This is a genomic window from Qipengyuania sp. GPGPB31 (assembly GCF_038396345.1).
Taxonomy (GTDB): domain Bacteria; phylum Pseudomonadota; class Alphaproteobacteria; order Sphingomonadales; family Sphingomonadaceae; genus Qipengyuania; species Qipengyuania citrea.
Genome location: NZ_CP149572.1, coordinates 2760837 through 2805000, shown reverse-complemented (window position 1 = coordinate 2805000; position 44164 = coordinate 2760837). Strand labels below are relative to the sequence as shown.

The window sequence follows — 44164 nt, the reverse complement described above, 5'->3', positions numbered from 1 at the left end:
GGCCAGTACCCCTGCGCGCGGTCGCCAATCACCATGTCCACCGCGCGGGGGGTATGGCGGAGCGCCGCCTTGCCCCGCACATGCATCCCTCCCACATAGCCGGGCATGCCACCCGACTACGCTTCACCCGCCCGGCCCGACGATCCCGAAGGCTGGGTGACGATCCGGCGCTTCCTTCCCTATCTGTGGCCCGCCGACAATCCCTCGCTCAGGCGTCGGATCGCCGGTGCGATGGTGTTCGTGCTGCTGGCCAAGGGCACGATGCTGGCACTGCCCTTCGCCTACAAGGGTGCGGTCGATGCCATGACCACACCCGCGAACGAAACCGCGATGGTCGCGCTGGCCTTTGTCATCGCCTATGCCGCCGGGCGCCTCGCCGCCGTGGTGTTCGACAATCTGCGCAACATCACCTTCGAACGCGTCGGGCAGGATGCCACGCGCCAGCTCGCCGAGGACACCTTCCGGCGGCTGCACCAGCTGTCGCTGCGCTTCCACCTTGCGCGCCGCACGGGCGAAGTGACCAAGACGATCGATCGCGGGACCAAGAGCATCGACACGATGCTGTACTTCCTGTTGTTCAACATTGCGCCCACCGCCGTCGAGCTGGTGGCGGTCGGAGTGATCTTCTATCTCAATTTCGGGTGGGAACTGGTCGCCGCCACCGCGCTGACCGTGGCTGCCTATATCACGCTGACGCGCAAGGTCACCGAATGGCGCAACGAACTGCGCCGGCGGATGAACGAACTCGACGGCACCGCGCTCGCCCGCTCGGTCGACAGCCTGCTCAATTACGAAACGGTCAAATATTTCGGCGCCGAGACGCGCGAGCACGCGCGCTATGCCGAATCCGCGCGGTCCTATGCCGATGCAGCGGTGCGCAGCCAGAACTCGCTCGGCCTGCTCAACATCGGCCAGGCGGTCATCATGAACCTGCTGATGGGCGGCGCGATGGGGTTCACCGTGTGGCAATGGAGCAAGGGCGTGCTGACCACCGGCGATCTGGTGCTGGTGAACACCTATCTGATCCAGCTGTTCCGCCCGCTCGACATGCTCGGCATGGTGTACCGGACGGTCCGGCAGGGGCTGATCGACATGGCGGAGATGTTTCGCCTGATCGATACCGAGACCGAAGTGAAGGATGCACCCGCTGCGCCCGCGCTGGTGGTCCGCCAGCCGACAGTGGTCTTCGACGATGTCCATTTCGGATATGAACCGGACCGCGAGATCCTCCACGGGCTCAGTTTCGAAGTCCCCGCGGGCAAGCATATGGCGATCGTCGGCCCGTCGGGCGCGGGCAAGAGCACGATCGGGCGGCTGCTGTTCCGGTTCTACGATCCGTGGCAGGGGCGCATCCTGATCGACGGGCAGGACATCGCGCAAGTGACGCAGGCTAGCCTGCGCGAGAGCATCGGCATCGTTCCCCAGGACAGCGTGCTGTTCAACGACACCATCGGCTACAACATCGCCTATGGCCGCGGGGGTGCGTCGCGCGAAGCGGTGGTCGCGGCAGCGGCCGATGCGGCGATCATGCCCTTTATCGAACGCCTTCCCGACGGGCTCGATACCGAAGTGGGCGAACGCGGGCTGAAACTGTCGGGCGGTGAGAAACAACGGGTCGCGATCGCGCGCACGCTGGTCAAGAACCCCCCGATCCTGCTGCTGGACGAAGCGACGAGCGCGCTGGACAGCCGGACCGAGCAGGAGATCCTCGCCACGCTGCACCGCGTGTCCGAAGACCGCACCACGCTGGCCATTGCCCACCGCCTGTCGACGATCGCCGATGCCGACCGCATCCTGGTGCTCGACCAGGGCCGACTGGCCGAAAGTGGCACCCATCCCGAGCTGCTGCAGGCGCGCGGACTGTATGCCGAAATGTGGGCCCGCCAGCAGGCGGAACGCAGCGACTAGGCACTGTCCCGGGCCGCAACCGATCGGCACGGCGCAGGCCGCCAATGCGCGCACATCTTGTGCTGCAATGCAACATCGTTCATAGGGCGATGCGAATTCTGCGCGCCGGTCTGCGTGCGCCATTTTCCGAACCTGACAGGACATTCCCCATGCTCGACCGTGCCGCGATCCACCGCGACTGGTTCTCCAATATCCGCGCCGACGTGCTTGCCGGGCTCGTCGTCGCGCTGGCGCTGATACCCGAGGCGATCGGCTTCTCGATCATCGCCGGGGTCGATCCGCGCGTCGGGCTCTATGCCTCGGTCGCGATCGCCATGGTCATCGCCTTTACCGGCGGGCGCCCGGGTATGATCTCGGCGGCGACTGCGGCGGTGGCCGTGGTGGTGGTGCCGCTGGTGCGCGACCACGGGGTCGAATATCTCTTCGCCGCGACCATATTGATGGGCGTCTTCCAAGGCATTGCCGCGCTGCTGCGGCTCGACCTGCTGATGCAGTTCGTCAGCCGTTCGGTCATCACCGGCTTCGTCAACGCGCTGGCGATCCTCATCTTCATGGCGCAGTTGCCGCAGCTCGACCCGAGCAATGCAGGGATCGGCTGGGTGACCTACGCCATGGTCGCGGCCGCGCTGGCGATGATCTACCTGATCCCGAAGGTCACCACCGCCGTGCCCAGCCCCCTGATCGCGATCATCGTGCTCACCGCGCTGACGATATTCCTCGATGCGCCGGTCAATACGGTCACCGACATGGGCGAACTCCCCGAAGGCCTGCCCTATTTCGCGCTGCCCGATGTGCCGCTGAACTGGGAAACGCTGGCCATCATCGCCCCCTATTCGGCGACCATGGCCGCGGTCGGCCTGCTCGAATCGCTGCTCACCGCGCAGATCGTCGACGACATGACGCATACCGGCAGCAACAAGCGCCGCGAAAGCGGCGGCCAGGGGATCGCCAATATCGTCGCGGCCTTCTTCGGCGGGATGGGCGGCTGCGCGATGATCGGCCAGTCGGTCATCAACGTGACCAGCGGCGGCCGCGGTCGGCTGTCGACCTTTACCGCCGGCCTGTCGCTGCTGATCCTGCTCGCGCTGCTCGGCGACCTCGTCGGCCAGGTGCCGATGCCCGCGCTGGTGGCGATCATGATCATGGTGTCGATCGGCACCTTCTCGTGGAACTCGATCCCCAATATCGGCAAGCACCCGTGGCAGAGCTCGGTGGTCATGCTGACCACGGTCGCCGTCGTAGTGGCCACGCACAACCTCGCGCTGGGCGTGTTGGCAGGCGTGATCCTGTCGGGCGTGTTCTTCACCCACAAGGTGATGACGATGTTCGAAGTGGTCCGCGAACGCGACGGCGAAACCGCGACCTACCGCGCCAAGGGGCAGATCTTCTACGCCAGCGTCGAACGCTTCGAAGCCGCGCTCGGGCCCGAGAGCATCATGCCCGATCCGGCCGACCACGTGATCATCGACGTGTCGAAAGCGCATTTCTGGGACATCAGCGCGGTCGGCGCGCTCGACAAGGTGGTCGAACGCATGCGCCGCAATGGTCGCAGCGTGCAGGTCGTCGGGCTCAACCGCGCGAGCAGCGATTTGGTCGACAAGTTCGCGCTGACCGACAAGACCGGTGTCGAAATCGGGCTGGCCCCGCATCCGTAAGCCGCATGTCGGGGGCGGTGGCTGCCCCTGCGCGGGCCGCTGCTGATACGCAGCTGCGGGCATGAAAAAGGGCGGGCACGGTCAATCCGCGCCCGCCCTTTTTAGTGCATTCGCCGAAGCCTAGTCCGCTTTCAGCGCTTCCAGCAGCTTTTCGGCCGCAGGCTCGCTCGACGGCGGATTCTGGCCGGTGATGAGCAGGCCGTCCTGAACGACATAGGGTTCGAACACGCCCTGCTTGGAGAAGGTCCCGCCCTGCTCGATCAACACGTCTTCGAGCAGGAAGGGCACGACATCGGTCAGGCCGACCGCGCCTTCTTCCTGGTTGGTGAAGCCGGTGACCTTGCGTCCCTTGACGATCGGGTCGCCATTCGGCGCGGTGACGTTCTTCAGCACGGCAGGCGCATGGCAGACCAGCGCTACCGGCTTGCCGGCGGCCAGCGTGTCTTCGATCACGGCTTTCGAAACCGCGCTCTCGGCAAGGTCCCAGAGCGGCCCGTGACCGCCCGGGTAGAAGACGCCGTCGAACGATGCGACATCGACATCCGCGAGTTTCTCGGTCGAGGCCAGCTGCGCCTGCGCCTCGCTGTCCTTCTTGTACCGTTCGGTCGCCGCGGTCTGCGCATCGGGCTCGTCGGACTTGGGATCCAGCGGCGGCTTGCCGCCTGCGGGGCTGGCCAGCGTAATGTCATGCCCGGCATCCTTGAGGACGTAATAGGGGGCAGCGAATTCCTCGAGCCAGAAGCCCGTCTTGTCGCCTGTGTCGCCGAGCTCGTCGTGGCTCGTCAGAACCATAAGAATTTTCATAGCGTTCGTCCTTTCGGGGGTTTTGGGCGTGGCCGGAGTGTTCCGGCGCTTCACCAAAGGAACACACGTCGCGCGCTTCGGTTTCGCTCTATTCGAGTAGCCGGTCCCGGCCCGGAAGCTGGCGCCGATCGTCAGGCCCCGGCCGCCGCCAGGGCGCGCAGCACGTCGAGTGCCTCCGCAGCGCGGGTGCAAGGTACGAAGGCGTGATCATGGTGGAATGCCGCGATCATATTGCAGGCGATCCCGGCATCGGCCAGCGCGCCCGACACGGCGGAGGTCAGTCCGACACCTTCAAGGTCGGAATGCACCGTCAGCGTGATCCTCGCGAAGTCGGGGCCCTCGATGCCCAGTTCACCTGCGACATCGGCAGGAACGATCGCCGTTACGCCCTCGTCCTCGCGGAAGGTACCGATCGCCGCGCCGAGCAATTGCGGCGCCGTGTCCGGTTGCACGAGCACGAAGCGCCAGCGGCGCGAGTCGAGCCGGGGTGCCATGGCGGCGATCATCGCCCAGCCACCGCGCACCGGCCCGTCCATTACAGGATGTATTTGCTGAGGTCGGCGTCGCCCGCCAGCGTTTCGAGCCGTTCGCGTACATAGGCTGCATCGATCGTGATCGTCTCGCCGGTCCGGTCTTCGGCCTCGAAGCTGATATCCTCGAGCAGGCGCTCCATCATCGTCTGCAAGCGCCGCGCGCCGATGTTCTCGACCGTCTCGTTGACCCGCGCCGCCAGCTTGGCGACTTCGGCGATCGCGTCCTCGGTGAAGTCGAGCGTGACGTCCTCCGTGCCGATCAGCGCGCGGTACTGTTCGACCAGATTGGCGCGCGTTTCCTTCAGGATGCGGACGAAGTCCTCCTCGGTCAGCGCGCGCAGTTCGACGCGGATCGGCAGGCGGCCCTGCAGTTCGGGCAGCATGTCGCTGGGCTTTGAAACGTGGAACGCGCCCGACGCGATGAACAACACGTGGTCGGTCTTCATCGGGCCGTATTTGGTCGCCACCGTGGTGCCTTCGATCAGCGGCAGCAGGTCGCGCTGCACGCCTTCGCGGCTGACCGATCCACCGCGCACGTCGCTGACTGCGATCTTGTCGATCTCGTCGAGGAAGACGATGCCGTTGGTTTCCGCATTCTCCACCGCGACACGGTTGACGTCGTCCTGGTCCATGCGGTTTTCGGCCTCTTCATCGACCAGCCGGTCCCATGCATCGGGCACCTTCAGCTTGCGGCGCTTGAGCGGGCTCTTGCCCATGGCCTTGCCGAACATGTCGGACAGGTCGATCATCCCGACCCCGCCGGGCATGCCGGGGATATCCATCGGCGAGCTGGGAGCCTCGCGCACTTCGATCTCGACTTCGGTATCGTTCATCGAATTGTCGACGATCCGCTGGCGGAACGCCTCGCGCGTCGCTTCGCTGGCATTGTCGCCGACCAGCGCGGTCAGGAGCCGTTCCATCGCGGCCTTGCTCGCGGCCTCGCGCACCGCGTCGCGGCGGCGTTCCTTTTCCAGCCGGATGGCTTCCTCGACCAGGTCGCGCGCGATCTGGTCGACATCGCGGCCGACATAGCCGACCTCGGTGAACTTGGTCGCCTCGATCTTGATGAAGGGGGCCTCGGCCAGCTTGGCCAGCCGCCGGCTGATCTCGGTCTTGCCGCAGCCGGTGGGGCCGATCATCAGGATGTTCTTGGGGGTCACCTCGTCGCGCAGCTCGGGACCGAGCTGCTGGCGGCGCCAGCGATTGCGCAGCGCCACGGCGACCGCGCGCTTGGCATCCTTCTGGCCGATGATGTGTTCGTCCAGCGCGGCGACGATCGCCTTGGGGGTCAGTGCTTGTGTCATGTCTTCCTATCGTCATCCCGGCGCGAGCCGGGACCTGTCTCGATTTGGCGCTCGGCCGAAAGCGATCCCAGCTTTCGCCGGGATGCCGCAGATCAAACCGTTTCGACGGTCACATTGCCGTTGGTGAACACGCAGACATCGGCGGCAACCGCCATGGCCTTGCGCGCGATGGTTTCGGCGTCGTCCTCGTAATCGACCAGCGCCTTGGCCGCGCTCAGCGCGTAATTGCCGCCCGACCCGATGGCCGCGATACCGCCTTCGGGTTCCAGCACATCGCCATTGCCGGTGAGAACCAGCAGGTTTTCCTCGTCCGCCACGATCATCAACGCTTCGAGATTGCGCAGGTACTTGTCCATGCGCCAGTCCTTGGTCAGCTCGACCGCGGCGCGCAGGAGCTGGCCATTGTACTGCTCGAGCTTCTTCTCGAGCCGTTCGAACAGCGTGAAAGCATCGGCAGTCGCGCCGGCGAAACCGGCTACGACCTTCTCGCCTTCGCCGATCCGGCGCACCTTGCGCGCATTGGGCTTCATCACGGTGTTACCCATGGAAACCTGCCCGTCGCCGGCGATGACCGTGGCACCGCCGCGCTTCACGCCGATAATGGTGGTGGAATGCCACTGGGTCAGCCCGTGGCGATTGTCTCTATCATCCATGCGCGCGATATGGGGCGCGCGCGGCGGGGGTCAAGCCGGGGCAGGCCCGCAGGCTTACTGCCCCTGGCCCAGGCCCGGCTGGCCGACTGCACCGATATTGCCGAACAGGTCTTCGAGGAAGCTGCGTTCGCGGCCCAGCGTGGGCGTCTCGTCGCCATCGGGGCGCAGGTAGACCACCTGGTCCATGCCCGTACGCTCGGCCGAAACGACATTGCCCGCGGCATCGAATTTCACTGCCAGCACCGAATGCTCTCGGATCCGTGGGCGAACGAAGGGTTTGCGGCCCGTCGTGCTCGACACGTAGTACCAGGTCTTCTCGCCATACTGGCTTTCGAACGTCGGACGCCCCAGCGTACCGGTGACGCTGCGCTCATTGTCGATCCCGGGCTGGACCGATTGCACCAGCGTGGCATCGACGATGTAGCCACGCGGCTCGCGGATCGCGGTGCAGCCCGTCGCGGCGATGGCGGCAGCGCCGATTGCGGCAAGGCCCAGAATTTTCGACCTGTTCATGGGAACAGCAAATCTCCGTCTTTCGGCAGGCGCTTGGCCGCAGGCGGCCACCTCCCTATATGCTTGGCCCACGCCTTAATCCGAAAGCGCCAGCCCATGCAACTCGGCATTGGGGGGCGCTTGGGGATCGCGGCCTGTATTGCCGCTGAACGGAGTTGTTTGTGTCCTTCCTAGCCCGCCTTTTCGGCAACGTCTTTTCCCTTGGCCCCGACCCGCGCGAAGAGTGGCGCCCCCTGTGGCAGCGCACCGTTGCCGAAGCCCGCGATCCCGACTGGTATCGCATGTGCGGCGTCGCCGACAGCGTCGAGGGTCGCTACGACATGATCACGCTGGTGCTCACGCTGGTCATGCTGCGGCTGGAAGACGAAGGCGGGATGGCCGCCAGCACCGCGCGGCTGACCGAACTGTTCGTCGAGGACATGGAGGGGCAGCTGCGCGAAGCCGGGATCGGCGATCCCACCGTAGGCAAGAAGATCAACGCGCTGATGGAAAGCATGAACGGCCGCATCGGCGCCTATCGCGAAGGATTGCGCAGCGATCCGAAGGTGCTGGTCGAAGCCGTGCGCCGCAATGTCACCATGGCGCAGCCCGACGAGGCCGAGGCGCTGGTCCAGCGCATGGCCGCGCTGCATGCCCGGCTCGAGCGGACGAGCATGGATCAGCTGCGGGCGGGCGAGTTTGCCGCATGAGCGCGCCCGAACTCAGCCGTCCGATCAAACCGCGCGCCCTGCCTGCCGGGCCATTGACCGTGGACGCCGGCGAGACCGAACGCGCAGCGCTGGCTGCACGGTTCGGCGTCACCGCCATCCCGGCGCTTACCGCCACCGTGGATTTCGGCACCAAGGATGATGCCGTGCTGGCAGAAGGCACATTGGCCGCGACCATCACCCAGCCCTGCGCGGTCACGCGCGAGGAACTGAGCTATGACGTGAGCGAGCCGCTCATGCTGCGCTTCGTGCCCGCCGGATCGGTGCCCGACTATGCGCCCGACGAGGAAATCGAGCTCGACGCCGAGGATCTCGACCAGATCGAATACGAAGGCGATGCGTTCGATCTGGGCGAAGCGATCGCCCAGACTCTCGCGCTGGCGATCGATCCCTATCGCGAAGGTCCGGGCGCCGAGGAAGCGCGCCGCAAGGCCGGCATCGTAAGCGACGAGGAACAGGCCCCGAGCGGTCCGCTGGCCGAGGCGCTGGCGGCGTTGAAGAAGGACTAGGCATGACGGCGCTGACGATCACCCCCATGGCTTCGCTCGAGGAGCTCGTTCAGGCGCTCGCGGCAGAAGGGCTGCCGGTGGATGATATCGAAGACGACGGGCGCGCGTTTTTCGCCTTCCATCACGCGGGTCGCTGTATCGGTTTCGGGGGGATCGAGGGCGATGGCCCGGACCGTATTCTGCGCTCGGTCGTCATCCTCGGCGCCGCGCGCGGTCAGGGCACAGGGCGCGAGGCCGTCGCGCTACTGGAAAGCGAGGCGCGCCGTCAGGGTGTCGCCCGGCTGCATTTGCTGACCACCACCGCAGCGGACTTTTTCCGCAAGCTGGGTTACCGCGATCACGACCGCGAGGATGCGCCCGCAGCGGTCGCATCGTCGCGCGAATTCGCCGCGCTATGCCCTGCCAGCGCCGAATATCTGGTCAAGCCGCTGTAACCCATCAGAACGGAAGATCGTCGGCGAGGCCGTCGTAGTTCGAACCGCCGCCGGGCCCGATGCCGCGCCGCTCTGGCCGAGTGGGTCGTCAGTTCCGCTCGAACCAGTACAACGTTCGCGTTGGCAGCACATCCACTGCCTTCACGATCCGCGCGCGCTGCGACAGCAGGTTGGCGAAGGTTTCGTTGCGATAGTCCGGGAAGATATCTGGCCGCTGGGACAGCAACAGCTGCACCATCGGGTCTTCCTTGTGGGGGAATTCGATCACTCCGGCAGGCGCAAGGGACACGAGCCAGTCGACTGCCATGTCGAGCGGTACGTTGCGCCCGATGGCAATGTGGTGAATGAACGCGAGTGCCAGAAGCGCATCGGGCTGGGCGCGCCCGGCAAGGCCCATCCGCTCCGCCTCCCCCAGCCCTGCGAGGGACTTGGATTGGCTGCATCGAGCCACAGCGGCAGCAGATCGAGCTGTTCCAATTGCGCGCGCTTGAAGGCAATTTCCAGTGCGCCGTGGTCGAAATCGAAACCGATGACCTTCCCGGCCCCGGCCTCTAGCGCCGACTTCGAATAATCGCCCGTATTGCAGCCGAGATCGTAGAGCAGGCCCGGCTTGATGGCGGCGACCACCTCCTTGACCAGATCGTGCTTGGCCTCGGCTTCGGGAGCGGCGTAACTGGTGTTGTTCGCGTAGTCGCCCCACACCGTCTTGTGCGACGGGACTTCCATTTTCGCGATGGCCCCGCGCAGCCCGCGAAGCATGCCTTCGAAGCTCGAGCGCGGCAGGCGCGCCTCGCGGTACCGCGACGACCCCGTCGTCGTCTGCACCGACCGGTTCTGCAATGTCGCCTGGGCGATAACGTGGGTCAGCACGGTCCAGTTGAGCCGCTTCCTCAGCGGAACGAGTTTGGCCAGGTCTTCCGGCGCAATGCCTTCGAGCGATCCGCGGAACCAGTGGTTCGGCTGGAGATCGAGCATCGACCACATCAGCAGCGGATTGAGGAACTGCATGCAGAACTGGCGATGCGCGGCCCAGATCTCGCCGTCCTCGTACGGGCCGATCGACAGATGGTCGATATGGACCGGTCGAGTCCCGTCGAATTGCATGTTGTAAGCAGTCGCATCGCTGAGCGTGAAGTCCTGGGACAGAAGCTCGAGATGCAGGTCGAGATGCGCCAGCGCCGCCGCCTTGTGCAGGCTGAAGCTCCATTCATACGGATATGAGATGAACGGGATCTGCGGATGGGAAAGGAGCACATCGGCCTGTTCGATCCCTACTTGCGATGCCTGTTCGGTCACATCGGTGAAATCGACTAGCCGGCCCCTCTCGACCAGTTTTCGCATGACGCCGGATTCATCCGCTCGTGCAAAATTGCTCGCCGCGTTACCCGTTATCGAGCGGAACACCTTCTCGCCGACGCGGAATATTCGACCGCCCGGATCGCGAAACGAACCGGGGTCCAGGACTGCGCTGGCGCTCATTCTTCGCCGCTGGGTTTCTGGCGGCTAAACAGCGCTTTCACCTTGTACAGCGAAGTGCGGAAGAACAGCGTCGCACCGGCAACTGCACCGATCGCCGCCTGCAGGACAATGCTGCCCGTCGCGGGATCGATATACGCGTGGGCCGGCGCAGATAGACTGAGCATGGCGGCAAGGCCAACGAGCGAAACCATGGTTCTGTGATACATCGAGATTCCTTCGCAAGGGGTCTGGGCTGTGGTCAAACGTGAAGCGGTTTGGCTAAAATCTTATTAATTTACCGGGTAAAACCCGGCAGCGGCCGCCACTCGCGCGGGGTGCCCGCCGCATCTGTCACCGCTACCTGGTCCACCGCGGGCGCGGGCCGAGGGGCTGTCGCGAACTCGCGCGCGCGGAAATCGGCCATCAACCGGCCGAGAGAATGCGTTCCGGGCACCTCGCCCGGGCTTTCGCCGGGAACGCGGATCGCGAAAAAGGTCGAATAGGACATCAGCAACTCGCGCGACGAAAGCTGTGGCCCGTCAAAAAATGGCTGCGTAGGAGCAATCCGCGATCCGTGATCGCCGTGGATCAGGACGATCGCCTCGCGGCCTGCGGGAGTGCGATCGAGCGCATCGAGCAGCCGGTCGAGCCGCTGCTGGAGACAGCGCACCTGGTCGGCATAGCCTTGTTCGCGCGCATCGGCAGTGCCCGGCCCGTGTTCATCGAGCCACCGGGATTCGGGTTTCACCGTGCAATCGGCGGCTAGCATATAGGGATCATGCGGCAGCAGAATATGTGCGAACTTCACTTCCCCCTCGCGCAAACCGGCGACGTCAGCGATGAAACTGTCGAACTGCCCTAGCGAGGTCAGCGGAAACAGCTCGCTGCGATTATGCGCCAGCCGAGCCCCGGGGTCCGGGCGAATCCTGCCCGTGGCGGAGCGGATCGTCCTGGTCAGGTTAAGCATCGTGAAGCCGAACACTTTCGCACGGTCGGTCGCGCTCATTTCGGTGCCGAGCATGGAAGACAGCCCGGAACTTTCGAACGTCCTGCACTGTGTCAGTTTCTGTTTCACGCACAGATCGAAATACGCGGGGAGCAAGGCGTCGATGCGATAACCCATCGCATCGAGATCCGCGAAATATGGCAGTTGTTCGGGTATCGAATATTCCGAGGTGATCGAGTGGACCACGGGTTCGTCCTGCCCGTAGGAAAACAGTGCCGGAAGCGAGTTCAAGGTCTTCGCATACGGGCTGTAGGCGCGCGGATAGACCTGGAAATCATGGCTGGTGAAGAAGCGGACCTGCTCGGACCGCAAGTCCCGGTAGACGTCCGGACCCAGTGCCATGCCGTCCAGCCCGAGATAGGAATCGAGCACCAGGTGAACGATCGCCGGGCGGTCCGCGCGATCGCGATCGAGGGCCTGCAGGTTCTGCGCCTCATTCCCGGCTTCGCGCGGGCTGCCGTCATCGAGAACCAGTTCGGCCCCTTGAAAGAAGAGGACCGCTGCGGCCGCCGCGAAGAGGATCTTCACGAAGACCTCGCGGACATAGAAAGCGATCACTGCGAAAATGGCCCAGCAGCTCAGGAACCAGATAGCAGAGATCGATGCGTTCAAGTCGACCAGCACCGCTGCGAAGAGTGCCACGACGAGGAACCACAGGCGCGGTTTGGCTGCTTGCTGGATGAGAGCCATCACCCCCCGACCAGCGCAAGCGCCAGCATGGTTATCGCTACCTCGGGCCGGAAAAGCGGATAGCCGTTGAAGTTGAGCAGATTGAAGAAGCTGGCCCACAGCGCGACAATCCACACGCAATGCGAGAGCCAGCGATCGCTCGATGTCTCGTCCTGAATGCTCATCCTCACGTACCCCCTGAACCGGGTCGGGGTAGGTGCATCTTGGTTAAGATGCCCTAAAGGCGCGGGGGCGGGCTGATCCGGCAGGAACGGCTTCGGATCGCTGCGCGGCAGGGGTTACCTGCCTATGGGCGCTTGTGGTCGGCGCGAGCGGCGTTGGCTCATCGAGCGCAGCTGGCAAGAATGTCGCTCGCTCCGAAGAGGCAAGCTCCTCCGGTTCCCTGCCACCCCACCGCTGCATGCCTCGTGGCAATACACCAGCATCACAAGCACCTCGGCCCCCTACCCGCGAAGGAAGGAGGCCGTGGCTATCACGATTGCGATAGGCAGTTTGGCGCGCCCCGGGCGCAAGTCGATCAGAACGGAATATCGTCGTCGAGGTCGTCGTAGTTCGAGCCGCCGCCGGTTCCGCCCATGCCGCCGCCGGCAGCGCCGCCACCCGCAGCGCCGCCGCCCTGGTTCCAGCCGCCGCTCTGGCCGCCACCGCCCGAACCGCCACCCTGGTCCCACGACCCGCCGCCGCCGCCGCGATTGCCGCCGCCGCCCGCACCGCCCTGGGCGCCGTCGAGCATGGTCAGCGTGCCGTTGAGGCCGCGCAGCACGACTTCGGTCGAATAGCGGTCGTTGCCCGACTGGTCCTGCCATTTGCGGGTCTGCAGCTGGCCTTCGATATAGACCTTGCTGCCCTTGCGCAGGAAGCGTTCGACAACGCCGACCAGACCTTCGGAAAAGATCGCGACCGTGTGCCATTCGGTGCGTTCCTGGCGCTCGCCGGTGTTGCGGTCTTTCCAGGTTTCGCTGGTGGCGATCCGCAGATTGGCGACCTTGCCGCCATTCTGGAAGCTGCGGATTTCCGGATCGGCACCGAGATTGCCGATGAGCATGACTTTGTTGAGGCTTCCGGCCATCGAATCATTCCTTCGTAACTGTTGACCCACGGCCTAACCCAGCCCGCCACCGGGGGCTAGACGGGCGCGGCTGCGTTTCCACCGGACCGGACCCGGTTTCTACAGTCCCAGCGCGGTCGCGATCCAGAAGGTCAGCCCGGCAAAGACATAGGCCAGCACGAACAGGTAGACGACCATGAAGGTCGGCCATTTCCAGCCATTGGTCTCGCGCCGGGCGACGGCGATGGTCGAGATGCATTGCGGCGCAAAGACGAACCAGGCGAGGAAGGCCAGCGCGGTCGGCAGGCTCCACAGCGCGGCGATCCGGTCGGTCACGCCTTCGGCGGCGAGATCCTCATCCTCGGCATCGACGGCATAGGTCGTTGCCAGCGCCGACACTGCCACTTCGCGCGCCGCCATGGCGGGGATCAGCGCGAGGCTCATCTCGCGGTTGAAACCGATCGGTTCGAGCACCGGGTGCAGGCCGTCGGCCACCATGCCCGCAACGCTGGCATCGAGCTGGCTTTCGCCCGGCTCGGCCTTGGGGAAGCTGAGCAGCAGCCACAGCGCGATGGTGACCATGAAGATGATCGTGCCCGCGCGGCGCAGGAAGACATAGGCGCGTTGCCACAGGCCGATCGCAAGGTCCTTGATCCGCGGCAATTGATAGCGCGGCATTTCCATGATGAACCCGCTCGCCGCGCCCTTGGCCAGCGTGTTGCGCAACACCAGTGCAACCACCAGCGCGCCGACGATCCCGGCAAGATAGAGCGCGAACAGCACCAGCCCCTGCAGTCCGATACCCGGCCCGACGCTCGTCTCCGGGATGACCGCCGCGATGATGACGGCATAGACCGGCAGCCGCGCCGAACAGGTCATCAGCGGCGCGACGAGGATCGTGGTCAGCCGGTCCTTGGGATCGGGGATCGAGCGGGCGGCCATGATCCCGGGGATCGCACAGGCGAAACTGGACAGCAGCGGGATGAAGCTTTTGCCCGACAGGCCGACCCCGGCCATCAGACGGTCCATCAGGAAGGCCGCGCGCGCCATGTAGCCGCTTGCCTCCATCAGCAGGATGAAGAAGAACAGGATCACGATCTGCGGCAGGAAAACCACCACCGACCCCACGCCGGCAAGCACGCCTTCGGTGATGAAATCGCGGATGAAGCCTTCGGGCATGATGCCGCTCACCCAGCCGGAAATCGCCCCGACTGCGCCGTCCAGCGCATCGGCGAACGGGGTCGCCCAGGCGAACACTGCCTGGAAGATCACGAACAGCAGGCCGAACAGGATCACCGGGCCGACCCACGGATTGAGCAGGACGCGGTCGATGCCGTTCTCGATCGTGTGCCGTGCCGAGGCCGAGAGCGTGGCCCCGCGGGCCATGTGCTTGGCAACCAGCCGCCGCTCGGGCAGCGTGACATGGCCGCGCCACTGCGCATCTTCGGCGGCATGGGTTTCCGCCTCGGCGATGGCGGCGGTCAGTTCCTGCAGCCCCCTGCCCCGCACGGCGACGGTCGGGATCACCGGTACGCCGAGCGCGGCGGACAAGGCCGCCGGATCGAGCGTGAGCCCGTCGCGTTCGGCGAGGTCGATCATGTTCAGCGCAACCACCGTTGGCCGGCCGAGTTCGAGCACTTCCTGCGCGAAGACGAGATGCTGTTCGAGATTGGCGGCGTCGACGACGAGCACGATGACCTCGGGCGTGGCCTCGCCTTCGAATTCGCCGTGCACGACCTTGCGCGTCACCTCCTCGTCGGGGCTCGCGGCATCGAAGCTGTAGGAACCCGGCAGGTCGATCAGCTCGAGCGGTTCTCCGCTCGGCAGCGTCAGCCGGCCGGCCTTGCGCTCCACCGTGACGCCGGGATAATTGGCGATCTTCTGCCGCGCGCCGGTCAGCGCGTTGAACAGGGCCGACTTGCCCGCATTGGGGTTGCCGACCAGCGCGGCGATACGTTTGCGGGTCATACGGGTTCCACCTCGATCGCCAGCGCGTGGCTGCGGCGCAGCGCGATGGTCATCCGGCCGACGCGCACCGCCAGCGGGTCGCGGGTCCCGAAAACGCCGCGCCGCGTTACCGCGACCTCGACGCCTTCGTCGATGCCCAACGCCTTCAGGCGCTTGCCTTCGCTCTCGTCCAAGGAGGCCCAGTCAACCGCCACGATTCGCGCGGTCCTGCCGTTTTCAAACCCGTCCAGCGTCATGCGCGCCGCACTGTCAGAACTGCGCGCTTGTTGCAACCGGTTATCAATAGCGCGCTGTTTGCGCGGGCCTATCTGGCGGGGTAGCGCAACCGGCCGAGAAAGCGCGTTACGCTGAAGGTCTCGCGCTCGGGACCGAACCATTTGGCCTTGGCCTTCTCGAACTTCATCACCCCGTCGATCCGCCGCTCGAGAAATGCCGCGGTGTCGGCCTTGCCGTCGCTTTCGTCGGCGATGAACACCGTCAGCGTCGCGCCGTAGATCGAGGCAAGGATCGCGCGTTTGGTGTAGTGGTTGTAATCGGTCGCCGTATCGCCCGCGAGCCGCCACATCACATCGGCGCTGTTCCAGCCGGTCTTGAGCGCGCGCGGTGCGTTCTGCGGCATGGCCATGATCGCCAACGCGCGGCGCAGGGATTCTTCCTGCCCGGCCACCGCATCGAGCCGGTATTGCACCAGCGCGCGGATGCGTTCGCGGATCTTCATGCCCGCAAGTTTCTCGGGCGGCAGGTCGAGCACCATCTGCCGGTCGATCGTTTCGATCCAGGCGCAGATCATGCCCATCGCGCCTTCGTCCTTGAACGCGAGCCGCGCGACATCGCGGTCGGCGCCGAGCTGGTCGGCGGCCATTTCCAGCGCGGCATCGCTCCAGCCGTCGAACACCGCCGCATCGGCAATGCCGGGCGCCAGCGCGAGCCGCAATTCGTCGAGCGTGAGGTCGGCAACGTCCATGGTTCAGTTCGGTCCGTAGGTTTCGGTCTGTTCGCCGCGATCGGCTTCGGCGCGTTCGATTTCCTGGAGCAGGTCGGAGCGCGCGCCCATCAGCCGCGCATAGTCGCGCGCGGTGCGGCCCGAATTGTCGGCGCGGTCGGCATCGGCTCCCTCGGCGATCAACAGCCGCACCAGCGGTCCGTCGCGGCGGTGCACGGCGGCGATCAGCGGCGTTTCGCCGGTGCTGTTGGGGACATCGACCGCGGCCCCGCGTTCGGCGAGGATCTCGACGCCTTCGACAAAGCCGAGCTGCGCGGCAAGCTGCAGCGGCGTGGTGCCCTTGCGGTCGGCGATATTGGGATTGGCGCCCTTGGCCAGCAGGAACCGCAGCCAGACGGGATCGCGCCGTTGGGTGACGATGTGCAGCGCGGACTCGCCGCTGGTGATGTCGCGCGAATTGACCAGAACGTTGCCGGGTTCGGACAGGAGCTGCGTGGCCTCGGTCCCGTTGCGTTCCTTAACGGCATCGAGGAACTTGTACCCGTCGCGCTGCGCCTGGGCATGGACCGGCCCGGCGACCAGCGATCCCGCCAGCGCTGCCAGAAGAGTGTATTTCGCGAACCGTTTCACCGTCGGAGCCCCTATTTTTTCGCAGTTCATTGGCTGACTCGCCCTTGCCGAGCGCGGGTTAGCAGACCATGAACCGTGACACCATGCTACGCAACTCCGCCCCGCTTGTCGCCGCCCTGCTCGCCCTCGCCGCCTGTCAGGATGCCCCGCCCGAACAACCGCCGCTGGCCGGTGCCGCGATCGGCGCCGAATTCACGCTGACCGGCGAGGACGGCGATCCCGTCAGCTGGAGCGATTTCGACGGCCAGTACCGCACGCTCTACTTCGGCTACACCTATTGCCCCGACGTCTGCCCGGTCGACACGCAGCGCGCGATGGCCGGCCTCAAGGCCTTCGAACAGGCCAACCCCGAGCTGGGCGCGCAGATCCAGCCGCTGTTCGTCAGCGTCGATCCCGCCCGCGACACCCCCGCGGTGCTGGCCGAATTCACCGACAGCTTCCACCCCCGCCTGGTCGGCATGACCGGCACCAAGGAACAGATCGACGCGGTGACCGAAGCCTTCGCCGCGGTCTATTCGATCGAGGAACCCAACGAGGCGGGCGGCTATCTGGTCGGGCATACCAACATCACCTACCTGTTCGGCCCCGATGGCGAGCCGCTGGCCATGCTGCCGACCGACCAGGGCCCCGAAGCGGTTGCCGCGGAACTGGACAAATGGGTGCGCTGAGGGACCGGTTCTGGGAACGGCCGCTGGCCGATCTCACCACCGAGGAATGGGAAGCGCTGTGCGACGGCTGCGGGCGCTGCTGCCTGCATAAGGTCGAATATGAGGACACGGGCGAGATCGAGCACACCAATGTGGCGTGCACGCTGCTCGATCCGCAGACCGCGCAGTGTACCGATTACAAGCATCGCAAGTCCTTCGTCCCCGATTGCCTGCGGCTGACGCTGCGCATCGTCGAGGATGTCACCTGGCTGCCGGCGACCTGCGCCTATCGCCGCCGCGCGGACGGGCAGCCGCTACCGCGCTGGCACTACCTGCTGAGCGGCGACCGCAAGGGCGTGGTCCGGGCCGGCGTATCGGTGGCCGGGCGCGTCGTGCGCGAAGACGAGGCGGGTCCGCTGGAACACCATGTGGTCGACTGGGGCGACGGTGACGGGCCGGACGACGACGAAGGCGGTGCCACGTGATCGACTGGCTCCGCCGCGACGCGCTGGAGCCGGTGATCGAGCTCGGCGATCGCACGCTTCCGATCGAGATAACCCGCCACCGGCGGGCGCGGCGGCTGACGCTGCGCCTGGCGGCGGATGGCAGCGCGGTGCGGATCACCCTGCCGCACTGGGCGCGCAGCGCCGAAGCGACTGCCTTCGCCCATGCGCGGCGCGACTGGCTCGCCGCGCAGCTCGCCAAGATCCCGCCCAAGCGCGATCCGGCGGGTGAGGGGCGGCTGCTGTACCGCGGCAGCGAGCTTGCCGTCGACTGGCGCGGTGATGCACCGCGCAGCCCGCGGCTGGATAGCGGCAGGCTGACGCTGGGCGGACCGCACGACACGCTTGCCAGGCGGCTCCAGCGCTGGCTCGAACAGGAATCGCTGCGCCTGTTCGCCGAAGATGCGGCGGACTATTGCGCGCGCGGCCAGCTCGCTCCCGCGCCGGTCAGGCTGAGCCGGGCGCGCAAGCGTTGGGGCAGCTGCTCGTCCGAAGGCGTGCTGCGGCTCAACTGGCGGCTGGTGCAGGCGCCCGATGCGATCCGCCGTTCGGTGGTCGCGCACGAGGTCGCGCATCTGGTCCATTTCGACCATTCGCCCGCGTTCCACGCCCTGCTCGCCCGGCTGTACGAAGGCGATATCGCGCAGGCCAATCGCTGGCTCTCAGCGCATGGGCGCGAGCTCTACGCTGCCTTCGACTAGCCCCACTGGCGCGGGCCCGCGAAAGTGCCTATCTTGCGCCGCATGCGCTTCAAATCTCGCTTCGATGCCAAGGCCGGGTTCGCCGACCTGTGGGACTATATTCGCGAACCGCGGCCCTATCGCTGGCCGTTTCTCGCGCTGTCCCTCGCCATCCCGCTGACCGGGCTGGCCATGCTGACGAAGGAATCGCATTTTCGCCCGCCCGACGCGCCCAAGGTCACCTATATCTCGACCTTCGCCGAAGGGCGCACCGACGAGGAAATCCGCCAAACGAACATCGCCAACCAGCAGCGCAAGGAAGCGCGCGAGGCCGAGCTGGCCGAACTGGAGGCGCGCAGGATCGAAGCCTACAAGGCACTCGGCCGCGCCACCGGGCTCGACGTCGAGGCGATGGAACGCGAAGCGGCCATCGAACGCGCCCGCGAAGAAGCGGAAGCCGAAGCGCGGCGGCGCGAACTCTACCCAGCGGGCACGGCGGTTGACGACAGCGGCGAATGACGCGCGCTGGCTTGATGCGGCCGCGCGGCTGAGCACGCGCGCGCGCCCCGCCAGCTATCCCAATCCGGGCGTGGGATGCATCCTGCTGCAGGGCGACCGCGTGGTCGGGCGCGGCTGGACCGCTGCGGGCGGACGCCCCCATGCCGAAGCCGCCGCGCTGGCGCAGGCGGGCAAGGAAGCGCGCGGGGCCACCGCCTATGTCACGCTGGAACCCTGCGCCCACCGCTCGCCGCGCGGTCCGGCCTGCAGCGACCTGCTCGTCGAAGCAGGAGTGGCCCGCGTCGTCGCCGGGGTCGAGGATCCCGACCCGCGCACTGCGGGCGACGGGCTGGCGCGCCTGCGCCATGCCGGGATCGAGGCCGGGCTGCTGCGCTCCCCTGCGGCCGAGGCCAGCCTTGCGGGCTATCTCACCCGCGCCCGCCATGACCGGCCGCATGTCACGATGAAGATCGCCATGTCGCTCGACGGCTGCATCGCCATGGCCAGCGGCGAAAGCCAGTGGATCACGGGGCCGCAGGCGCGCGCGCATGTCCACGCGCGGCGCGCGATGGCCGATGCGATCCTGGTCGGCGGGGGCACCTGGCGCGCCGACCGGCCCAGCCTCGATGTGCGGCTGCCCGGACTGGGCGAGCGCAGCCCGCAGCGGGTGGTGCTGTCGCGAGGCGTCGCGCCCGACGGCGTCACGATCATCAACCGGCCGGAGCAGGTCGCCCAGCTCGAAGCGCTGTATCTCTATGTCGAAGCAGGGGCGAATGTCGCGGCCAGCTTCCTGGCCGCCGATCTCGTCGACCGGCTGGAAATCTACCGCGCGCCGATCATCGTCGGGGCCGGGCGCGGCGCGGTCGCCGATATCGGCCTCGAACGGCTGGACGACGCACACGGGCGCTGGGCGCTGGCCGAACGACGCCAGCTTGGCAGCGACAGCTTCGCCGCCTACAGCCGCCTGCGGTAATCAGGGAGTACGCATGTTCACCGGGATCGTCACCGCCATCGGCACCATCACCACGGTAGAGGACAAGGGCGACCTGCGGGTCACCGTGGCCTGTCCGTGGGACCCGGCGGGCATCGATATCGGCGCCTCGATCGCCTGTTCGGGCGTCTGCCTGACCGTGGTCGAAAAGGGCGGCGAGGAAGGCGATGCCTGGTTCGCGGTCGACGTCTCGGGCGAGACCGTCAGTCGCACGGCGCAGGACCAGTGGCATGCGGACCGCCGGCTCAATCTCGAACCGGCGCTGCGGCTGGGCGATGAACTGGGCGGCCATCTGGTCACCGGTCATGTCGATGCGGTGGGCCGCGTGGCCCTGGCGGAGGATATCGGCGGGTCCACCCGGCTCGAAATCCTCGCCGGTGCGGACATTGCCCCGTTCGTCGCGGAAAAGGGGTCGATCACCATCGACGGCGTTTCGCTGACCGTGAACGAGGTCGAGGACGAACCCGGCGGCGAAGTGCGCTTCGCGCTCAACATCATCCCCCATACGGGCGAAGTGACCACGCTGGGCGACCTGTCCGAAGGCGATACGGTCAATCTCGAGATCGACGTGCTCGCACGCTATCTCAAGCGGATGCAGAGCCTCGCCGGCTGATACGGGTACCGACAAGACAATGCTGAAAGCTTTCGCCGGTTCGCGCCCGCTGCTGTGGCTGGTGCTTGCCCTGCCCGGCCTGTGGATCGCCGGACGCTGGACCTTCACGCCCGATCTCTACGGCTATGGCCACGCGATCGGCGACAGCGGCGACTGGGCGGCCTGGCTGCTGATGGCGACGCTGGCGGTCACCCCGCTGCGGTTGCTGCTGCGGCGGCAGAGCTGGACGCTCTGGCTGATGCGCCGGCGCCGCGATATCGGCGTGGCCAGCTTTGCCTATGCCGCGCTGCACACGGCGATCTACCTGGTGCGCAAGGGTTCGCCCGAATTCGTGCTGGCCGAATTGTCGAGCGGCTATATCGTTGCGGGCTGGGCCGCCTTCGCCCTGTTCCTGCCGCTGGCGCTGACGTCCAACGACATGTCGGTGCGGCGCATGAAGCGGGCATGGAAACGGCTGCACCGGCTGGTCTATCCCGCCGCGATCCTGACCTTCCTGCACTGGGTCTGGTCGGCCTTCGATCCGACCACGGCCTGGATCCACGTGGGGATCCTGGCCGCGATCGAGATCGTCAGGGTTGCGCTGCAGCGCCGTCAGAGAGTGACGTAGTTCTTGAACCGTTCTACTTCGGCTTCGTCGACATACTTGCCGATTTCGCGATCAAACACGCCCATGTCGGCATACGGACGGTATTCCTCGAATTCGTGGACCATCTTGTCGGTCATGCCGGGGATGAGGCGGATTTCTTCCTCGGTGCCGCTGTTCAGATTGACCGGCACGAAGACATCGACCAGCACCTGTGCGGCTTCATCCTCGCCCAGCGTCTCGAGCAGCGCGGCGTTGAGATCGGTCACGCTGGCATAGGGCTGGCCGGCAACGATCGCGGCAGCCAGTTCGTCGCTGACGCCGTCGAGCGCGGCGAGCTGTTCGGCAGTGGCCGTGTTCGCATCGAGCACGGCGGCGGTTTCGGCGGCCGCGGCGTCATCGATGGTTTCGACTTCGGCGGTGTCGGTCGTCTCGGCCGTTTCGTCGGCAGCGCCCGAGCAGGCGGCCAGCGAGAGCATCGCACCCGAGAGGGCGGAAGCGAGAACGAGTTTACGCATAAATTGATTCCTCCTTTTGAGAAGCGCTCGCAATAAACACACTGGCGGCGAATGGAAAGCGAAGCGTGGCGATTTTCCTACGCCCGCAAAATCTGCTCCACGCTGGAGGATGCCGCAGCCCTCTCGCCCCTTGCGATCCTACCGTTCGGCAGAAGCGGTCGCCGGCCGCCGTTTTTTCCGTCTGGACCGTGTAACATGCGGTCCATGTGACAGGATTTGGGGGCGGCAGTCCTACATTCGTCCTACATCAGCCCAGCGGCCCGCCAGTGAAAGCTTCGCGGTCGATCTCGTACACCAGATGGATCACCCGCTTGCCCTGGTACTTCTCCAGTTCGTAGCGGGTGGTGCGCTGCGCGCCGATCGCCTCCAGCGCATTGCGCGAGCGGTAGTTGGTGTCGCCGACGCGGAATTCGACCAGTGCGACGCTTGCGAACGCATGAGCCAGCATGGCGCGCTTCATCTCGGGGTTGTAGCCCTTGCCCCAGCAGCGCGGCGCCAGGAAGGTCCAGCCGATCTCGACCACTCCCCCCTCGTCGGGATCGAACCGGTCGAAGCGCGTCATGCCGACCATGCGCTCGTCGCGCCGGTCGAGCACGGCCAGCGCGCCCCCGCTGGCCAGGCAGGTGTCGAAGAAGGCGTCGAACACCTCGCGCCGCCAGCGGTCGTGGATCGGGTGCTGTTCCCACACCGCCGGGTCCGACGCGATGGCATGAAGCGCTTCGCGATCGGTCTCGGTCAGCGGGCGCAGGACCAGCCGCTCGGTCTCGAGGATCGGCTGGCGATCCATCGCCGTTCAGTTCCCGGTGACGTCTGCCAGCGCGGCGATGAACTTGGCGGTGTTGCCCTCATGCAGGCCGGCCACGTTGATCCGGCCCGACCCGGCCATGTAGATGCCGTGGTCCTCGCGCAGGCTGACGATCTGGTCCTTCGACAGCGGCAGCACTGCAAACAGGCCGTTCTGGTGAGCCAGCGTCGCGAGATTGAGCCCGGGCACGTCGTTGTCCGCCGCGGCCAGCCGCTCGCGCACGCGGCGCATGCGTTCGCGCATCTCGGCCAGCTCGTCGAGCCAGGTCGCGGTCAGCGCGTCGTCGCGCAGCACGGTGCGTACCGCCGCGCCGCCGTGATCGGGCGGCATCGACCAGTTGGCCCGCGCCAGCGCATTGGCGTTCGAGGTGATCGCGGGCAAATCGTCCGCGCTCTTCGCGATCATGTAGAAGGCGCCAACGCGGTCGCGGTAGAGACCGAAGTTCTTGTCGCAGCTGTAGGCCACCAGCGCTTCGGGCACCTTGGCCAGCACCTTGCGGACGCCCGCGACATCCTCTTCCAGCCCCAGGCCGAGGCCGTGATAGGCGACATCGAGGATCGGCAGCACGCCGCTGTCGGCCAGCGCGTCGGCGATCCGGTCCCATTGCTCGGGAGTGTAATCGACACCGGTCGGATTGTGGCAGCAACCGTGCAGCAGCACCGCATCGCTGGCGCGCGCATTGGCGATCACGTCGAGCAGCGCGTCGATATCGGCCGTGCCGTCCGGGGCTGCATGGCGGAAGGTGCCGGTTTCGACGCCCACGTCCTCGAGGATCTGCGCGTGATTGGGCCAGCTCGGCGTGCCGAGATAGACGCGCTGCACGCCCGCCGCCTTCGACAGCGCGACTGCGAGCCGCACCGCGCCGGTGCCGCCCGGCGTCTGCATCCCTTCCAGGCGGCCACCCATCGCGGCGTCCTTGCCGAAGATGTACGGCTTGAGCGCATCGACGAAGCCGGTGTCGCCTTCGGGCCCGAGATAGCTCTTGGAATCCTGCGTATCGACCAGCTTCTGCTCGGCCGCCTTGATCGCGCGGAAGACCGGCGTCGCGCCGTCATTGGTGCGATAGACGCCGACGCCGAGGTCGATCTTGTCCTCGCGCGGGTCCTGTGCGTGCATCTTGATGAGCGCGAGCAGCGCGTCGGGAGACTGGGCGTCGAGTTGGTCAAGCATGCCCGCCTCATCGCCCGATATGCCAAGGGCCGCAACAGGAAATCCCGCTGCGGCCCCGTGCCCGTGCGAATTATGGTTGGGCGATCCGAAGGGCGTCTTGTGCGCCGTGGTTCAGAAGGGCAGCCAGCGATGCTTCTTGGAGAACTTCATGTAACCCGCATTGACCCCGAGCCGCAGCCCGGCGCCCATCCGGATCGGGATCAGCACGATGTCGCCCTTGCGCAGATAGCTGGCGGTGAGCCCGCCGATGACATAGGCCTGCCCCTCGCCCGCGGGATAGCGCTCGTACAGCTCCTCGCTGTCGTAGAGGTTGTAAACCAGCACGAAGGTGCTGCCGGCATTCGCCCCGGCGTCGAAACCGATCGACGGGCCCGTCCAGTAGACCGGCTGTTCGCCCTCGACCTTGTGATAGAGCGTGCCCGATCCGTACCGCGCACCGACGATGAACGCCCCGCCCGCCTCGCGACCGACGATATAGGCATTGGGCTCGCCCTGGTCGGCCAGCAGGTTGCGGATCATCTTGGCGACCCCTTCGGCGCCCTTGCCGAACACGCCCTCCGCCGCGCCGATCAAATCGTCCTCGCGGTAAGTGGTCGCGGGATCGTCGACACCGGCGCCGTCAACCGCTTCGCCCGCGGCCTGTTCGGCCGATTGCTCGGACCATTGCGGCTGGTCGGCATAGGTTTCCGCCGGGCCCTCGGCGGGCGCGGCCGCCTGCGGCGCGGGTGTGTAGCTCGGCGTCGGCGCCGGATCGCCATAGACCGGCTGGTCGCCCGGCTGTTCGACCAGATCGCCATCGATCGCGTTGTTCGGATCGATCGTCTCGACCTGTGCCGCCAGCGGGGCGGCGGCGAGCCCGAATGCGGCGAGCGCAAGGCCAAGGCGCGGCCAGTTGCGTGTGAATGTGGTCATCGATCCCTCCGTGTCGGCGGCGCTGGCGCAGACAGCTGCGCCGTGAGAAGAATCCCCTTTGAGCGCCCCGGCAATGAAACGGCGATGAACCGAATCGGAAATGCGGCGAAGCGAGTCGTTTCGGGGGTCGGGCGGTGTCCGCAGCCTTGCCGCAAAACTCCCCTTGATGGGCCGGGATACCGTGGCTATAGCGCGCCCCTCGCAACCGGCAGCGCCGGACCATGCGACATGCGGAGACGTGGGTGAGTGGCTGAAACCAGCTCCCTGCTAAGGAGCCATACCTGGTAACGGGTATCGAGGGTTCGAATCCCTCCGTCTCCGCCACTGGCTTCTCGGGCCGACATCCGAATCCCCTCTTGAGAAAGGCGAACGTCCGTCCGGCGCAAACGCCGAGCCGGTTGCTCAACCGGCGAGGATACGGCTGTGGGGAAGAGGGATGCGGTGCGCAGGCACTGGAATCGCGCCGCCTGCGTTCAGCAAGACTGTCTGGCAATCGCGTCCCGGTGCCCCTCCCGCGCGGCGGCGGGCCGGGGACCGGGACACGCCCTGGCGCCTACGGCTGGTCGAAGAAGTCGACCTTGCCGGTGTCGAGGTCGTAATGCGCGCCGACGACCTTGAGCTTGCCCGCCGCCTGCGGGTCGAGCAGCAGCGGGTCGGTCGTGGTGCGCAATTGCTTGACCACGCGCGACACATTCGCGCGGATGGCGTTGTCCAGCATGTCGCCCTCGCTGCCCCGGACTTCGAGAACCGCGGGAATGATCGGTTCGATCATGCGGCCGATGCTGCCCGGGAAGGTGGCGTTGTCGTCGACGACTGCCTTGGCCGCCTTGACCGCGCCGCAGGATTCGTGGCCCATGACCACGATCAGGGGCACGCCCAGCTCTGCCACGGCATATTCGATCGAGCCCAGCGCCACCGTATCGACGGTGTTGCCCGCATTGCGGATGATGAACAGTTCGCCCAGCCCGCGGCCGAACAGGATTTCGGGCGAGACACGGCTGTCGGAACAGGTGACATAGGCCGCGAACGGCGCCTGTCCCTGTGCGATCTCGAGGCGGCGCTCGCGCCCGACAGGAGCGGCCGTCGGCACGTCGTTAAGGAAGTTGCGATTGCCCTCGATCAGCAGTTCGAGCGCTTGATCGGGAGAGAGCGCGGTCTTGCCGTCGACCATGGGGGCCAGCCGGGCGGGCTGCGGGGCCTGGGCCGCGGCCATGCCGGTACCGGCAGCCATCGCGCCGCCGGCCACTGCGGCACCGGCGAGTACATTGCGTCGAGACATCATGTTATGCTCCTTTGGTTCATGCGGTGAGGACGAGGAAACCGAGATAGCCGGCATACGCCGCCAGCAGCGCGAAAGCGGGCAGGCGCGACACTCCGCGGGCTGCGGTGAGGAAAAGGATGACCACCGCGCTGGCTACGACAAGGCCGATATCGAGCGGCAGCAGCCCTGCCGGGACCGCACCGGGAGCCATCAGCATCGTGGCGCCGCCGATCCCCAGAAGGTTGTAGATGTTCGAGCCGACGACATTGCCGAACGCGACTTCGGGCTGTCCCTTGCGCGCAGCGACGACCGAAGTGACCAGTTCGGGCAGCGACGTGCCGATCGCGACGATGGTCAGACCGATGAGGGTCTCGCTCAGCCCCGCGATCCGCGCGAGATCGATCGCCCCGTCGACCAGCAGGCGGCCGCCACCGACCAGCACGGCCAGCCCGATAAGCGTCAACATCACCGGCCGGGTCCAGCCATTGCGGGCACCGTGCAGGCCTGTATCGGTCAATTCGAGTGCCTGCGCCCGATCGTAAGGCGCATTATGAACCACTGCAGGGTCGGCAAGGCGTTCCTCGCGGTAGCACCAGGCGATATAGCCGGCGAGGGCCGCCAGCAGCAGCACTCCGATGACCAGGCTGCCCACTCCGGTCAGCGCGAGCAGGAACAGTACCAAGCTGCCGGCAAGCGCCACTACCGGATCGCGCCAGCGGTTGGTCGAGGCAATCGCCATCGGGGCCACCAGCGCGGCAGCGCCCAGTATCAACAGGCTGTTGGCGATATTGGAGCCGACGATGTTGCCCCAGGCGATCGCGGGCGATCCCATAAGGGCAGCTTCGATACTGGTCACCAGTTCGGGCATGGACGTGCCGAGACCGACGATCACGACCCCGATGACCAGCGCGCTGACGCCCGCCTTCTCGGCCAGCGCGACCGCGCCGCGCACCAGCAATTCGCCGCCGAAAACAAGCGCGACCAGACCGAAGACGGTGAATAAAAGAGCAGATATCATATAGTAACGGTACCATCGGCCCGGCGCACAGCAAACCGGAGGACCAGGATGCCTGCCAGCGCCGAGACCAGCGATCCCCCCAGCACACCGAACTTGACCGCGGCGATCTGTCCGGGATCGACGAAGGCGAGATTGCCGATGAACAGGCTCATCGTGAAACCGATGCCGGCAAGGCAGGACAGGCCATAGACGTGGCGCAGGCCCACACCCGCGGGCAGCGTCGCTAACCCGCTTTTCACCGCCAGCCAGCAGGCCCCGAATATCCCGAGTTGCTTACCGACGACCAGCCCTGCGGCGATGCCGAGCGACAGCGGTGCGAGCAACGCGTCGATCCCGGCCCCGGCGAACGACACGCCGGCATTGGCAAAGGCGAAGATCGGCAGGATGAGGAAGGCCACCCATGGGTGCAACGCATGTTCGAGCCGCTCGAGCGGACGTTCGTCGCCGACCGCGATGGGCACGAACATCGCGGTGGCCACACCGGCCAGCGTGGCGTGCACGCCGGACTTGAGAACGCAGATCCACAGGAATGCAGCGAGCAGGAAATAAGGAATCGACCGGGCAACACCTGCGCGGTTGAGCAGCAGCAACCCTGCAGCCGGCACCAGGCCAAGGGCGAGCGCGCCAAGGTTCATGTTCTCGGTGTAGAACAGCGCGATGATCGCGATCGCGCCGATATCGTCGATGATTGCAATCGCCAGCAGCAGCGCCTTCAGCGCGACGGGAACGCGCGATCCGAGCAGCGCGAGCAAGCCCAGCGCGAAGGCGATATCGGTCGCCGCGGGGATTGCCCAGCCCCGCAGGTTTTCCGGTGAGCCGAGATTGAGGCCCACAAAGACCAGCGCCGGCACGACCATGCCGCCAATCGCGGCGTAGACCGGGAGCGACGCCTGTTTCCAGCTGCGCAACTGGCCGGTCACGATCTCGCGCTTCACCTCGAGGCCGATCAGGAAGAAGAACAGCGCCATCAGCCCGTCGTTGATCCACAGCAACAGCGGCTTGTCGATCGCGACCAGACTGCCCGCGCTGAATACCACCGGGGTGGCAAGGAAGGCCTCATAGGCGGGCAGCAGCGCGGAATTGGCGATGGCCAGCGCCACCGCGGCAGCGACGATCAGAACGATGCCGCCCGCGCTCTCGCTGGCGATGAAGGCGCGCAAGCGCTCGGTGGAAGTGAGTAGGGTCATGGGAGAAGAGGCGACGGCCGGCTCCTGAGCTTGGTTGGGGAGGGGGAGTTCGGCCGCCGCCTGCGGGTCAGCTTGGGAAGCTGCGCCCGTAATAGTGGTTCTGGAGCGAGGCGATCTTGTCCTTGAGACGCAGCCTGAGGCGTTTCATTGCCTTGACGTCCTCGGTCGCGCCGATCGCCTTGGTGGTATCGATCAGCCGATTGAGCGCGCGATGTTCGCGCAGCATGCGGCGCAGATAGGGCTTCATGATCTTTTCATCGGGTGACCTCTTGGTCATGTCGCTCTCCATCGTTGTGTCGAGCCGATATGCGCGGTGCCCGCACTATAATCCAATTCGAATTCTTGCGCCGCACTCATAAGAAAAGCTAATGGGAGAGCATGGCTACTCTCAAGCAGATCGCGATCTTCGCGAAGCTCGCCGACACCGGCAATATGAGCGAGGCGGCGAACGCCCTTGCGCTGACCCAGCCGGCTTTGAGCCAGCAGTTGCGCACGCTCGAGACCAGCCTGGGGCTCAAGCTGTTCGAACGCGTCCCCAAAGGCATGCAATTGACCCCGGCAGGACGCGACCTGTTGAGCGCGGCGCGCAATGTACAGAATGCGGTGCGCGACTTCGATGATGCCGCCGACCGCGCGGCCGAACGCTTCGTGGGATCGATCCGTTTCGGAGTCACGCCAACGCTCGGCCCCTACCTCATGCCCAGCGTGATCAAGACGCTGCATCGGCGCTATCCGGGGCTGCGGCTGTACATCCGCGAAGGCATTCCCGACCAGCAGCACGCGGAACTGGCGGCCGGCGAACTCGACATGGTGCTTTCCCCCTTGCCCATAGCGGGCCGGGGTCTCGCCATCGAACCGCTGTTCCGCGAGCCGCTGCGCATCGTGGTCCCGCCCGACGATCCGCTGAACGAACGACCGCGACTGGCCGCTGCCGACTTCGCTGGCCGGACATTCCTCACGCTCGACCACCGTCACCACTACCACCGCCAGCTGGAAAATATCTGCAGACATCTGGATGCCACCGTGCTGGCCGATTACGAAGGCACCAGCCTCGATGCCGTGCAGCAGATGGTCGGCTCGGGCGTCGGGCTGGCGATACTGCCCGAACTCTACATCCGCTCCGATGCAGGCGGGCTCGATGTCGTCCGCATCGCCGAACCGGAAGGATGGCACGAATATCGCAGCGTGGGCGTCGCCTGGCGGTCCTCCGCGGCCTTTGCCGAACTCTATACCGAAATCGGTGAAACCATCGCCGAAGAAGCGCGGATCCGCCTGTCCGGTGCCGGCCCCAGGGGCTAACCGGCCGGCGGATCGCAGGTGCCGCCCTCCCCGCCCTCGTCCGCATGGCGGGCGCGCTTGGGGGCAGGATAAGGCAGGTCGAGGACGGTTTCGGCGCTCGATCCGCGATGGCGCACGGTCAGCCGCAAACCGTCCTCAGCAATCGCGAAGCCGATCGTCGCGCTGCTCGTCACCAGCGTTCCCTGCGGCGCTGCACCGGCATCGCTGCAATAGCTTTCCGCGCAGCTTTCGCAGCCGGCACCCCCCGCAGCTGGCCCGGCCTCAACCAATCCTGCGAAAGCGAGCCAGAGGCTAGTCTGCATGACGGGTTTCTCCGCCGTTCTGCACCACGGTGAAACCGCCCCCGCCCTCGGACGGACCGGAATAGGTGATCCGCAGACTGTTGTTGTCGCCGTTCTGCGTGATGCTGACATCGTAACCGCTGCCCGACTGAGTCACTTCGACCGCGTTCCCCGAACCTTGCTGCGTGACGGTGGCCCCCAGTTCGCTGCCGCGCTGGTCCCAGGTGATCGAGTTCCCGTCGCCCTGCTGCTTGAGTTCGGCCTGGAGGTTGCCATTGCCCTGGGCGTCCTGGGTTAGCTGCACCGTATTGAGATCTCCCGCCATCTGGACGTTCGCGGTCATGCCGTTCGCCGCGCCCGACTGGTCGATCGCGCCATCATTTTCGCGACCCGACTGCGCCAGCGAAGCGCTGCGGACGGTGCCCCCACCCGTTTGCACGATCGAAGCGATATTCTGCACATCCGCGCTCTGGTCGATATCGGCTTCGACCGTCCCCGCCGCAGGCTGCGCATTGGCCTGTTCAATCGTCGCCTCGTTGTTGGGAGAAGTCTGGTCGATGGAAGCGATCGTCCCGCCCGTTTCCTGGAAAATGCGGGCCATGTTGTTGTCGGTCCCACTGCCCGCCTTGATCGACGCTTCACCGGCGGTGCCCGTGCCCTTCTGGCTGATCTCGCCTTCGTTGGCGTTGCCGTTCTGGTCGATCTGGGCTTTCAGCGCGGGCCCTTCCTGGGCCACGGTTGCGCGGCCGCGGCCACCGGGCTGGGTGACGCTCGCATTACTGCCCGTGTCGCCGCCCCCGCGTCTCTGCTCGATCGTCGCGCGGTTCGCGCTGCCGCCTTGGTCGATGTCGACCGTGTCGGTACCCGAAGCGGCATCGACGACCTGGTCGACCGTCGCCTCGTTCTCGTCGGTGTTGTCGGTCGACTGGTCGATCCCGGCGACGCTGCCGCCACCCGCGCCACTCTGGCGGACGACCGCGGTGTGCGTGCTGCCGGTCTGGTCGATATCGGCCGAATTGTTGCCGCCCGCGCCGCTCTGCTCGATCAGCCCTTCAAGGCTTACCGAACCCGCGCCCGCCTGATCGATCTGCGCCTTGTTGTTCGGCGAATTTTCCTGCCGCACCACCGCGCTGCCATCGGTCCCGTTCTGGTCGATCGTGGTGACATTGCCCTTCCGGCCCTCCTGCACGATGGCAACTTCCGATTTCTCGCCCGCCTGCGCCACGCTGGCTTCGTGCGCTCCATCCTCGCCGCGCTGCGAGATATCGGTGGTGTTCTCGCCGCCATCCACATCGACGTCGGCCACGTTACCCCGGCCCGAACCGGTCTGCACCAGTCGCGCGCGGCTTGAGGGGCCATTCTTGATCGCGATCGACGCCTTGGCGCCGATTTGGGTCTGGCGCACCTGGCCCGTGCTGCCCCCGCCCTGCGACAGCGTGACATTGGCCAGCGTACCGCTCGCTTCCTGGACGATTTCGCTGCGATGGTCGTGACCCGCAAGCGTATGCGTCTGTTCCGCACCGCTGGCGCTGCCCGCGGGATTGGCGTGCTGGATGCCGACCGAGAAATTGGCATCGCCCTGCTGGCGGATATCGACCACGCCCTTGTCGCCGCGCTGGTCGATATAGGCCGTGCTGTCGGTGCCCGCAGCGCTGTCATTGCCAAGGCGGATCGTCGCGGACGAGCCGTCGGCTCCATCACCCGCGCCGTCGCTCTGGTAGATGGCCGCGGCATTATCCACCCCGAGATAGGTGATCCGCGCCGTCGCCCCGCGCGCCTTCTGGAAGATGCCGCGGGCCGGGTCGGGCTGTAGCTGCCTGCCGGTGAACAGCTCGATCGCCGCTACTTCTTCCAACGTACCCGACTGGTCGGAGCGCTGGACGATTTCGGCGATGCTGGTCTCCCGGGTCACCGCGTCGGCCTGTTCGACCAGCGACCCGGTGCCGCTTGCGCCGCCATCCTGCGCAGCTGCGGCTGATGGTACACAGGCCGCATATCCTGCGCTTAACGCCGATACGGCTGTCGCCGCGGCCAGGGTGTTGAGCTTCTTCATGGTTTCCTCCTTTGCAGTGGGAATCGCGGGCCAGGCCCTAGTCCTCGTCGGATCGGTCGGCTGAGCCCGTGTCGTCGTGCTGGGCCCCAGTGCGCGGTGCCTTTTCGTCCGTGCCCGGATCCTCGTTCTCGCCGCCGTCATCGGCGAACAGATGGGCGTTGAATGGCTGGTCGACCTGCCGCTCCCAGAATTCGAGGCAGAAGGTTTCGAAGCGTCGGCCCAGCTCGAGATGCGCGCGCTCGGCCTCCCAGCCCTGCTTGCGGCCGAACAGCTCGTCGACGCGGTCGAATTTCGCGAGCCGCTCGGTGCATTTGGCCGCCTGTTCGCGCGCCAGGGCGACCACATCCGCCGGGCCGACGATGCCTGCGAAATACAGCCGCAGCAGTCCCGGCTCGTTCATCGGCTCGCGCATCCAGTTGCGCAGCACGGCTTCGCCCGCCGGGGTTACGATAAACGAGTGGCGCTGCCGCCCGATGCTGCGTTCCTCTTCCTCGTAAAGCAGCCCGGCCGCCGCGAGCCGCGCCATTTCGCTGTAGAAGGGGTCGCGCTCGCGATCGGCATAGGCGTTCCGGTCGTGCCGCCTGACGGTGACCACCAGATAGGCAAGCAGGACGAGGATGCAGGCGATGATCAGGATGATGAGCAGCATGGGGTTACTCCGCTTCGCTCTGGTCGCGGCGCTCGGCCGAATGCTCGTTCGCGACATCGTTCCAGAAGGTCAGGCAGGCACGTTCGAAGCGTATGCCCAGCCGGGTGGCGGCGAGCGCGTAGCGCCATTCGGGCCGGTTCACGAGCAACTGCTCGAGACGTTCGTATTCGGCCTTGCGGGCGGCATGGATGGGGCGCCGGCTGCGCGCCACCTCGAGCGGGTCGTGCCGTTCGACGATCCCGGCGTAATTGCGCATCAGGAAGCCGGGATCGTTGGTCGGCTCGCGCAGCCACGCCCGCAGCCCGGCCTCCCCCGCCGGGGTTACCGTATAGGTGTGCGACTCTTTGCCTTCGTAGTCCTTCTGCGAATACAGCAGGCCGCAATCGACCAGTTCGTCGGGCTCGGCGTAAAACGGCTGGCGATCCTGATCGAAATAGTTGTTGCTGTCGTGGCGCCGCAGGGCGGCGACGATCAGGCTGGCCAGGATGACCACGATGACCAGGATGAGGATGATCGTAAGCATGGCTGGGCCTTTCTCGCCTAGTTGCTGCGCGTCGGTTGGGGGGAAGCGGGTGTTTCGGTATGCGCCATGCCCGCAAAGGCAGTTATCATCGCATCGCTGACCGTGCGGGCGCGTGGCCCGGTTCCCGAATAGCTGCCCGCCGCAGCGAGCGTCCCGAAGACATAGGGCAGATCGTCGGTATGCGCCGCACCGCGCGTGGGATCGATCGGACTGGGCCGGTCGAGCTGATAGACCCAGGTGGCCTGCGCCCCTGCGCGGGCGCGCGCATCGGCCTCGATGACCTGACCGGGCCAGCTGCGTCCGGCGGTGGTCGCGGCATAGAAGACTTGCTCGGCGGACCAGTGCGGAAACTGCGCGCGATATTGTGCGACCACCCAATCCGCGGGCAAATCGATGGGGATCTGCGGGGCCAGCCGCTCGGCGATATTCTGCCAGTCGAGGCCTTGCACGACGGGCCCGTCGCTGCGGATAAAGGCCCGCGTCTCGTCCCGCGTGTTGCCGAGGATCATCGGGATGTGCCGCGATTGCGGCGCGGCATCGGGCCAGAACGGATGGCGGTGCAGATGCAGCATGTCGAGCACCGGCCCGAAATAGAGACTGCCCCCGAGCACCGGGTCGGTCGCCTCGAGACCTTCGAGCAGGCGCTCATACGGTAGGGCTAGCAGGGCAGCACCGCCGTCTTCCGCAAGATCGAGATGGTCGAGCAGGGCGCGCGTTCGCCGCCAGCCATTGCCGGGCCCCTGCGCGGTGACCTGCTGTCCGCTCATTGTCGCGGCCGTGTGGAACAGTCCATCGGCTGCAGGCATAGCCATCAGCGTCGCGATCTTGGCGCCGCCGCCCGACTGGCCGAAGACCATCACGCGGTCCGCGTCCCCGCCGAAGGCCCCGATATGTTCGCGAATCCATTCGAGCGCGCAGATCAGGTCGAGCTGGCCCGCATTGCCGCTGTGGCGGAAACGCTCACCGAGCGGCGCCAGCCAGCCATAGCCGAACAGGTTGAGCCGGTGATTGACCGTGACGACCACCACATCGCCCTCTTCGGCAAGCTTCGCCCCATGCGTCACCGGGTCGGTGACCGAGCCCCAATTGTAGGCCCCGCCATGAAAATAGACCATCACCGGGCGGCGCGCGGAAGGATGGGCATCCGGCGTCCAGATGTTGAGGAACAGGCAGTCCTCGCTCATCGCCGGGGTCATCGGATTACGCTGGGGGCAAAGCGGACCGAACTGCGTCGCGGGCGTGGGCGCGGTAGGAACAGGCTCGCGCACTGGGCGGTCGAACCGCGCCGCGCGGGCATAGCGAATGCCGAGAAACGCGGGCAGCCCGTGATCGATATTGCCGCGATAGGCCAGAGCCCGGGGATCGCCGCTGCTCCCTGCCGCCACCGCCGGGGCCGCAAGCAAAGCGCCCCCTGCGAGGCCCCCGCGCAGAGCCGCCCGGCGGGTCATGCCGTCAGCGGCTGACATCGGCTCCTGCAAGAAGGAAGGTGTCCAGTTCGTCTCGCGTGACCGCTATCGTATCGCCCGGAATACCGTGTTTCATCACCGCCAGCGACAGCCCCGTCTTGGCCATCTCCTGCGCGGACCCATCTTCCAGCCAGCGCAGCAGCACGCCCGCGGCGAAGGCATCGCCGGTGCCGATACGGTCGACCACCGGGGCGATCCGGACCTCGTCGGTCTGCCAATGGCTTTCGCGCAGGTCGACGCGCGCGGCGAGGCCATGCGTGGTCGAGCTTTCGATATGGCGCGCGGTCGAGGCGATCGCCGCCAGATCGGGGAAGCGCGCGAAGGCGGCTTCGGCAGCTTCACGCCGGCGATCCGGCCCGTCGCCCGAGAAGCTCTTGCCGAGCAGCAGCGAGATGTCGCGGTGATTGCCGATCAGGATGGTGGCCGCTTCGACCAGTTCGGTCAGGATCGCCTGCGGATCGCAATCCCAGGCATCCCATAAACTGGCGCGGTAATTGCCATCGAAGCAGATCGGCACGCCTGCCGCAGACGCGGCGGCGACGGCTTCCTTCGCCAGCGCCACCCCGTCGGGACCCAGCGCAGGCGTGATGCCCGAAAGATGCAGCAGCCGCGCGCCATCGAGCGCTCCGGCAAAGTCGAAATCCTCCGGCTGCGCCATGGCGAAGGCGCTTCCCGCACGGTCGTAGGTCACCCGCCCCCTATCGGACCGCTGGGCGGTTCGAACAGATAGAGGCCCATCCGGCCCGCTGCGCGGCGCACGAAGCGCCGATCCACACCCGCTTCGCCCAGCGCGGCGAGCGCGCGGAGCCCCAGCGGATTGTCCGGCACACTGCTGAACATCGCGGCGGGCTGGCCAAGGCTGGCGAGCGCAATGGCGACATTGGCTTCGGCCCCGCCGATCGCGAGCGCGAGGCTGTGCGCGCGCGCCAGCGGCGTCCCCGCCTCGGGCGACAGGCGCGCCAGCATCTCGCCGAAACAGACCACGTGGCCCGATTTCGGCAGCGCGGTCATCGCGCCAGCCATCCGCCATCGACCGCGAGGATATGCCCCTGGACATAATCCGCCGCGCGGCTGGCAAGGAAGACCGCCGCGCCGCCGATATCGGCCGGGTCGCCCCAGCGCTGTTCGGGGATCCGCTCGAGGATCTGGCGATTGCGCGTTTCGTCCGCCTGGAGCGCAGCGGTGTTGTTGGTCGCGATATAGCCCGGTGCGATCGCGTTGACGTTGATGCCGCGCGGCGCCCATTCATTGGCCATCAGCTTGGTCAGGCCCCCGACGCCGGATTTGCTGGCGGTGTAGCTCGGCACGCGAATGCCGCCCTGGAAGGTCAGCATTGAGGCGATATTGACGATCTTGCCGCGCTCGCCATCCTGCGATGCCCAGCCGGTCATGTGGCGCGCGGCCGCCTGGCACAGGAAGAACAGCGTCTTCAGATTGGTGTCCATCACGGCGTCCCAATCCTCTTCCGAGAAGTCGAGTGCATCCTCGCGGCGGATAATCCCGGCGTTGTTGACGAGGATATCGAGACGCCCGAGTTTGGCGACGACCGTGTCGACCACGTCCGCGACCGGTTCGATCGAGGACAGGTCGGCGGAAACGAGCTCGCAGCGGCGGCCCAGCGCGCGGACCTGTTCGGCGGTCTCGTCGGCGGGGCTGCGGCCCACCGCGGCAATATCGGCCCCGGCCTGTGCCAGCGCGATGGCGATGCCCTGCCCGATACCTGTATTGGCACCCGTGACGAGCGCAGTGCGCCCCGTCAGGTCGAAGGGGGTGGTGGCCATGGTATTCACTCTCCCAGTGTGGTGCGGTGGGGATCGCGCCGCGACGACGCGATCCCCTGCCCCCGGTGCCGGTTCATGCCGGTCGTGCGATTCCCGAAGGGGTCAAAGATTGCGCAGATAGTCGCTGATCGCGTCATCCTGCGAATTGGCGTAGAAATATTCTGCGAAGCGTTCGCCCGCGATCGCGGCGCGCAGCAGGTCCTGATCGACATTCTTCAGCACGGTCAGCATGTCATGCGTGCTGGCAGCCTTGAGATCAGCGAGGAAGCCGCGGTTCTTGCGCATCAGCTCTGCCCGCTCGCGCGGATAGCCCGCACCCGCCTCGTTTTCGAACAGCTTGCGATAGCAATCCTGCAGGTTGAGCTCGGCGGCCCAGCCGAAGCCCTTGGCATAGGGCATCGCGATCGCGTTGCCGGCATTGATCTGGTTGAACAGAAAGGCATCGGTCGGGTCGATCACGAGCCCGCAGAACACGCCGGGCATCGCATTGCAGGCCAGCATCGACCCCATGCCCGTGCCGCAGCCGGTCACGACGAAATCGGCGGCCTTGGAATTGAGCAGGATGCCCGCCAGCACACCGTTCATCACATAAGTCAGCGATGCGCTGTCTTCGGCGGTGTACATGCCGTAATTGAACACTTCGTGGCCGAACGGTTCGGCAGCGGTGTTGAGGGCATCGTAGATAAGGCCGTTCTTGGCGGCCTGGCTGTTCTCGGTGATGAGAGCGATCTTCATGGGTTCTCCCTGCCCGCTGGGGGCGCTGGTGCGAAATAGAGCGGCTCCAAAAGTCCAGTTAGGAAACCGGTGTCAAAGCACGTTGTATCCGCAAACCGGAGGCTATTTCAAGCGGCGGATCAGATTTTCTTGGAAGGCGGGGCGACCGAATTGCGCGTAACCAGCCGCGCGGGGAAGCACGATGGCTTGGCTTCCGCCGTGTCGGGCGCGACAAGCTTGAGCGCGGCGGCCTTGCCCATTTCGCGGATCGGCCAGCCGACCGTGGTCATCGGCGGCCAGATATGCGCGGCGATGGGGGAATCGTCGAATCCCACGATCGAAAGATCCCGCGGGATGTCGACCCCCGTTCGCGCGCCGCGTGGTAGGCGCCCGCGGCCATTTCGTCATTGCTGGCGAAAATCGCGGTAACATGCGGGTTCTGGTCGAGCAGCCGGTTCGCCGCCTCGACCCCTGAACTGAACCGGTAATTGCCCTGCACCAGCGCGTCGTCGGGCATTTCCAGCCCGTGCCGCGTCATGGCGGTAAGGAAACCCTCGCGCCGTTCGAAGGCAGACCGGAAACCCTGCGGCCCTTCGATCAACCCGATCCGCGTATGCCCGAGCTCGACCAGGTAATCGACCACCCCTTCGACCATTTCGCGATCGTTCGACTGGACCAGTTGCTCCGCCTCGTCGAGCGCTGCAGATCCCATGCGAACATAGCCGCAACCCATCTCGCGACACAGCGCGGCCAGTTCGTCATTCTCGGAAATCGGCGGCAGGATCAGCACGCCGTAGAGCCGCTGCTGCTCGAGAAAGTTGCGGATGTCGTCGAGCATGGCAGGCGAATGGCGATCGACCGGCCGCACCACCAGTGCGAATTCGGTGTCGCGGATGGCGTCGAGCACCCCTTCCTGGAAATTGAGCACGGTCTGCGCATTGGGATTGTCGTGCAGCAGCCCGAGCAGGAAGTTCCGCCGCAGCGCCAGGGCCCGCGCTTGCGGGTTCGGCGTGTAGCCGAGCTCGGCAATGACCTTCTCGACCTTTTCGCGCGTGGCCTGCTTGAGCAGAGGGGACCGGTTGATCACCCGGCTGACGGTTTTCTTCGAGACGCCCGCAACCCGCGCTACGTCGTTGATCGTAGGTGCCGGACCGGACTTTGCCATTCGTCGCAACCTTTTGCTGTGCGCCATCTTCATAGCCGCCGCCTCGAAAAATGGGAGGGCGCAGCTGAACGCTATCCGCAGGGCGATGGCGAAATACGTTTTGACACCGGTTTCCTTTTTCGTCAAAGACACCCTGCAAGTGGGATATTTCGAGAGGGGCCCCCATGAATTCCGCAGCCGGCGACATTGCACGCGCCTTTGTCGATGCCCGCCGCAACTGGAAGACCCTGGCCGAATATCCCGGGCGCCGGCCGACCGATCTTGCCGGGGCCTATGCCATCCAGGATGCCGCCCTCGAACAGTGGGATCGCCCGATCGGCGGCTGGAAGGTGGGCAAGATCAATCCCCCCGCCAGGGATAAACTGGGAGCCAATCGCCTGATCGGGCCCGCTTTCGCCGACACGATCAAATCGGAAGCCGAAGGCCTGGCCGAATTTCCGATCTTCAGCGGCGGCTTCGCTGCCATGGAGGCCGAATTCATGCTGCGGCTCGCCCCGCGCGAGGCCGCGCCGCCCACCTCCCCCGAACAGGCCATGGACTGGGTCGACGAGGTCCGCATCGGGCTCGAGGTGGCATCTTCGCCCTATGCGGCAATCAATCGCGACGGCCCCTGCGTGACCGTGTCCGACCATGGCAATAACGCGGGCCTGCTGCTGGGGCGCCTGGTCGATCGGGCAGACTGGTCGCGGCTCGATGAGGTCGGGGTCACGCTTGCGATCGACGGCGAGGAAAAGGGCCGTGCGACGACTGCGACGATGCTCGACGGGCCATTCGGCGCGGCGGCCTTCCTTCTGCGCAATCTGGTGGAGCGCGGCATCGATCCGCAGGCGGGTTGGTGGATTTCGAGCGGCGCAATAACCGGCGTGCACGAAATAGCCGCTGGCCAGCACGCCATCGCGGTATTCGACGGGATCGGTGAAATTGCCGCGCGGGTGATCGCCGGGGACCGGGACTGACCCTGAGCCGAGAATGCGCCGCAACAGCGCAAACGGGCGCTATCCGGTAAAACCGTCGGCGCGGTAGATTTCCTGTCCGCGGCGGAAGACTACCAGCTTCTTCAGCGTGACGGGATGGAAGAAAGCCTCGATCGACTGTCCTTCCTTCGTCCGCGCATAGACTTCGTAACAGTCGCCCTCGACCTGCATCTTGAGCAGTTCCCACTCTTCCAGCCAGGCTTTCTTCTTGAGCTTGGACATCTTCTGCCAAGCCTTCTGCGGGCCGGCATTGCAGGTCACGTCGCCATCGGCCTGCGCAGGCACTGCAAGGCCGAGTGCTGCGATTGCGGCGGCGGCAAGGATAGAGCGTTTGGCGTTTTGGCGAAAGGTCATGCGATACTCCTCGATAGCGATTTCCGGCGCCGCAGCGCGAAACGTAAGGTCCAGGCGAGCACTAGCGGCGCTAAGTGAACGAGTGCTGGCCCCCACTGCCAATCGAGCAGCAGCCAGTGGATCAGCGCCAGCAGGAATGCCGGGTACACCAGTCGCTGCCAGCTTTTCCAGCGGCGGCCCAGCCAGCGCATGGCCCGGTCGGAACTGATCGCCGCCGGAACCAGCAACAAGACGAGGGCGAGCCATCCGGTCCAGATGCCGGGCATAACCACTTCATCGAGCATCGCGGCGATCATCCGCATGTCGAGCACATAGAATACGAGGTGCAGCAGCGCGTAAAGGAATGCGGCCACGCCGAAATTGCGGCGGATCGCCAGCCAGCCGCGCAGGAAGCGGCTGTGCCCCAGCGCATCCGCCAGCGGACCGGGCAGCAGCGCAAGGATCATTAGCCGCACTGCCATCTCGCCGCTCGGATGGTACAAATCCATCGCCAGTGCCTCGCCGCTGGCGAAGCGCTGGATCATCAGCGCCGCCGGGATGGCCAGCGCCACCCACAGCAATGCCCGCCGCGTGCCGATCACACCTGGGCCCAGCGCCGCAGAAGATTGTGATAGACGTGGATCAGCCGGTTGATCTCGGGATCGTCTTTCGGCCGCTCGGGCGTCAGCCCCCTGATCGACTGATCGAGATCATACAGCAGCGCGCGCGCCGGCGTATCCGCGACCGCGCTCTGGATCCAGGTTATCGCACAGATCCGCTGCCCGCGCGTCACCGGCGCAACCTGATGCAGGCTCGACGAAGGGTAAAGGACCATGTCGCCCGCAGCCAGCTTGACCGCCTGCGCGCCGAACTGCTCCTCGACGATTAGTTCGCCGCCGTCGTAGCTGCCCGGGTCGGACAGGAACAGCGTGGCCGAAAGGTCGCTGCGAATGGTCAGGTCCGCTTCAGGCAGGCGCATCAGCGCCGCATCGGAATGCGTGCCGTAATGTCCGCCGTCCTGGTAGAGATTGAACACCGGCGGCCAGATCTTCTCCGCCAGCGATGCAGAAACGAATTCCGGATGCTGGCCGAGCTGCCGCAGGATCGCATTGCCCAGTTCCTGCGCCAAGGCATCTTGCCGGGGGAGCTGGAGGTTCTGCTTTACAGCAATCGAGCGGGTACCGGCGGTTCCCGCCCCGTCCTGCCAGTCGGCAGCATGCAAGCGCTCGCGAAAGCGGCGCACTTCTTCATCGTTAAGCAGGTTCTCGATGATGGTCAGCATGGCAGTGTCGTCTTGTCGCAAGAGTGGAAGGGCGCGAGCCGAAGCCCGCGCCCTGCCGTATCAGAACTTGCCGGTGAGCGTCAGCGTCGCCCGGCGTTCGTCACCCTTGTAGAGGAAGTGACCCGAGCGATAGCCCGAGACGTAGTAATCCTCGTTACCGATGTTGGTCACGTTTACGCGGGCACCGAAATTCTGGTTGAAATCCACGCTCGCGAAGGCGTCGAAGGTCCAGTAATCCGGCACGCGGTAGGTGAAGATGTCCAGATTGCTGTCGTAGCTCGCCGCATCGTCAGGCTGGCCGGTGTACTGTGCGCTCTTGTAGGTCGCGGTGCCGCCGAAGGCGATCGCATCGGTGACCTGGTAGCGCAGCTGGCCGCTGAACTGCGTGTTGGCGAAATTGCTCAGCCGGCGGCCGATCTTGCCGGGGTCGTTCGAGTCGGTAATTTCCGAATCCATCACGGTCAGTGCCGCCTGCGCGAGCAGCTGCGGGGTGATGTTGCCGACCAGCCCGAATTCGAGACCGCGTACACGGTTCTCCCCGGTGTTAAGCGAGCCACCGGCGCTGTAACCGTCGCCGGCAGATTCGAACACGTCGCCCTTGGTGATCTGGAACGCCGCGGCAGTCAGGAGGAAGCGATCGTCGAACAGGTCGGCCTTGACGCCGAGTTCGAAGCTGTCGCTGCTTTCGGGGCTGCCATCGCCGATGCCGGTACCGTCGTCGACACAGATGCCGCCGTAGCCGCAATTGCCGCCAAGATCGGATTCGCCGCCGTTGATGTTCTTGGCCGTGCCGTAGTTGAAGTAGACATACACTTCTTCAAGCGGCTTCACCCCGATCCCGGCATGGCCGTTCCACAGCGTATCGCTGTAGGTGTAGGGCGTGACCGTGCCGCGGCTGGTCACCACGTTGCTGTAGCTGAAGGCATCCATGCGGATCCCGCCATGGACCGACAGCCAGTCGGTGAAGTCCACCGTGTCCATCGCATAGACCGACAGCGTCTCGACCTGCCAATCGCTGTCGACACTGCCATCCGCGATCGTGCGCTGCACGATATTGTGGATTTCGTTCTGGCCGAAGATCACATTGCGGTTCTCATCGGTGATGCAGTAATTCGGGCTTAGTCCGCCGCGCCCGGCAGTGACGCAATTGGTCGCGCCGTTCGCGGTCAGGTCGTAAGTGCCATTGGCGACCTGGAGGTTCGAATATTCGGCACCCACGATCAGATTGTGCAGCACGGTGCCGGTGGCGAATTCGCCCAGCACATTGAACTGATTGACGAAATATTCGACTTCCTGGTTGCCCTGGTGCGTGCTGAGCGTGACCGGAGCGTAGGTGTCCGTCGCCGGGTCGTAGGCACCGCCGCGAAGACCGGTAAGGACATAGCCATTGCTGGTTTCGCCGTAGCGGGTCGAATTGACGATCGTGAAGCCATCGAACGGCGTGATGTAGATGCGGCCGGTGACCGTATCGACATCCGAATCCAGGAAGTCGCCGTTCTGCGTGTAATTGGGCACGTCGTCCCACGGTTCGTAAACCGTTACATCGTCCGGGCCGGTACCGGTCGGCCGGGGAACGTAGCCGCCGAGATCGGGCGTATCGTTCGCCGTCAGGTGATAGTAGTCGAGCACCAGTTCGAACACTTCGCTGGGCTTGAAGGCGGCCGACACAGCGGCGCCGTAACGCTCGCGGTCGGAGAAGTTGCGGTTGGGCACTTCCTTGTAACCGTAGAGCAGGTTGGCACGCAGCGCGAGCGTATCGGTCAGCGGCACATTGGCGTCGAGCGTGACGCGGTAATAGTCATCGGTACCGATGCCCGCGTCCACCCGCGTAAACTGGTAATCGGTGCTGGCCTTCTTGGTGATCGAGTTGACTGCGCCGCCGGTCGAACCGCGACCCGCGAAGCTCGAGCTTGGCCCCTTGGTGATTTCGATCTGGTCGACTGCGAAAGTCTCGCGCGTGGTCATGCCCGGATCGCGCAGGCCATCGACGAAGACGTCGCTGCGGGCCTCGTGGCCGCGGATGATGTAACGGTCGCCGAAGGCGTTGCCGTTCTCGCCCGTACCGATGGTCACGCCGGGGACATTGTCGAGCACGTCGCGCAGGTCGGTTGCGCCCTGTTCCTCGAGCTGCTGTTCGGTCAGCACCTGGATCGTCTGCGGGGTTTCCGAGAGCGGCTTCACGCGGCGCAGATCACCCGAAGTGCGCGCCTTGTAGGGTACGCCCGGCTGGGCGTTGGGGTTAACGTCAGCGGTGGCGTCTTCGATCTGCAGCGTGTCGAGGACGACTTCGTCTTCGCCATTGGCATCCTGCGCCTGTGCACCGCCGGCAATCAACGCGGCCGACAGGCCCATCGCCGCAGCAGTGCCCCGTCCGGCACCGCGCAGGCTGAGCGGGCGGATCACGCCCCGGTTACGATCCCTCATGGTAAAACCTTTCTCTCATTTCGTGCGTAGTGAGTAGTCGATGGGAAGCGAGATCGTGACGCGGTCGCGCGTCATCGATCGCGGGAATCTGGGCAGCGGGGCGACGCGCTCCATCAGGTCGAGCGTGGCCTGGTCGAGCAGGTCGTGGCCACTCGATGTGCGGATCGAACTGCCGCTGATCCGGCCATCCGCATGGACGGTGAAGCGAACGGTTACGACGCCCTGCTGGCGGGCCTTCTTGGCTTCGCTGGGGTACCGCTTCTTGCGGTTGAGATGCGCGCTGAGCAGCGAATAATAGTCGGCTTCCTCGCGCTTCGCCTTCGGATCGTCGCCGGGGGTAGCCGCGGTTCCGGTGCCGCTGCCCGCCGGTGCGATCGCCAGGGCAGCGCGCGGCGGCGCGGCCGGGGCAGCGGGCCTCGGCGGCGGGCTAGCGCTGCGCTGGGCAGGAAGCGGCGGCGGGGGCGGCGGCGTAGCGACGAATTCGCGCGGTAAAGGTGCATCCACGCGCGGCGCTTCGACGCGCGGCGGTAAGGTTTGCGGCGGGACGTAGTCGGCCTGCTGCTGGACCGGCTGCAAAACGGCCGGCGCAGGCGCTGGGGCCGCCTGCGGTGGCAGCTCGACCAGCACCACCGGATCCTCGACCGCGGGGTCCACCGGCCCAGTGTTGACCAGGAGCACGCCCGCCAGCACGGCTGCATGGCCGGCGATCGCGAAACCGCCTCCCAGCATCCAGTGGCTGCGGCCTGCCCCGATATCGATCACTGCGCCGCTCCGGCGGCTTCCGCGCCGACCAGGGCGACATGGACGTAGCCCGCAGCCCGCAGGGCGTTCATGGCCTGCATGATCTCGTCATAGGTTATCGCCTTGTCGGCGCGCAGGAAAACGCGCTCCTCACGGTCACCTGCGGTCGCCTCTTCGATCGCCCGGCCGAGCCCGCCGAGCTCGACCGCGTCCTCGTTTACCAGGATGGCCCCGTCGGCCTGTAGCGAAAGGTAGACGGGGGTTTCGGGCTTGGCAGCCGCCTGCGCGTTGGATACCGGCAGATCGACCTTGACGTCGACGGTCGCGAGC

General features: G+C 66.0%; 51 protein-coding genes, 1 tRNA gene and 1 pseudogene (1 of these 53 running past the window's edge). 15 read left to right on the top strand and 38 right to left on the bottom strand.

All coding sequences use genetic code 11. The annotated features are described in order from the left end of the window. Positions 1–105: 105 nt before the first annotated feature. A complete protein-coding gene (locus WKH79_RS14105) occupies positions 106–1908 on the top strand; it encodes an ABC transporter ATP-binding protein/permease (protein ID WP_341859229.1) in 1803 nt (600 codons plus the stop codon). 149 nt (positions 1909–2057) lie between these two features. After that, the gene (locus WKH79_RS14100) at positions 2058–3563 is read left to right on the top strand and encodes a SulP family inorganic anion transporter (RefSeq protein ID WP_050599214.1); all 1506 of its coding nucleotides are present in this window, start codon (positions 2058–2060) and stop codon (positions 3561–3563) included. A 120-nt stretch (positions 3564–3683) separates the two neighbouring features. Here WKH79_RS14100 and WKH79_RS14095 read toward each other — a convergent pair whose 3' ends face one another. The 5 genes from WKH79_RS14095 to bamE all read right to left on the bottom strand — a co-directional run bounded on the left by WKH79_RS14095 (position 3684) and on the right by bamE (position 7370). Further along, complete coding sequence (locus tag WKH79_RS14095) at positions 3684–4367, bottom strand: type 1 glutamine amidotransferase domain-containing protein (protein ID WP_341859228.1); 684 nt, start codon at positions 4365–4367, stop codon at positions 3684–3686. Between the two features lie 131 nt (positions 4368–4498). After that, positions 4499–4903, bottom strand: a complete 405-nt coding sequence (locus tag WKH79_RS14090; protein ID WP_341859227.1) for an ACT domain-containing protein — start codon at positions 4901–4903, stop codon at positions 4499–4501. After that, positions 4903–6204, bottom strand: a complete 1302-nt coding sequence (hslU, locus tag WKH79_RS14085) for an ATP-dependent protease ATPase subunit HslU (protein WP_050599211.1) — start codon at positions 6202–6204, stop codon at positions 4903–4905. The genes WKH79_RS14090 and hslU overlap by 1 nt, the downstream gene beginning before the upstream one ends. 92 nt (positions 6205–6296) lie before the next feature. Then, positions 6297–6857, bottom strand: a complete 561-nt coding sequence (gene hslV / locus WKH79_RS14080; protein ID WP_063505459.1) for an ATP-dependent protease subunit HslV — start codon at positions 6855–6857, stop codon at positions 6297–6299. A gap of 54 nt (positions 6858–6911) precedes the next feature. Further along, complete coding sequence (gene bamE, locus WKH79_RS14075; RefSeq protein WP_050599209.1) at positions 6912–7370, bottom strand: outer membrane protein assembly factor BamE; 459 nt, start codon at positions 7368–7370, stop codon at positions 6912–6914. Between the two features lie 161 nt (positions 7371–7531). Here bamE and WKH79_RS14070 point away from each other — a divergent pair, with 161 nt between their 5' ends. From WKH79_RS14070 to arsN2, 3 genes are read left to right on the top strand one after another with little or no spacing between them, the layout of a single operon-like run. Next, a complete protein-coding gene (locus WKH79_RS14070) occupies positions 7532–8059 on the top strand; it encodes a ubiquinol-cytochrome C chaperone family protein (protein WP_050599220.1) in 528 nt (175 codons plus the stop codon). Beyond that, positions 8056–8586: a DUF177 domain-containing protein gene (locus tag WKH79_RS14065; protein ID WP_341859226.1), complete on the top strand. Its 531-nt coding sequence runs from the start codon at positions 8056–8058 to the stop codon at positions 8584–8586. Before WKH79_RS14070 ends, WKH79_RS14065 begins: the two co-directional genes overlap by 4 nt. 2 nt (positions 8587–8588) lie before the next feature. Continuing rightward, positions 8589–9020, top strand: a complete 432-nt coding sequence (gene arsN2, locus WKH79_RS14060) for an arsenic resistance N-acetyltransferase ArsN2 (RefSeq protein ID WP_341859225.1) — start codon at positions 8589–8591, stop codon at positions 9018–9020. Positions 9021–9108: 88 nt separating this feature from the next. Here arsN2 and WKH79_RS14055 read toward each other — a convergent pair whose 3' ends face one another. From WKH79_RS14055 to WKH79_RS14015, 9 genes are all read right to left on the bottom strand, one after another. After that, positions 9109–9288 carry a hypothetical protein gene (locus WKH79_RS14055; RefSeq protein WP_341859224.1) on the bottom strand — a complete coding sequence of 60 codons (180 nt, stop codon included), beginning with the start codon at positions 9286–9288 and terminating at the stop codon, positions 9109–9111. Continuing rightward, entirely contained in the window at positions 9285–10361 is a 1077-nt protein-coding gene (locus WKH79_RS14050) for a class I SAM-dependent methyltransferase (RefSeq protein ID WP_341859223.1), read from the bottom strand. The genes WKH79_RS14055 and WKH79_RS14050 overlap by 4 nt, the downstream gene beginning before the upstream one ends. A gap of 134 nt (positions 10362–10495) precedes the next feature. Continuing rightward, on the bottom strand, positions 10496–10705 hold the full coding sequence (locus WKH79_RS14045; RefSeq protein WP_156488874.1) for a hypothetical protein: 210 nt from the start codon (positions 10703–10705) through the stop codon (positions 10496–10498). A 68-nt stretch (positions 10706–10773) separates the two neighbouring features. Continuing rightward, positions 10774–12273, bottom strand: coding sequence for a hypothetical protein (locus tag WKH79_RS14040; RefSeq protein WP_341859222.1), 1500 nt, complete (start codon positions 12271–12273; stop codon positions 10774–10776). Positions 12274–12691: 418 nt separating this feature from the next. After that, entirely contained in the window at positions 12692–13243 is a 552-nt protein-coding gene (gene ssb / locus WKH79_RS14035) for a single-stranded DNA-binding protein (protein WP_050599203.1), read from the bottom strand. A 99-nt stretch (positions 13244–13342) separates the two neighbouring features. Continuing rightward, positions 13343–15190, bottom strand: a complete 1848-nt coding sequence (locus tag WKH79_RS14030) for a ferrous iron transporter B (protein WP_050599202.1) — start codon at positions 15188–15190, stop codon at positions 13343–13345. Further along, positions 15187–15426, bottom strand: a complete 240-nt coding sequence (locus tag WKH79_RS14025) for a FeoA family protein (RefSeq protein ID WP_063505453.1) — start codon at positions 15424–15426, stop codon at positions 15187–15189. Before WKH79_RS14025 ends, WKH79_RS14030 begins: the two co-directional genes overlap by 4 nt. Before the next feature lie 68 nt (positions 15427–15494). Beyond that, complete coding sequence (locus tag WKH79_RS14020; protein WP_160767518.1) at positions 15495–16154, bottom strand: COQ9 family protein; 660 nt, start codon at positions 16152–16154, stop codon at positions 15495–15497. A 3-nt stretch (positions 16155–16157) separates the two neighbouring features. Further along, positions 16158–16763 carry an ankyrin repeat domain-containing protein gene (locus WKH79_RS14015; protein ID WP_230834001.1) on the bottom strand — a complete coding sequence of 202 codons (606 nt, stop codon included), beginning with the start codon at positions 16761–16763 and terminating at the stop codon, positions 16158–16160. Between the two features lie 68 nt (positions 16764–16831). On the opposite strand from WKH79_RS14015, the gene WKH79_RS14010 reads away from it, so the two are divergent. Genes WKH79_RS14010 through WKH79_RS13980 form a run of 7 tightly spaced genes read left to right on the top strand, consistent with a single transcriptional unit; the run spans position 16832 to position 21302 of the window. Then, on the top strand, positions 16832–17431 hold the full coding sequence (locus WKH79_RS14010; protein WP_050599198.1) for an SCO family protein: 600 nt from the start codon (positions 16832–16834) through the stop codon (positions 17429–17431). Further along, on the top strand, positions 17419–17895 hold the full coding sequence (locus WKH79_RS14005; protein WP_160767516.1) for a YcgN family cysteine cluster protein: 477 nt from the start codon (positions 17419–17421) through the stop codon (positions 17893–17895). Before WKH79_RS14010 ends, WKH79_RS14005 begins: the two co-directional genes overlap by 13 nt. Further along, positions 17892–18614: a SprT family zinc-dependent metalloprotease gene (locus tag WKH79_RS14000; protein ID WP_341859221.1), complete on the top strand. Its 723-nt coding sequence runs from the start codon at positions 17892–17894 to the stop codon at positions 18612–18614. Before WKH79_RS14005 ends, WKH79_RS14000 begins: the two co-directional genes overlap by 4 nt. A gap of 42 nt (positions 18615–18656) precedes the next feature. Further along, positions 18657–19112 carry a hypothetical protein gene (locus WKH79_RS13995; protein ID WP_230834007.1) on the top strand — a complete coding sequence of 152 codons (456 nt, stop codon included), beginning with the start codon at positions 18657–18659 and terminating at the stop codon, positions 19110–19112. Beyond that, positions 19093–20064, top strand: coding sequence for a bifunctional diaminohydroxyphosphoribosylaminopyrimidine deaminase/5-amino-6-(5-phosphoribosylamino)uracil reductase RibD (gene ribD, locus WKH79_RS13990; protein WP_341859220.1), 972 nt, complete (start codon positions 19093–19095; stop codon positions 20062–20064). Before WKH79_RS13995 ends, ribD begins: the two co-directional genes overlap by 20 nt. 13 nt (positions 20065–20077) lie before the next feature. Further along, positions 20078–20695: a riboflavin synthase gene (locus tag WKH79_RS13985; protein WP_050599193.1), complete on the top strand. Its 618-nt coding sequence runs from the start codon at positions 20078–20080 to the stop codon at positions 20693–20695. A 19-nt stretch (positions 20696–20714) separates the two neighbouring features. After that, positions 20715–21302 (top strand): ferric reductase-like transmembrane domain-containing protein, encoded by a 588-nt coding sequence (locus tag WKH79_RS13980; protein ID WP_063535415.1) that lies wholly within the window; start codon positions 20715–20717, stop codon positions 21300–21302. On the opposite strand, the gene WKH79_RS13975 is transcribed toward WKH79_RS13980, so the two are convergent. The 4 genes from WKH79_RS13975 to WKH79_RS13960 form a co-directional block, all read right to left on the bottom strand. Continuing rightward, positions 21287–21796 carry a type II secretion system protein GspK gene (locus WKH79_RS13975; protein WP_063506529.1) on the bottom strand — a complete coding sequence of 170 codons (510 nt, stop codon included), beginning with the start codon at positions 21794–21796 and terminating at the stop codon, positions 21287–21289. The genes WKH79_RS13980 and WKH79_RS13975 overlap by 16 nt on opposite strands. A gap of 247 nt (positions 21797–22043) precedes the next feature. Then, on the bottom strand, positions 22044–22583 hold the full coding sequence (locus WKH79_RS13970; RefSeq protein ID WP_341859219.1) for a GNAT family N-acetyltransferase: 540 nt from the start codon (positions 22581–22583) through the stop codon (positions 22044–22046). 6 nt (positions 22584–22589) lie between these two features. Beyond that, positions 22590–23771: an aromatic amino acid transaminase gene (locus tag WKH79_RS13965; RefSeq protein ID WP_063505942.1), complete on the bottom strand. Its 1182-nt coding sequence runs from the start codon at positions 23769–23771 to the stop codon at positions 22590–22592. 111 nt (positions 23772–23882) lie between these two features. Beyond that, a complete protein-coding gene (locus tag WKH79_RS13960) occupies positions 23883–24683 on the bottom strand; it encodes a DUF1134 domain-containing protein (RefSeq protein ID WP_230834015.1) in 801 nt (266 codons plus the stop codon). Between the two features lie 232 nt (positions 24684–24915). Between WKH79_RS13960 and WKH79_RS13955 the strand changes: the two genes are divergently transcribed. Next, positions 24916–25007: transfer RNA gene (locus WKH79_RS13955), tRNA-Ser, on the top strand. A gap of 229 nt (positions 25008–25236) precedes the next feature. On the opposite strand, the gene WKH79_RS13950 is transcribed toward WKH79_RS13955, so the two are convergent. The 4 genes from WKH79_RS13950 to WKH79_RS13935 form a co-directional block, all read right to left on the bottom strand. After that, positions 25237–25962, bottom strand: coding sequence for a carbonic anhydrase (locus tag WKH79_RS13950; protein ID WP_341859218.1), 726 nt, complete (start codon positions 25960–25962; stop codon positions 25237–25239). 19 nt (positions 25963–25981) lie between these two features. After that, on the bottom strand, positions 25982–26962 hold the full coding sequence (locus WKH79_RS13945) for a calcium/sodium antiporter (RefSeq protein WP_341859217.1): 981 nt from the start codon (positions 26960–26962) through the stop codon (positions 25982–25984). Further along, on the bottom strand, positions 26959–28149 hold the full coding sequence (nhaA, locus tag WKH79_RS13940) for a Na+/H+ antiporter NhaA (RefSeq protein WP_341859216.1): 1191 nt from the start codon (positions 28147–28149) through the stop codon (positions 26959–26961). Before nhaA ends, WKH79_RS13945 begins: the two co-directional genes overlap by 4 nt. 67 nt (positions 28150–28216) lie before the next feature. Continuing rightward, complete coding sequence (locus WKH79_RS13935) at positions 28217–28426, bottom strand: YdcH family protein (protein WP_160767508.1); 210 nt, start codon at positions 28424–28426, stop codon at positions 28217–28219. Positions 28427–28527: 101 nt separating this feature from the next. On the opposite strand from WKH79_RS13935, the gene WKH79_RS13930 reads away from it, so the two are divergent. Next, on the top strand, positions 28528–29448 hold the full coding sequence (locus WKH79_RS13930; protein WP_341859215.1) for a hydrogen peroxide-inducible genes activator: 921 nt from the start codon (positions 28528–28530) through the stop codon (positions 29446–29448). On the opposite strand, the gene WKH79_RS13925 is transcribed toward WKH79_RS13930, so the two are convergent. From WKH79_RS13925 to WKH79_RS13880, 10 genes and pseudogenes are all read right to left on the bottom strand, one after another. After that, positions 29445–29750, bottom strand: coding sequence for a hypothetical protein (locus tag WKH79_RS13925; RefSeq protein ID WP_063506326.1), 306 nt, complete (start codon positions 29748–29750; stop codon positions 29445–29447). The genes WKH79_RS13930 and WKH79_RS13925 overlap by 4 nt on opposite strands. Then, positions 29740–31782, bottom strand: a complete 2043-nt coding sequence (locus WKH79_RS13920; protein ID WP_341859214.1) for a hypothetical protein — start codon at positions 31780–31782, stop codon at positions 29740–29742. Before WKH79_RS13920 ends, WKH79_RS13925 begins: the two co-directional genes overlap by 11 nt. Positions 31783–31819: 37 nt before the next feature. Beyond that, a complete protein-coding gene (locus WKH79_RS13915; protein ID WP_341859213.1) occupies positions 31820–32431 on the bottom strand; it encodes a hypothetical protein in 612 nt (203 codons plus the stop codon). A gap of 4 nt (positions 32432–32435) precedes the next feature. Beyond that, positions 32436–32954 (bottom strand): hypothetical protein, encoded by a 519-nt coding sequence (locus WKH79_RS13910; RefSeq protein ID WP_341859212.1) that lies wholly within the window; start codon positions 32952–32954, stop codon positions 32436–32438. A gap of 17 nt (positions 32955–32971) precedes the next feature. After that, positions 32972–34420: a carboxylesterase family protein gene (locus WKH79_RS13905; protein ID WP_341859211.1), complete on the bottom strand. Its 1449-nt coding sequence runs from the start codon at positions 34418–34420 to the stop codon at positions 32972–32974. Further along, positions 34407–35111 (bottom strand): PfkB family carbohydrate kinase, encoded by a 705-nt coding sequence (locus tag WKH79_RS13900; protein WP_341859210.1) that lies wholly within the window; start codon positions 35109–35111, stop codon positions 34407–34409. Before WKH79_RS13900 ends, WKH79_RS13905 begins: the two co-directional genes overlap by 14 nt. Further along, positions 35108–35431 carry a PfkB family carbohydrate kinase gene (locus WKH79_RS13895; RefSeq protein WP_341859209.1) on the bottom strand — a complete coding sequence of 108 codons (324 nt, stop codon included), beginning with the start codon at positions 35429–35431 and terminating at the stop codon, positions 35108–35110. The genes WKH79_RS13900 and WKH79_RS13895 overlap by 4 nt, the downstream gene beginning before the upstream one ends. Continuing rightward, positions 35428–36201, bottom strand: a complete 774-nt coding sequence (gene kduD / locus WKH79_RS13890) for a 2-dehydro-3-deoxy-D-gluconate 5-dehydrogenase KduD (protein ID WP_341859208.1) — start codon at positions 36199–36201, stop codon at positions 35428–35430. The genes WKH79_RS13895 and kduD overlap by 4 nt, the downstream gene beginning before the upstream one ends. A gap of 102 nt (positions 36202–36303) precedes the next feature. Then, the gene (locus WKH79_RS13885; protein WP_063506203.1) at positions 36304–36936 is read right to left on the bottom strand and encodes an RpiB/LacA/LacB family sugar-phosphate isomerase; all 633 of its coding nucleotides are present in this window, start codon (positions 36934–36936) and stop codon (positions 36304–36306) included. Between the two features lie 119 nt (positions 36937–37055). Next, positions 37056–38080: pseudogene (locus WKH79_RS13880) on the bottom strand (LacI family DNA-binding transcriptional regulator). 164 nt (positions 38081–38244) lie between these two features. On the opposite strand from WKH79_RS13880, the gene WKH79_RS13875 reads away from it, so the two are divergent. After that, entirely contained in the window at positions 38245–39036 is a 792-nt protein-coding gene (locus WKH79_RS13875; RefSeq protein WP_341859207.1) for a 2-keto-4-pentenoate hydratase, read from the top strand. A gap of 39 nt (positions 39037–39075) precedes the next feature. Here the strand turns inward: WKH79_RS13875 and WKH79_RS13870 are convergent, their stop codons facing one another. The 6 genes in view from WKH79_RS13870 to exbD are tightly spaced (at most 60 nt apart) and all read right to left on the bottom strand, a layout consistent with a single transcriptional unit that may run on beyond the window. Next, positions 39076–39408 carry a PepSY domain-containing protein gene (locus tag WKH79_RS13870; RefSeq protein ID WP_341859206.1) on the bottom strand — a complete coding sequence of 111 codons (333 nt, stop codon included), beginning with the start codon at positions 39406–39408 and terminating at the stop codon, positions 39076–39078. After that, the gene (locus tag WKH79_RS13865; protein WP_341859205.1) at positions 39405–39989 is read right to left on the bottom strand and encodes a ferric reductase-like transmembrane domain-containing protein; all 585 of its coding nucleotides are present in this window, start codon (positions 39987–39989) and stop codon (positions 39405–39407) included. Before WKH79_RS13865 ends, WKH79_RS13870 begins: the two co-directional genes overlap by 4 nt. Beyond that, positions 39986–40669 (bottom strand): Fe2+-dependent dioxygenase, encoded by a 684-nt coding sequence (locus WKH79_RS13860; protein WP_341859204.1) that lies wholly within the window; start codon positions 40667–40669, stop codon positions 39986–39988. Before WKH79_RS13860 ends, WKH79_RS13865 begins: the two co-directional genes overlap by 4 nt. Before the next feature lie 60 nt (positions 40670–40729). Beyond that, entirely contained in the window at positions 40730–43093 is a 2364-nt protein-coding gene (locus WKH79_RS13855) for a TonB-dependent receptor (protein WP_341859203.1), read from the bottom strand. Between the two features lie 15 nt (positions 43094–43108). Further along, positions 43109–43855: an energy transducer TonB gene (locus tag WKH79_RS13850; protein WP_341859202.1), complete on the bottom strand. Its 747-nt coding sequence runs from the start codon at positions 43853–43855 to the stop codon at positions 43109–43111. Continuing rightward, positions 43852–44164 carry the 3' portion of a TonB system transport protein ExbD gene (gene exbD, locus WKH79_RS13845; protein WP_341859201.1) on the bottom strand. 116 nt of this gene lie beyond the right edge of the window, so 313 of the gene's 429 nt are visible here — the last part of the coding sequence; its start codon lies off the right edge, out of view — the gene reads right to left on this strand; the stop codon is at positions 43852–43854. The genes WKH79_RS13850 and exbD overlap by 4 nt, the downstream gene beginning before the upstream one ends.

Bases quoted from the DNA above. Each gene is read 5' to 3' on its own strand.
- WKH79_RS14105 (WP_341859229.1), top strand. From the start codon at position 106: ATGCCACCCGACTACGCTTCACCCGCCCGGCCCGACGATCCCGAAGGC.
- WKH79_RS14100 (WP_050599214.1), top strand. From the start codon at position 2,058: ATGCTCGACCGTGCCGCGATCCACCGCGACTGGTTCTCCAATATCCGC.
- WKH79_RS14095 (WP_341859228.1), bottom strand. From the start codon at position 4,367: ATGAAAATTCTTATGGTTCTGACGAGCCACGACGAGCTCGGCGACACA.
- WKH79_RS14090 (WP_341859227.1), bottom strand. From the start codon at position 4,903: ATGGACGGGCCGGTGCGCGGTGGCTGGGCGATGATCGCCGCCATGGCA.
- hslU (WP_050599211.1), bottom strand. From the start codon at position 6,204: ATGACACAAGCACTGACCCCCAAGGCGATCGTCGCCGCGCTGGACGAA.
- hslV (WP_063505459.1), bottom strand. From the start codon at position 6,857: ATGGATGATAGAGACAATCGCCACGGGCTGACCCAGTGGCATTCCACC.
- bamE (WP_050599209.1), bottom strand. From the start codon at position 7,370: ATGAACAGGTCGAAAATTCTGGGCCTTGCCGCAATCGGCGCTGCCGCC.
- WKH79_RS14065 (WP_341859226.1), top strand. From the start codon at position 8,056: ATGAGCGCGCCCGAACTCAGCCGTCCGATCAAACCGCGCGCCCTGCCT.
- arsN2 (WP_341859225.1), top strand. From the start codon at position 8,589: ATGACGGCGCTGACGATCACCCCCATGGCTTCGCTCGAGGAGCTCGTT.
- WKH79_RS14050 (WP_341859223.1), bottom strand. From the start codon at position 10,361: ATGCGAAAACTGGTCGAGAGGGGCCGGCTAGTCGATTTCACCGATGTG.
- WKH79_RS14045 (WP_156488874.1), bottom strand. From the start codon at position 10,705: ATGTATCACAGAACCATGGTTTCGCTCGTTGGCCTTGCCGCCATGCTC.
- ssb (WP_050599203.1), bottom strand. From the start codon at position 13,243: ATGGCCGGAAGCCTCAACAAAGTCATGCTCATCGGCAATCTCGGTGCC.
- WKH79_RS14030 (WP_050599202.1), bottom strand. From the start codon at position 15,190: ATGACCCGCAAACGTATCGCCGCGCTGGTCGGCAACCCCAATGCGGGC.
- WKH79_RS14025 (WP_063505453.1), bottom strand. From the start codon at position 15,426: ATGACGCTGGACGGGTTTGAAAACGGCAGGACCGCGCGAATCGTGGCG.
- WKH79_RS14020 (WP_160767518.1), bottom strand. From the start codon at position 16,154: ATGGACGTTGCCGACCTCACGCTCGACGAATTGCGGCTCGCGCTGGCG.
- WKH79_RS14010 (WP_050599198.1), top strand. From the start codon at position 16,832: ATGAACCGTGACACCATGCTACGCAACTCCGCCCCGCTTGTCGCCGCC.
- WKH79_RS14005 (WP_160767516.1), top strand. From the start codon at position 17,419: ATGGGTGCGCTGAGGGACCGGTTCTGGGAACGGCCGCTGGCCGATCTC.
- WKH79_RS13995 (WP_230834007.1), top strand. From the start codon at position 18,657: ATGCGCTTCAAATCTCGCTTCGATGCCAAGGCCGGGTTCGCCGACCTG.
- WKH79_RS13985 (WP_050599193.1), top strand. From the start codon at position 20,078: ATGTTCACCGGGATCGTCACCGCCATCGGCACCATCACCACGGTAGAG.
- WKH79_RS13980 (WP_063535415.1), top strand. From the start codon at position 20,715: ATGCTGAAAGCTTTCGCCGGTTCGCGCCCGCTGCTGTGGCTGGTGCTT.
- WKH79_RS13975 (WP_063506529.1), bottom strand. From the start codon at position 21,796: ATGCGTAAACTCGTTCTCGCTTCCGCCCTCTCGGGTGCGATGCTCTCG.
- WKH79_RS13970 (WP_341859219.1), bottom strand. From the start codon at position 22,583: ATGGATCGCCAGCCGATCCTCGAGACCGAGCGGCTGGTCCTGCGCCCG.
- WKH79_RS13965 (WP_063505942.1), bottom strand. From the start codon at position 23,771: ATGCTTGACCAACTCGACGCCCAGTCTCCCGACGCGCTGCTCGCGCTC.
- WKH79_RS13960 (WP_230834015.1), bottom strand. From the start codon at position 24,683: ATGACCACATTCACACGCAACTGGCCGCGCCTTGGCCTTGCGCTCGCC.
- WKH79_RS13950 (WP_341859218.1), bottom strand. From the start codon at position 25,962: ATGTCTCGACGCAATGTACTCGCCGGTGCCGCAGTGGCCGGCGGCGCG.
- WKH79_RS13945 (WP_341859217.1), bottom strand. From the start codon at position 26,962: ATGATATCTGCTCTTTTATTCACCGTCTTCGGTCTGGTCGCGCTTGTT.
- nhaA (WP_341859216.1), bottom strand. From the start codon at position 28,149: ATGACCCTACTCACTTCCACCGAGCGCTTGCGCGCCTTCATCGCCAGC.
- WKH79_RS13935 (WP_160767508.1), bottom strand. From the start codon at position 28,426: ATGACCAAGAGGTCACCCGATGAAAAGATCATGAAGCCCTATCTGCGC.
- WKH79_RS13930 (WP_341859215.1), top strand. From the start codon at position 28,528: ATGGCTACTCTCAAGCAGATCGCGATCTTCGCGAAGCTCGCCGACACC.
- WKH79_RS13925 (WP_063506326.1), bottom strand. From the start codon at position 29,750: ATGCAGACTAGCCTCTGGCTCGCTTTCGCAGGATTGGTTGAGGCCGGG.
- WKH79_RS13920 (WP_341859214.1), bottom strand. From the start codon at position 31,782: ATGAAGAAGCTCAACACCCTGGCCGCGGCGACAGCCGTATCGGCGTTA.
- WKH79_RS13915 (WP_341859213.1), bottom strand. From the start codon at position 32,431: ATGCTGCTCATCATCCTGATCATCGCCTGCATCCTCGTCCTGCTTGCC.
- WKH79_RS13910 (WP_341859212.1), bottom strand. From the start codon at position 32,954: ATGCTTACGATCATCCTCATCCTGGTCATCGTGGTCATCCTGGCCAGC.
- WKH79_RS13905 (WP_341859211.1), bottom strand. From the start codon at position 34,420: ATGTCAGCCGCTGACGGCATGACCCGCCGGGCGGCTCTGCGCGGGGGC.
- WKH79_RS13895 (WP_341859209.1), bottom strand. From the start codon at position 35,431: ATGACCGCGCTGCCGAAATCGGGCCACGTGGTCTGTTTCGGCGAGATG.
- kduD (WP_341859208.1), bottom strand. From the start codon at position 36,201: ATGGCCACCACCCCCTTCGACCTGACGGGGCGCACTGCGCTCGTCACG.
- WKH79_RS13885 (WP_063506203.1), bottom strand. From the start codon at position 36,936: ATGAAGATCGCTCTCATCACCGAGAACAGCCAGGCCGCCAAGAACGGC.
- WKH79_RS13875 (WP_341859207.1), top strand. From the start codon at position 38,245: ATGAATTCCGCAGCCGGCGACATTGCACGCGCCTTTGTCGATGCCCGC.
- WKH79_RS13870 (WP_341859206.1), bottom strand. From the start codon at position 39,408: ATGACCTTTCGCCAAAACGCCAAACGCTCTATCCTTGCCGCCGCCGCA.
- WKH79_RS13860 (WP_341859204.1), bottom strand. From the start codon at position 40,669: ATGCTGACCATCATCGAGAACCTGCTTAACGATGAAGAAGTGCGCCGC.
- WKH79_RS13855 (WP_341859203.1), bottom strand. From the start codon at position 43,093: ATGAGGGATCGTAACCGGGGCGTGATCCGCCCGCTCAGCCTGCGCGGT.